The following is a 57,671-nucleotide window of genomic DNA, read 5'->3' as shown; positions in this document are numbered from 1 at the left end:
GGAGATGCAAAAATTGATTTAGAAAAACTAGAAAAAGATAAATTTGGAGTAATTATAGGTTCAGGAATAGGTGGGATTGAGACTCTAGAAGAGCAACATACTAAGCTTTTAGAAAAAGGACCAAGAAGAGTTAGTCCTTTCTTCGTTCCTATGATGATTACAAATATTGCAGCAGGTCAAATTTCTATAATGCTTGGAGCAAAAGGACCAAATACTAGTGTTGTAACTGCTTGTGCTTCTGGTACTCATGCTGTTGGTGATGCTTTTAAGGCAATTCAAAGAGGAGATGCAGACATAATGGTTGCTGGAGGAGCTGAAAGTCCTATAACTCCACTTGCTGTAGCAGGATTTTGTACAATGAAAGCGATGTCAACTAGAAATGATAATCCTAAAACTGCTTCAAGACCATTTGACAAGGATAGAGATGGATTTGTAATGGGAGAAGGAGCAGGAATATTAGTTTTAGAAGAACTAGAACATGCACTTAATAGAAATGCTACTATTTATGCAGAGGTAGTTGGATATGGTTTAACAGCAGATGCATATCACATTACAGCTCCAGCTGAAGGTGGAGAAGGTGCTGCTAGAGCCATGGAAATGGCTTTACTTGATGGAAATATAAAAAAGGAAGAAGTAGACTATATAAATGCTCATGGAACTAGTACTCCTCTTAATGATAAAAATGAGACTATGGCAATTAAATCAGTATTTGGTGAACATGCATATAATTTAGCTGTATCTTCAACTAAATCTATGACAGGACACCTTTTAGGAGCTGCAGGAGGAGTAGAAGCTATAGTTTGTGCTCTTGCAATAAAAGATGGATTTATTCCACCTACAATTAACATTCAAAATCAAGATTCAGAACTTGATTTAGACTATGTTGCAAATGAAGGAAGAAAAAAAGAAATAAGATATGCAATGTCTAACTCTTTAGGATTTGGTGGACATAATGGAACTCTTGCTTTTAAAAAGTATGAATAGAAGTAAAAAAACTGGCTTATAAATTTTTATAAGTCAGTTTTTTTATGCATATTTTTATATTTAGCATAATATTATTTAGAAATAGGAAGGAGGACGAGTTTATGAATAAACTTCCAGAAGAAATTATTAATTCACTTAGCACAAAAATAAAGGAGTGTTTATTAAATGTGAGGGGGGAATTTATAGGAGATATAGAAGAAATACGACTTAGAATAAATCGGCCTCTTATGATTTGTGCAAATAATAAAGATTACTTTTTAAATTTAAGAAAAAATTCTTTTGATATTTGTGATAAATACGCTTACATAGTTAGAAAGGAAGATATAGAACAGACTTTTCAGCTTATATGTAGATATTCTATACATTCTTTTTTAGATGATATAAAAAAAGGATTTATAACTATAAGAGGAGGACATAGGGTAGGAATTGGAGGAAAGGTTATAATTGAAGAAAATAATATAAAGAATATAAAACACATTTCATCTTTGAATATAAGAATATCTAAAGAAGTGTTAGATTGTTCAAAAAAAGTAATTAAATATATAATAAAACCTTCAAAAGGAATACATAATACGTTAATTATTTCACCTCCTCAGTGTGGAAAAACAACACTTCTTAGAGATATAGTTAAAAATATAAGTAATGGGATTGAAGAGTATAATTTTGAAGGTGTAAAGGTTGCTGTGATAGATGAAAGGAATGAAATAGCTGGGTCGTATTTAGGAGTGCCTCAAAGAGATATAGGGACTAGAACAGATATTATAGAGTCTTGTCCAAAGGATATAGGAATAATGATGCTTTTAAGGTCTATGTCACCAAATGTAATAGTTACAGATGAAATAGGAAATAGCAAAGAAATAAAATCATTGTATACTGCTTTGAATGGAGGAGTTGGACTTATAACATCTGTTCATGGATATGGAATAGAAGATATTCAAAATAGAAAAGAGTTAAACACTTTACTAGATAAAGAATTGTTTAAAAGAGTAATTGTTCTATCTTCAAGAAAAGGACCAGGAACAGTAGAGAAAATATATGATTTAGAAGAAAAGAGGTGTATCTTTGTTAATTAAGATAGTGCTAATTACAATAATATTAATATGCTTTTTTTTGTTAGGAGAAGAAATACATAAATCATATAAAAAGAAATATAAGGATATATCAGATTTAATAAAAATCTTAGAAATACTTCATATGCAGCTTGAATTTGGACTTTATACATTAGGAGAAGTTTTTTCAAAATTAGGTGAAAGAAAGGAGTTTGCAGTATCTAAGTTTTTTAAAAATCTAAGTAATAATATAGAAAATAGTGATAGTAAAAATTTAGAAGAAATATTAGATGGAACTATATGTTTAATTAAAGAAAATACTTCTTTAGAAGAAAAAGAAATTCATGAATTAAGGAATTTGATAATCAATTTAGGTAAAAGTGATTTTTACTCTCAAGAAAGAATTATAAATTTGACAATAGAAAATTTTAAAAAAATGCAAAGTCAGGCTTTCGTTGAAATAACTAGCAAGGGTGTTTTATACAAGAAATTAACGGTGAGTATGGGATTTTTACTAGTAATAATATTTTTTTAAGGAGGAGGTTTTATGGGAATAAATGTAGATTTAATTTTTAAGATAGGTGGTATAGGCATATTATTATCTGTATTACATTCAGTTTTGCAAAAGGCAGGAAAAGAGGAATGGGCGTATGCAGCAAATCTTGTAGGAATAGTACTGGTGCTTACTATGGTAATAAAAGAAGTAAGTAATTTATTTGATACTGTAAAGACAATGTTTAATCTTTATTAACAAGAAGGAAGTGATAGGTTGGAATTTGTTAAGCTGATTTCAGTAGCCTTTGTAGGAACTATTTTATCTTTACTATTTAAAAAAGAAAGACCAGAAATAGGAATAGCTATAGCATTAATAACTGGTATAGGTATATTTTTAGCATCAATTTATAAGATAAATTATATAATTAGTTGTATAAACGACTTGTCTAACAAAGTACATATTAATAAAATGTATTTTTCTACAATAATTAAAATTGTAGGAATATCCTATTTAATGGAATTTGCTATTCAGATTTGTAAAGATTGTGGAGAAGGAGCAATAGCTTCTAAACTTGAGTTTGGTGGAAAGGTTATAGTACTTGCTCTTTCTTTCCCCATACTGTTATCTATATTGAACACAATAATAACTATTATTCCTTAGGAGTTTACTTATGAGAAGAAGATTATTTATTAGCTTAATAATTATGATGATTTTAATTACTACTTTTTCTTTTGCACAAAATGATGAAGCTAAAAAAGATATAAATGAATATTTAGAAAGTCAATTAAAATCTATGGAAATATACAAGCTAGAAGAATGTTTTGAAAATGAACAAGCATTAAAAAATATAAATTTTAAAAATTTTATTATGGATGTAATGAAAGGAAAGAAAAATATACTAGACCTTATAGATAAAGACATAATTAAAGATTATTTTTTAAAAGAGTTGAGAATAAATTTTAAAATATTTATTAGTATTTTAGTACTTTCTATATTATCTTCAATACTTAAGAACTTAGACAATTCTTTTTCATCAGGATCAGTAAGTAAAATATCAAATTATGCAATATTCCTTATAATAATATCTATAAGTTTTTTAGGATTTAAACAGGCTTTAGATATATGTAAATCTACTATAGAGCATATGGTTAATTTTATGGAAATAGCAATACCAATTGAGATAGCTCTTTTAGTAACTTTAGGATTTCCAGTTACATCTGCAGCTTTAAATCCAGTATTTTTAGGAGGAATTGTTTTTATAAATATTATTTTTAAAACATTTTTAATAATTACAATGACTTTATCTTTTTCAATATTAATTGTAAATAGTATATCTGAAAATATAAAACTAAAAAGATTTTTTTCTTTTATAAAGCAAATTAATATATTCACTATTGGTATTTTATTAACCATATATCTTGGAATAATTTCTATACAAGGTATATATGTTACATCCTTTGATAATTTTTCAGTTAAGACGATAAAATTTGCAGTAGACTTTATTCCTGTGATAGGAGGGTTTGTTTCTGATTCAATAGAAATTTTACTTTCTTCATCACATTTATTGAAAAGTGTATTAGGGGCTGCATCACTTGTTATACTAATAGGAATATGTTTAATACCTGTTTTAAAAATAGTATCTATTATATTAGTATATAAAATATCATCAATAGTTATTGAGCCTATATCAGAGGATGGAATATCTAGTTATTTAAATGAAATAGGAAATTTAATGACTATAATATTATCTGCTGTAGTTGCTATATGTATAATGTTTTTTATAACTATAGCTATACTTGCATCAATTGGAAATGTAACAAAACTTTAAGGAGGATAAAATGGACTTTGTAAAGGAATGGATAAGCAGTATATTAATAGCAGCATTTATAATAAATTTAATAGATATGCTGCTTCCTTCAGGAAATTTGAAGTCTTATATAAATTTAGCACTAAATTTCATATTTATTTTTATAGTAATTACACCTATTATAAATAATTTTACAAATGAAATGTCTATAGAAGATAAGATTTTAAAAGAATTTAATGAGTTTCAATATGGATATAATGAAAAATTAATGGCTTTTGATAAAAATATAGATAAAGAAAAAATAAGAGAAAATTATAATAATTATTTAAAGGAAAGTATAAATCTAAAATTAGAGGAACAGGGTTATAAATTAGAAAGTATAGAAATAGAAGGTAATGAAGTCAAAAATCTAGTAATAAAAGAACTAAAAACTAATAAAAATAGTAATAATGAAAGTAAAGAAAAAATAGAATTTAAAGAGAGTGAAAACTGTAAAGAAGCTTTTAGTGAGAGTAAAGTACATGAGGAAAATATAAAGAATACATTAAATAAGGTATTTAAAGTATCTATTGAAAAAATAAAAATTAACTAATGTGAGGGATCATTATGGAGAACATGAAATTTGATAAGAAAAAAATGTATAGTATTATAGCTGTAATAATAATTTCATTAATACTTCTTATAAGTATTTCTGATATATTTGATGGAAAAGCAGAAAAAAATTATCCAAATGCAACTTTAGTAGAAAGAAAAGAAAATATAAAATCAAATACTACAAAGGAAGAAGTCTTAGAGGAGAGACTAGAAGAAATATTATCAAACATACAAGGTGTTAAATCTGTAAAGGTAATGATAACTTTAGAAACTAATGGAGAAATTGAACCTGCTTTTAATAAGGTTATATCAACTGAAACTACACAGGAAAATGATTCAGCTGGTGGAAGGAGGGTTGTAACAACAGAAAATAATACACAAACAATAGTTACTACAAATAATAAACAGGGAAATGAACCTATATTATTAAAATCTATTGAACCTCAAATAAGAGGGGTTATTGTTGTAGCAGAGGGAGCAGAAAATATAGTAGTAAAAGAAAGACTTTTTAATGCTGTTAAAACAGTACTTCAAGTATCTGGCCATAAAATAGAGGTGTATCCAAAAAAGAAATAAGGGGGATTTAAAATTATGAAGTTTAATGGAAAATTTTTAAAAAGTAGAAATTTTGTTATATTTACATTGGTATTAATGTTAGTATTAGTGGGAACAATAAATTATAACTTAAGTAAAAAGTCATTACTTGAAACTTCTAGTGAGCTTGAAGAGTATGAACAAAGTTTATTACAAAATATGGATGAAGATGAAAATTTAAATGTAGATGAAGAATTAGCAAAAGAGACTTCTAAAGAAGATAGCCAAAATGAGGAAATAAAAGTTGTAGATAGTAATAAAAGTGAAGTTGAAGAAAAAGTAAAGGAAACTAGTGCAAATATAACGCAAGAAATGGCTTTAAAGGAGAACATGGAAAAGGATACATATTTTATTGATATGAAATTAAATAGAGAACAAAAAAGAGGAGAATTAATAGAAGAATTAGATGCAATTATAAAAAATCCTTCTTCTAGTCAAAAATCAATAGATGAAGCATCAGCTATGAAATTAGAATTAGTTAAATATAGAGAAGCAGAGTCAAATATTGAAAATTTATTAACGGCTAAAGGCTTTAATAATCCTATTGTATATATAAGTAAAAACAGTGCAAATGTTATAGTTGATAAAGAAAAGCTTGATAAGCAAGATGTAGCAAAAATATTTGATGTAGTATATACGGAAACAAAATTACCTTATGAAAATATAAAAATAATGGAGTATAAAAGATAATTTGTAAAATTTACTCTCATTTGATATAATTAGAATATAATTCAATAAACACTTTGGGGGTGTACCAGTGGAAAACAAAAACTATGGCCAGATAAAAATATCTGAAGATGTGATAGCTACTATATCAGGAATCGCTGCTGCTGAAATAGAAGGTGTAGCATCTATGAGTGGAAGTATTACAGGTAATATAACTGAAATTCTTGGTAAAAAGAATCTATCTAAGGGTGTTAAAGTAGTAGTAAATGAAGAAGATGTATTTATAGATTTATTTTTACTTATTGAATATGGAGTTGTTATACCAGATGTAGCATGGAAAATACAAGAAAATGTTAAAAATACTGTTGAGACAATGACTGGTTTAAAAGTTGTTGAGGTAAATGTTCATATTCAAGGAATTACTTTTAAAAAAGAAAAAATTGAAGAAAACAATCAATAATATGAATATTTAACCCTCTGAATAATCAGAGGGTTAGTTTTGTGTAGATAAACATTTAGGAGGTAAGTAATGAGTAGAAAAATTAGTAGAGAACTAGCAATGAAGCTTTTTTATCAAATTGAAATGACTAAGGATTACACTATTGAAAGAGTAGAAGATTTTATTGAAGAAAATTCTCATGAAAACTTTGATAAAGACTACATATTAAATGTAGGAAGCAAATTTATAGAAAATAAGGACGAAGTAGATGAATTTATAACAAAGTATTCTAAAGGATGGAAATTAGATAGAATAGCTAAAGTTGATTTAAGTATTATAAGGCTTGCTATAGTAGAGCTTATTTATAGGGAAGATATACCTTTTAAGGTTTCTATAAATGAAGCTGTAGAACTTGCTAAGAAATATGCAAATGAAGATTCCTCAAGCTTTATAAATGGAGTATTAGGAAGTGTTTTAAATGATACTCAAAAATAAAATAATTTTAGGAATTGATACAAGCTGCTATACTACTTCTATAGCAGCTATAAATTTAGAAAGAAAATTGATTTTAAGCGATAAAAAAATGTTAAGTGTAAAAAAGGGAAACAAAGGACTTAGGCAGTCAGAAGCAGTTTTTCAGCATGTAAATAATTTAGGAGATATGTTTGAAAATATTAAATCTAAAATAAAAGAATTTGAAATAGTTGGTATTTGTGCTTCATCAAAACCAAGATCTATAAAAGGATCCTATATGCCAGTATTTAATTGTGGATATAAATTTGCCAAAGGGATTTCTTCAGTTCTAAATATTCCATTATATGAAACGTCTCATCAAGATGGACACATAGAGGCAGCTTTCTTTGATACAAAAATAGATAAAGATGAATTTATATGTGTTCATATGTCTGGAGGAACAACAGAAATACTTTTGGTTAATAAATTTTTAAATAGATATAATTTAGAAATAATAGGTGGAACAAAAGATATAAGTGTGGGACAACTTATAGATAGAATAGGGGTAAAATTTGAATATCCATTCCCATGTGGATTTTATATAGATGAAAATGCAATGAAATGTAATGAAGAAGTAAAAAATTTAAGAATTTCTTCTAAAGAAGGATTTATGAATTTTTCAGGAATGGAGACAAAGATATATAGTTTGATAAATGATTATTCAAAAGAGTATATATCTAAACTTACATTAAAGGTAGTTTCAGATTCTTTATACAAAGCATTAATATATTTGAGTGAAAAGTATAAGGTGAAAGATATACTATTTGTTGGAGGTGTATCTTCCAGCAAATATATATCTTCTAATTTAAGTGATAATTTAAAATCATACAATATAAATACTTATTTTACAAAATCAGAGTATGCAAAGGATAATGCTATTGGAGTTTCATTAATTGGATTAAATAGTTTTTTAGGTGGGATATAATATGAAATTAAAGGCTCTTTCAGTAAGTGAGATTAACTCGTATATAAAAAGAATACTTGTAAATGACCCTATACTTTATAATTTAAAAGTAAAAGGAGAAATATCTAATTTAAAGATACACAGTAGTGGAAATGTATATTTATCTTTAAAGGATAAAAATTCTAAAATAAATTGTGTTATGTTTAAAAATAATAGACCACTTGATATAGATTTAAAAGAAGGGCTTAATATAGTAGCATCAGGTTATATATCTTTATATGAGAAAGACGGAAGTTATCAATTTTATATTAATTTTATAGAAATTGAAGGAATAGGAAATTTATATATAAAATTTATGAAGTTAAGAGATGAATTAGAAAAAGAAGGTTTATTTGATAAAAAATATAAGAAAAGTATTCCCGCTATGCCTAAAAATATAGGAGTTATCACATCTTCTACAGGAGCAGCTATAAGAGATATAATAAATGTAATAAGTAGAAGATATCCAAAAGTAAATATAAAGATATATTCAGTACTTGTTCAAGGGGAAAAATCAGCAGAAGATATAGTTAAAGCAATTGATTTCTTTAATAAATTTAGTAATGTAGATGTTATAATATTAGGTAGAGGTGGAGGATCTATAGAAGAGTTGTGGTCTTTTAATGAAGAAATAGTAGCAAGAAGTATATTTAAATCTCAAATTCCTATAATTTCTGCTGTCGGACATGAAACAGATTTTACAATTTCAGATTTTGTAGCAGATTTTAGAGCTCCAACACCTTCTGCTGCTGCAGAGATTGCTGTGCCTTCATATTTAGATGTGAAATATAAGCTTGAAAATATAAAACATAGAATAGATAAAACTTTTAAAAATATAATAGATAAAGATAGAGTTAAGCTTGAAAATGTAAAAAAAGGGATACTCTTTACATATTCAAATTTTATTTTAAAGGATAAAAAAATAGAACTAGATAGCATATTTGAAGATATGAATAAAGCAGTAGTTAATAAAATAAAATTTAAAAAAGATCAGTTGAATCACTTAGGAAAAAATCTACATAGTTTAAGCCCTTTATCAGTAATGTCAAGAGGATATGCTTTAGTTGAAAAGGAAAGTAAGTTAGTAAAAAATCCTAAAAATTTGAATTTAGGAGATAATATTAAAATATTGTTTAAAAAAGCTGATATAGATTGTAAGATTGAAAATATAAATTTAAAAGAGGTAGATTAATATGAAATATGAAGAGGCTTATAAAAGATTAGAAGAAATACTTGAAAAATTAGAAGAAGAAGCAGTTTTTTTAGATGAATCTTTAAAGCTTTATGAAGAAGGTATTAAGTTATATAGGTATTGTAACAATTTATTAGAATCTGCTGAACTTAAAATAACAAAGTTTTCTGATGAAAATTTTGAAGAGTTAGAGTTTGAAATTGGGGAGGATTAGTATGAATTTAAAAAAAGAATTAAATGATAAGAAAGAATACTTCGAAAAAGAGCTTGAAAATTATATACCGAAAATACAAGGATATCAAAAAACATTATTTGAGGCTATGAAATATAGCTTAGATGCTGGGGGAAAAAGACTTAGACCTATACTGTTAATGGAAAGTACTTCTTTAGTTGGAGGAAATATTGAAGATGCTATACCATTTGCATGTGCAATTGAAATGATACATACATATTCTCTTATACATGACGATCTACCAGCAATGGATGATGATGATTTAAGAAGAGGAAAGCCGACAAATCACAAAGTTTTTGGAGAAGGCATAGCAATTCTTGCTGGAGATGGACTTTTAAATTATGCTTTTGAGTTGATGATTAAACATTCATTAAAATACGAGAAAGAAAGCTATAAATATTTAAAAGCAATGAATGAAATAGCTAAAGCGGCAGGAGTATATGGGATGATTGCAGGTCAAGTTGTAGATTTAGAGAGTGAAAATAAAAAAATTGATAAAGAAACATTAGATTTCATTCATACCAACAAAACATCAGCAATGATTGTAGGAGCTTTAAGAGCTGGAGCTATAATAGGTGGAGCAGATGAGAAACAATTAGAAAATATAACTACTTATGCAAATAACATTGGTCTTGGATTTCAAATAGTTGATGATATATTAGATATTGTTGGAGATGAATCAAAACTTGGAAAAAATGTTGGAAGTGATTTGGAAAATAATAAATCAACATATCCTTCATTGTTTGGACTTGAAGAATCAAAAAAAATTGCTAAAAAGCTTATAGATGACGCTAAAAATTCTATATCTAGCTTTGAAGATAAAGGAGAGTTTTTGAAATATTTAGCAGATTATATTGTAGACAGAGAATATTAATAAGGAGGATTTTAAGTGTCTTTTTTTGAAGGGTTATTAAATAACGATGTTTTTATGGCTTGCTTTACAGCTTGGTTTATAGCTCAGCTTTTAAAGGTTATACTTACATTTGTATTTGAAAAGAAAATTGATGTTTCAAGATTTGTAGGTTCTGGAGGAATGCCTAGCTCTCATTCTTCTTTTGTAATGAGTTTAGCAACAGGAGTAGGAATAAAAAGAGGATATAATTCTGTTGAATTTGCATTAGGATTGGTTTTTGCTTTAATTGTAATGTACGATGCAGCAGGAGTTAGAAGAGCAGTTGGCAAACAAGCTAAGATTTTAAATAAAATGATAGAGGATATTCATGCTCATAAAAAAGATGTGTTTAATGAAAAAAGATTAAAAGAATTAGTTGGACACACTCCTGTAGAGGTTATTTCAGGAGCTATACTTGGGATTATAATTGCTAATATAATGATTTGAAAACGAACCTTTAATATGCTATAATATCTATGCTTTAAGTATATATAGAGTGTATCAGTATATCCTAGTAATAAATACTAGGGTATATTTGTATTAAAAATAATTATTGAGAAAGTAGGATGAAATAATGTATAAATATTTATACAATGTGAATGATCCTGAGGATTTAAAAAAATTAGATATAAATGAACTAGATATTCTAGCTAATGAGATTAGAAAATTCTTAGTTAAGTCAATATCTAAAACCGGTGGACATTTAGCTTCAAATTTAGGAATAGTTGAGCTTACACTTGCTCTTCATTATATATTTAAAAGCCCAAAGGATAAAATAGTATGGGATGTTGGACATCAAGCTTATGTACATAAGATTATAACAGGAAGAAGAGATAAATTTGATACATTAAGAAAATTTGAAGGACTAAGTGGTTTTCCAAAGAGATGTGAAAGTAGCCATGACATATTTGAAACAGGTCATAGTTCTACTTCTATTTCAGCAGGACTTGGACTTGCCATGGCTAGAGATATAAATAAAGAAAGTCACTCTATTATTTCAATAATAGGAGATGGAGCTTTAACAGGAGGAATGGCATTTGAAGCATTAAATCATTTAGGACATACTAAAACAAATATGATAGTTGTTTTAAACGACAATGAAATGTCTATAGATGAAAATGTAGGAAGTCTTTCTAATTACTTATTAAAACTTAGAACTAATAAAGCTTATAAAAAGATTAAAGATGAATTTGAGAATATCACAAATATAATTCCTAAAATTGGAAATACTGTTTATAAAGCAGCTGATAAATTCAAAGATAGTGTAAAATACTTTATGAGTGAAGGTATTTTATTCGAAGAAATGGGAATAAAGTATTTTGGACCTATAGATGGACATGATATAAATGAGTTAATTGAAACTTTCAATAAAATAAAAAATGTAAAAGGGCCAGTACTTGTACATGTAGTTACTAAAAAAGGAAAAGGATATAGATTTGCAGAAAATGAACCTAATAAATATCATGGAGTAAGTCCTTTTAATGTTGAAAAAGGTATAGAAAAAAGCACTAAAGAAAGTTACTCAGAAGTTGTAGGAAATAAGCTTGTATCTCTTGCAAAAAAAAATAAAAAAATAGTTGCAATAACCGCTGCTATGCCATCTGGAACTGGACTTAATAAGTTTAAAGAAGCTTATCCCGATAGATTTTTTGACGTAGGAATAGCTGAAGGACATGCAGTTACATTTGCTGCAGGGCTTGCAGCAAATGGAATTAGACCTTATTTTGCTGTATATTCTACTTTTCTTCAAAGAGGATATGATCAAATAATACACGATGTTGCTCTTCAAAATTTACCTGTTACATTCCTGCTTGACAGAGCAGGATTAGTTGGAGCTGATGGAGAAACTCATCATGGCGTATTTGATTTAAGTTATTTAAATTCAATACCTAATCTAACTGTTATGGCGCCTAAAGATAAACTAGAGCTTGAAAAGATGATTGAATTTTCTTTTGAAATAGATGGACCTGTTGCTATAAGATATCCTAGAGGAGAAGCTATAAAACTTAAAAATGAAAATTTTGATTTTAAATTAGGTAAATGGGAATTATTAAATCAAGGAGAAAATACAGCAATTATAGCAATAGGAAATGTAGTTAAAAATTCTCTTGAAGCAGCAGATACATTAAAAGAAAAAGGAGTAAGTCCTACAGTTATTAATGGTAGATTTTTAAAACCTATGGATGAAGATATATTGAAAGATTTAAGTCAAAAATATAAATATATATTTACAGTTGAAGATAATGTTTTAACTGGAGGATTTGGAGAAAAAATAACTTCTGTTTTATCAAGTTTTGGATTTAAAGGAAAAATAGTGAATATAGCTCTTCCGGATATTTTTATAGAACATGGAAGTGTAGATATACTTTATAATAAGTATGGATTATCTAGTGAAAAAATAGCTAATAGAGTATTAAATGAATTAAATATAGAAAGGTAACAATTATTATGAAAAAAAGAGCAGATTTATTGTTAGTAGAACAAGGATATTTTGAAAGTAGAGAAAGGGCTAGAAAAGCAATAATGGCAGGACTTGTATTTATAGATGGTCAAAGATGTGATAAACCAGGAACAAATGTTAAAGAAGACTGTAAAATACAGGTAAAAGGAAATCCTATTCCATATGTAAGTAGAGGTGGATTAAAATTAGAAAAATCTATGAAAAAATTTAATATAGATTTAAAAGACAAGGTATGCTTAGATATAGGTGCATCAACTGGTGGTTTTACAGATTGTATGCTTCAAAATAAAGCTAAAAAAGTTTTTTCTATAGATGTAGGATATGGACAACTTGCTTGGAAATTAAGACAAGATGATAGAGTTGTATGTATGGAAAGAACTAATATAAGACATGTAAACTTTGAAGATATAGGAGAATATGCAGATTTTGCCTCAATAGATGTTTCTTTTATATCTTTAAAATTAGTTCTTCCAAAAGCTAAAGAACTTTTAAATAATGATGGAGAAATAGTAGCATTAATAAAGCCTCAATTTGAAGCAGGAAGAGAAAAGGTAGGAAAAAAAGGAGTAGTAAGAGAAAAAGAAACTCATATAGAAGTTATAGAAAAGATAGTAAATTTTGCTGTAGAAATTGGATTTGAAGTTTTAAACTTAGATTATTCACCAATAAAAGGTCCAGAGGGGAATATAGAATATCTATTATACATAAGAAAAAATGAAAATATAAATAATATTAGCAATGAGGATTATAAAACAAATATTTCAGAAGTAGTAAATAATTCCCATAAAAATCTTTAATTAGGAGGAATTGTTTTGAAAATATCAAGGCACAGTAAAATACTAGAAATAATTGAAAATGAAGAGATAGAAACTCAGGATGATCTTGCTCAAAGACTTAGAGATAATGGTATAAATGTAACTCAAGCTACTGTTTCTAGAGATATTAAAGAGTTAAAGCTAGTAAAAGTACTAACTAGAGATGGAAGGTATAAATATGCAGCATTAAAGAAAGAAGAAAAAGGTTCTTCTGATAGATTAATTAGATTAATAAAAGAAGTTCTTGTAGATTTAGATTCTTCAGAAAATATTGTGTGTTTGAAAACTGTTTCTGGATCTGCACAATTAGTGGCTAGAGCTATAGACGAATTAGATCTTAGAGAAATAGTTGGAACAATAGCGGGGATGGATACAGTATTTGTTTTAATAAAAAACATAGAATATGTAGAGAAAATAAAAGATAGATTTAGGAAGTTAATTTAGATAGGAGGATTATTATGATCCTTGAGTTATATATAAATAATTTTGCATTAGTAGAAGAGGTAAGATTGAACTTTGAAAATGGGCTAAATATATTAACTGGAGAAACAGGATCAGGAAAATCTATAATAATAGATGCACTTAATCTATGCTTAGGTGGAAGGTTTGACAAATCTTTTGTGAGAAAAGGAACTAATAAAGGTTTAATAGAAGCTACATTTAATGTTTCAAATGAAAAGTTAGAAAATGAACTTTTAGAATATGGAATAGATACATCTTTAGATAAAAATATAATAATATCAAGAGAAATTTATGCAGATGGAAAAAATATAAGTAGAATTAATGGAAGAAATGTAAGGCTTTCTTTTTTGAAAAATATAAGCTCTTTTTTAATTGATGTTCACTCTCAGCATGAAAATCAAGTATTGTTTAATAAAGAAAAGCATATAGAATTTTTAGATTTATATGGAGAAGAAAAATTAAAAATTTTAAAAGATGAATATTTAATTGGATATAAAAAATACACAGAAATAAAGAATAAGTTAAATTCACTTACAGAAAATAAAGATGATATACAAATTGCAAGAGAAATAGATCTTTTAAAATTTCAAATAGATGAAATAGAGGATGCTAATTTAAGTGCAGAAGAATATGAAGAGCTTTTAAAACAAAGAGAAGTGCATAGAAATAGTGAAAAGATATATACTAATTTAAATAAGGCGTATTTAAACTTATATGAATCTAATATAAATGCTTTTGACTTAATTTCAAAAGCATTAAAGGATTTAGGTGATTTATCAAATTTTGATAAGAAACTAGAAGATTATTATTCAAATTTAGAAGATATAATGTACAGACTTCAAGATTTATCAAAAGATGTAAGGGATTATAAAGATAATATTGATTTTGATATAAAAAATTTAGATGATGTTGAAATTAGAATTGATACAATAAATAATCTTAGAAGAAAATATGGAAATACTATAGAGGAAATTTTAGAATATAAGAAAAAAATAACTTTAAGATTGGATGAAATATTAAGTAGAGATGAAAAAATAATTCAGTTAAAAGAAAGTTTAGAAAAAATAAAAGAAGATTTAAATAAAAAAAGTAAAAAAATAACTTTAAGAAGAAAAGAAATTGCCAAAGAGCTTGAAAATAAAATTTGTAATGAGCTAAATTCTTTAAATATGAAAAATGTAAGTTTTAAAGTTAATTTTGAAGAAAGAGAAGATTTTACTCATAATGGAAAAGATATTATAGAATTTATGATTTCATTTAATCTAGGAGAAGATTTAAAGCCTATTTACAAAATAGCATCTGGTGGAGAAATGTCCAGATTTATGTTAGCATTTAAAACTATTTTATCAGATATAGATAAAGTAGAAACATTAGTTTTTGATGAAATAGATACAGGAATAAGTGGAATAGCAGCACAAATTGTGGGTGATAAATTAAAAATTATATCAAATAAAAAGCAAATTATATGTATAACTCATTTGCCTCAAATTGCTGTTAATTCTGATGTTCATTTTAATATAGAAAAAATTACTCAAGAAGATAGAACTTATACAAGAATAGAAAAATTAACCGAAGAAGATAAAGTACAAGAAATTGCTAGATTAATAGGAGGACTTAATATAACACAAAAAACTATAGAACATGCAAAAGAACTACTTCAAATTGCAAAAAATAAAGACATTTAAATGTCTTTATTTTTTGTTTTTTTTTACAGTATTATAATTATTTGTTCCGGATATAAATTTGAGTTTCAAGGAAAATTAATATTAAAAGAACTCAAGGATGTGATAATAGTGACAAAATTTTCTAAAAAGAAAATGTTGTTTTTTACTATAATTTTATCTATTATTCTAACAAGTTTTGTATCATTCAATTTATTTATTCAAGCTTCTGACAAAGATAAACTATATTTAGTTCCTCTTGGTAATGTGACAGGGATAAAATTAGATACAAAAGGAGTATTAGTAATAGGAATTGATGAAAATTATTTAAAACAAAAAAGCAGAGGAATAAAAATAGGAGATATAATTGTAAAAGTAGAAAATAAAGAGGTGAACAAAGCTAAAGATATAGAAAATATATTAAATGATATATCTAAAAATACTGTTAATATAACATTAAAGAGAGATGGCTCATATCTAAATAAAAATATAAAATTATATAAAGATGATAAAAGTAATAAATATAAAATAGGAGTATGGGTAAGAGATAAAGTAGCAGGAATTGGAACTCTTACTTATTATAATCCCGACACTAAAGAATTTTCTGCTTTAGGTCATGGAATTACAGATATAGATACAGGAAAATTAATTGAAGTAAGGAATGGAAGTCTATATAAACCTAAAAAAATAGGAATTAAAAAAGGAATATCAGGAGTACCTGGTGAAATAATGGGTGAATTTGGAGAAGATGATATAATAGGAATATTTAATAAAAATACTTCTTTTGGAATAAAAGGAAAAATTAATAATATTTCTGATTTAAATGTAATAAAACCTATAGAAGTAGGTAATTATTATGAAATAAAAAAAGGAAATGCATATTTATTGTTTCCCGATAAAAATAATAATATAAAAAAATATAAAATAAAAATTAGAAAAATATTTAATCAAAACACACCTAAATCAAAAAGTATGATAGTAGAAATAGTAGATAAAGAATTATTGGAATATACAGGAGGTATAGTACAAGGAATGAGTGGAGCTCCTATAATACAAAATGGAAAATTAATTGGAGCTATAACACATGTATTTGTAAATGATCCTAAAAAAGGATATGCAATATTTATTGATTGGATGTTAAAATAAATTTATTTTAACAAAGTCTACTTTCATTACATTAAAAAACAAAGACTTTGTTATATTTTTTTTAAAATACAAAAATAATTAAGAAGGAAATATAATAGAAATGTCGAATTAGTTATTTATGTAAATATATAAATATTTTTATTGGGGGGTAATTTTGTGAAACAGAAAATAAATATAGTAATAGCGGATGATAACAAAGATTTTTGCCAAATTTTAAAAGAATATTTACAAAATGAAAATGATGTAGAAATACTAGGTATAGCAAAAGATGGAGTTGAAGCATTAGATTTGGTTTCAGAAAAAGAGCCAGATTTATTAATACTAGATATAATAATGCCTCATCTTGATGGTTTGGGTGTAATAGAAAAATTAAACTCTATGAATATTAAGAAAATGCCTAAAATTATAATATTATCAGCTGTAGGACAAGATAAAATTACACAAAGAGCTATAAATTTAGGAGCTGATTATTATATAGTAAAGCCATTTGATTTTAGTGTATTTATAAGTAGAATAAGAGAGCTTGTAGGACATAAAGATGTGTCTGTAATTGAAAAAAATAAACCTTTAATAGAATTTAAAACTGTTAAAAATGACTTTGTTAGAAATAATGGAAATATAGAAGCTGAAATAACTAATATAATTCATGAAATAGGAGTTCCAGCTCATATTAAAGGATATTTATATTTAAGAGAAGCTATAAAAATGGTAATAGACAATGTTGAACTATTAAGTGCTGTAACTAAAGAATTATATCCAAATATAGCAAAGCAATTTAATACTACTCCATCAAGAGTAGAAAGAGCAATTAGACATGCAATTGAAGTAGCATGGAGTAGAGGAAAAGTAGATACTATAAATCAATTATTTGGATATACAGTTCATAATACAAAAGGAAAGCCAACAAACTCAGAATTTATCGCTATGGTTGCTGATAAATTAAGGCTTGAACATAAAGTAGCAAGATAAATATAAAAAATACCTCTTATTTGTTGATTTAAAACCAACAAATAAGAGGTATTTTTTTTATGAAACAATCACAAAATAAAAAAGAGGTGATATTATGTCTAAACAAGCTATAAATCCTAATGCTGTAAAAGCATTAAATCAAATGAAATATGAAATAGCAAATGAGCTGGGAATAGGAAATAATATTACAAATGATAAAAGTGATTTATCCTCCGGAAAAAATGTATTTTATGGAGGTTATGTTGGAGGAGCTATGACAAAAAAATTAGTTGAAATGGGAGAGCAAATGTTAATAGATAAAAATAAAAAAGATTAATATAAGAGCCATGGCTTAAGTTAATATACTTGCCATGGCTTTATTTATTATTTAAATTATTCTTAGTTATATGATATAATTAGATTTGTTTAAAATAAAATTATACAAAAAAATATCTTATTCTACATTTTTATATAATAGAAAATTTTTAAAAGCTAATTTTCAATTTTTTACTCTATAGAAAAGTATAAATTTTTTAAACTGTAACTTTGGTAACTGAATAAAAATATCAACTATTTTGAGCAACAAAGTCCTTAGGACTCGTTGGCGACATGAGCCATGCGATAGCATGAAGCGAATTTTTTTATGATAGGGAGGAAAATTATGAGAATAAAAGCTCCAATAAAAATAGATAGAAAAACTAAGAATTTAGCTAAAAGATTGAATGGTGGAGAAATTGCTATAATAAATCATAAAGATATAGATGAAGTAGCAGCAAATTCATTAGTAGAAGGAAAAATAAGAGCTGTAATAAATGTAGATATGTCTATAAGTGGGAGGTATCCTAATAAAGGACCAATGATATTATCTAAAAAAAATATACCTATAATAGATAATGTAGGAAAAGAAGTATTTGAAAGGTTAGAAGAGGGAGATATTGTAGAAATAGTAGATAATAAAGTATACTATCAAGATGAATTAATAGGAGAAGGAGAATTTTTAGATCAAGTTAAAATTAAAGAAAAATTAAAAGCTTGTTACGAGAATTTATCTCATGAGCTTGATAATTTTATAGAAAATACTATTGAATATGCTAAAAAGGAAAAAGGATTTATATTAGGAGAATTAGAGATACCTAAAATAAAAACACACTTTAAAAATAAGCATGCATTAGTTGTAGTTAGGGGTCAGGATTATAAAAAAGACTTAAGCACTATAATTTCATATATAGAAGAGGTAAAGCCAGTATTAATAGGAGTAGATGGTGGAGGAGATGCATTGCTTGAATTTGGATACACTCCCGATATGATAGTAGGAGATATGGATAGTATAAGTGATGAATGTTTAAAAAAATGTAAAGAAATAGTAGTACATGCCTATCCTGATGGAAGAGCTCCAGGCCTTAAAAGAGTAGAAGAGTTAGGACTTGAAGCTGTAGTATTTCCAGCACCAGGAACTAGTGAAGATATAGCAATGCTTACTGCTTATGAATATGGGGCAAAGCTTATAGTTGCACTTGGAACTCATTCTAATATGATAGATTTTTTAGAAAAAGGAAGAAAGGGTATGGCAAGTACTTTTTTAGTAAGACTTAAAATAGGATCAAAACTGATAGATGCAAAAGGAGTAAATCTTCTTTATAGAAGTAAGCTTAAAATAAAATATATATGGGGACTAATACTTGCAGCACTTTTTCCAGTATGTATAGTGGCTTATTTGTCACCACCTATTCAACAGTTAATAAAGCTTATGCAGTTAAAATTAAGAGTATTATTAGAATTTTAAGGAGGGTTTTTTGTGAATGTAAATATGAAATACTATATAACCACTTTAGGGGCTATTTTTATAACTTTGGGAATTGGGATATTAATAGGATTTAATCTAAATAGTAATGGTGCCTTTACTGAGCAGCAAACTCAAATAATACAAGATTTAGAAAATAGATTTGAAAATATTAAAACTGAAAATCAAGAATTAGAAAGTAATATACTAAATCTTACCAAGAAAAATGAAAATCTTAATAAATATATAGAAAATACTTTTGATTATATTATAGATGCAAGACTTGAAGGAAAAAACATAGGTATATTAAAAACTACCGAAGATTATTTTTATCCTAATGTAAAAGAGTTTATAAATAAAGCAAAAGGAAATGTTGTATTTGATATAACAATAAAAGATAAAATAGTAGAAGATATAGATTTCAATGTTTTAAATCAAGAATTTAATACAGCTTTAAATAATAAAGAAGAATTAATTAATTATATATGCAAAGTTATATATGAAGATAAAAATATAGAATTATTAAATAAATTCAATGAAAAAGGAATAATAGAGATACAAACTTTAAATTTAGATTACGAGAACTTAGATACTGTTATTTTAGAAGGTGGAAGTATACAAAAAAATGAAAGTAAACTAGAGATTATCGATAATGGTATAATACAATATTTCAAGAATAACAACTTAAAATTACTTGGAACTGAAAGAAGTGATGTAGAAAACTCATATATTCCTTTTTATAAACAATCTAAAATATCTACTATAGATAATTTAGATGAGGTTATGGGCAAAATATCATTAATTATGGTTTTAGAAGGTAAAACAGGACATTTTGGAATTAAAGATACAGCAGATGAATTTACCCCTCTTGAAATAAAATAACAAGGAGTGTATTTATGGAAAATAAACACATAAGCATAATAATTCCAGCGTATAATGAAAAAGATAAAATAAAAGATACAATAGAAGGAATTAAAGATTTAAATTGTATAGATGAAATAATAATAATTGATGATGGGTCAAGTGATAATACATTTAAAATAGCATCTTCTTATGAATGTGTAAAAGCATACAGACTTGATAAAAATATGGGAAAGGGATATGCTCTTAATTATGGACTTAAAATAGCAATGAAAAATTCAGATATAATTGGATTTTTAGATGGAGATTTAGGAAGAACTTCAAGTGAAGTAGAAAAATTAATATATCCAATATTAAATAATGAATGTGATGTAACTATTGCAAAGTTTCCTCCTGCAAAGAAAAAAGGAGGATTTGGATTTGTAAAGAAACTTGCTAAAAATGGAGTTAAATTTTTAACAGGAGAAGAATTGGATAGTACTCTATCCGGACAAAGGATATTTAAAAAAGAAGTTTTAAAAGAGTTTAAAGAAATACCTTTTGGTTATGGTGTTGAGGTTGGTATGACTATTGATATTCTAAAAAAAGGATATAAAGTAAAGGAAGTTTTAGTTAATATGACCCATAATGAAACAGGAAGAGATTTAAAAGGGTTTATTCATAGAGGAAAGCAGTTTTATCATATAAACATTATTTTACTTAAAAAGATGTTAGGGAGGTAGTACCTTGATATATATATTATTTTTGATTGGCTTTTTAGGAACATTACTAATAATACCATATTTTAAATCTCTTTTAGTAGAAAGTAACATTGTAAGAAAAAATTATAAAGGGGACTTAATACCTGTATCTATTGGAATAGTGTTTTTGCCAATGCTTATTGTAAACTCTTCTATTGTAAGATATTTTTATAAAGATAATCAAATATATATTTTTTTATTCGGAATAATAGCCATGGCATTTATAGGAATTATAGATGACCTTATTGGAAATAGAGATGTATCAGGACTTAAAGGTCATTTTAAAAGTTTATTTAAAGGAAGACTTACAACAGGTGGATTTAAAGCTTTGTTTGGAGGGTTTGTAGCACTATTTGTATCAATGAGTATATCTAACAATATAATAGATATAATAATAAATACTTTATTAATATCATTATTTACAAATCTAATAAACTTATTAGATTTAAGACCAGGTAGAGCTATAAAAGGATATGTATTAATTTCTTTAATACTTTTATTTACTGTATCCTTATATTATCAAAAGATACTGATAATACTACTTCTTTCAAATGTTTTAGCTTATTTTAAAGATGACTTAAAGGCAAAAGCTATGATGGGAGATGTAGGTTCTAATGTACTTGGAATTTCCATTGGAATAATTGTTGCTAGCAATTTTTCTTTTATTGCAAGAAGTATAACTTTAATTTTATTAATACTTATTCATATAATTACTGAAAAGTATTCTCTAACTAAAATAATTGAAAAAAACAAAATATTAAACTATATAGATATGATAGGAAGATAAAGAGGGATAAATATGATAAGCAAAAAAGTAGGAATAGTAGATTCTATAATAAGCAAAACTGAAGAAATGGAAGAGTTAAAAGTTAAAATAGGAGATAAAATAGAAAAAGCAATAAATTATCCAAAAATAAATTCAGATGTAAATGTAGGAGATGAAGTACTTCTTAATACAAGTGCAGTGGAGTTAAGCCTTGGAACAGGAGGATTTCATTTTGTAATTGCTAATTTAAATAATTTGGAAAGTAAAATGAGTGAAGGGGGACATATAATGAAATTAAGATATACCCCTCTTCAAGTTAAAATATTTGCAGCAGAAGAACAAGAAAGCATGCATCATGAAAAAATTAAAAATTTTAAATCGCTAGATAATCTTCCTGTAGTTGTAGGAACACTACATAGCATGTTAGTTCCATTTATAGCTTCTTATAAAAGAGGAAATAAGGATAAAAAAATAGCTTACATAATGACTGATGGTGCAGCTCTTCCAATTTATTTAAGTAAAAATGTAAAGAATTTAAAAGATAAAGGTATTTTAGATGCAACTATAACTATGGGAAATGCTTTTGGAGGAGATTATGAGTGTATAAATATATACACAGCGTTAATAACAGCAAAAGAAGTTGTAGGTGCTGATGTAGTATTTGTATGTATGGGACCTGGAATTGTAGGTAGTGGAACTAAATATGGATTTACTGGTATAGAACAAGGAAATATATTAGATGCAGTTTCAAAGCTTAAAGGAAAAGCCATAGCTGTGCCTAGAATAAGCTTTGCCGACAAAAGAGATAGACATTTAGGTCTTAGTCATCACTCTATAACTATTTTAAAGGAAATAGTTAACAGTAAAGTTGTAGTTCCTATTAATATACAAGATGCTGATAAAAGAAATTATGTACTATCTCAAATAAAAGAGCATAATATAGATAAATTACATGATATAGTCTTTATAGAAAAAGATAGAACGAAGGAAGATTTAAGTTATTTTAATCTAAAAGTAAAAAGCATGGGAAGAAGTTATGAAGAAGATGAGGAGTTTTTTAAATCTTGTAGTGGAGCTGCTTATTATATATTGGAGGGATCAAAATGATTCTTGAAGAAAAAACTATGAGTTCAGAAAAAATATATAATGGTAAAGTTATAAATCTAAGAGTAGATACCGTAGAACTTCCCCAGCATAAATATCAAAAAAGAGAAATCGTTGAGCATCCTGGAGCCGTTGCTATTTTAGCATTAACAGAAAAAAAAGAAGTAATACTTGTAAAGCAATTTAGAAAACCTGTTGAAGAAACTCTACTTGAGCTTCCAGCTGGTAAATTAGAACTTGGAGAAGATCCAAAAGAATGCGCCATTAGAGAATTAAAAGAAGAAACTGGATATGAAGCTGAAAAAATAAAATTTTCAAATTTATTTTATACATCTGCTGGATTTTCAAATGAGAAAATGTATTTATATTTAGCTACGGGATTAAAAGAAGGACAGAGCTGTCCTGATGAAGATGAATATATTGAGGTTTTTAAGGTGAAAATAAGTGAAGCTTTGGATATGATAAAAAAAGGCGAAATAAAAGATGCTAAAACTATAATTGGAATTTTATTATCAAAAGATTTAATATAATTTTTGTAATACACCCCTTATTTTTAACATAGAATTATGTAAAGTTAAAAAGAAGGGGGTTTTACTTTGAAGAAGATTTTTAATTTTTCTAAATCTAATTATAAAATAATTTTAATATTTTTCATTTTTTTATTTAGTTTAGGAATAACTAGTGGGGTCTATTTAAACAAGGTATATCCTATTTCAAATAGCTCTATTGTAGATTATATATCTAGGACAACTAGTTACTATGAAGGCAGTTTTGATGTGTTAAAACTTACTTTTTTGAACTTTAAAAATGATATTATTTATTTACTTTCTATGTATTTATGTTCACTTATGGTATTTACCTGTCCTTTAGTTTTAGTTATAGTATTTTTAAAAGGGTTATCTATAGGTTATACTATAAATACAGTGATATTAATTTTAAAGATGAGTTCTTTTAAAATTGTACTTTTAACACTCATAAAAAATATTTTAATTGTGCCATTTTCATTTTTTGTAATTATACTATCGTTTAATTATTTTTTAGAGGCTGTTTCTGCAATTAAAATTTGTAATAGATTTAAAAGCTTAAATCATATGAAGAAGTTAATAACAAAGTATAGTATAAATGTATTGACTTTGTTTTTAGTTGTATCAATTTTGCAAAGTTTGGTTAATGTAGCATCTATATTCATAATACAAAGAATATTTTAATTAGGGGAGTTTAGAATGAATAATGTCATAAATAAGTATTTAGAATATATAAGATTAGATAAAAATCTTTCACAAAATACTATAGAGTCGTATAAGCTAGATTTAAAAAAATATATACACTACTTAAATGAAAACGATATAGATTTTTTACAGGTAACTGAAAATGATATATTTACTTTTTTAATTCATCTAGAAAAGAACAATGCATCAGTATCTAGTATTTCAAGAAAGATATCTTCTATAAAATCTTTCCATGAGTTTTTATTTTTGAATAAATTATCTGATAATAACCCAGCAAAAAAATTAAAAAAACCTAGAATTGAAAGAGCTAAAATGGATATATTAACAGAAGAGGAAGTAGATTTATTTTTAAATTCCCCAGACACTAATACTACTAAAGGTATAAGAGATAAGGCAATTCTTGAAATGCTTTATGGAACAGGAATTAAGGTTTCTGAATTAATACAGCTTAATTTAGATGATATAAATTTAGATATGGAATATATAAGCTGTAAAACAAATAAAGGTATTAGAATTATTCCTCTTGGAAGTATTGCAAAACAATACATTGTTAAATATTTAAATGACTCTAGGTCGAAAATAGTTAAGGATGAAAATCAAAAAGCTTTATTTTTAAATTCAAAAGGAGAAAGATTTACAAGACAAGGTCTTTGGAAAATAATAAAAAGATATACTGAAAAGTTAAATCTAAATAAAAATGTTACTCCAACAATGCTTAGACATTCTTTTGCAATTCATTTATTAAATAAAGGAGCAAATATAAGTGTAGTTGGTAAAATATTGGGTAATACTAATTTAAGCAGTCTTCAAGGATATTTAAATCATTTAAATAAAAATATAAGACAAGAATTTAAAGAAAAACATCCAAGAGGATAAAAATTATTATAATATTCATTAAAGTTATAATTGAAATGAAATTAAATCAATGATAAAATTTAATTATGTTTATGAGAAAATGTTAACACAAAATTTTCTCTTTAATAAAGGAGTTGATAAAAATGGATAAAAGGGTAATTTTAATAGTAATGGACAGTGTAGGAATTGGACAGCTTCCTGATTCTGAAAAATTTGGAGATGTAGGAGTAAACACATTAGGTAATATCATTAAAGCTCATAGAAATATAAATATACCTAATTTAACTAAAATGGGTATAGGTAATATAGACGGGTTCAATGAAATTGATCCGATTGAAACTCCTATAGCTTCTTTTGGAAAATGTTCTGAAGTATCTCAAGGAAAGGATACTACAACAGGACACTGGGAAATGGTTGGGCTTAGAGTAGATCAACCTTTTAAAACATTCCCTGATGGATTTACAAAGGAAATAATTGAAGAATTTGAAAATAAAACAGGGAGAAAAGTTATTGGAAATAAACCTGCTTCAGGGACAGCTATACTTGATGAACTTGGAGAAGAGCATATGAAAACTGGAGATGTTATAGTTTATACATCAGCAGATAGTGTTTTTCAAATTGCAGCACATGAAGAAGTAGTTCCTTTAGAAGAATTATATAAAATGTGCAAAATTGCAAGAGAAATAATGATGGGAGATAATGCGGTTGCTAGAATAATTGCAAGACCATTTATAGGAACACCTGGAAACTTTACTAGAACTGCAAATAGAAGAGACTTTTCACTAGATCCTTATGAAGATACTGTACTTGATAATATAAAAAATAAAGGCTTAGATGTAATTGCTGTAGGAAAAATAGAAGATATATTTAATGGAAAAGGTATAACAGAAGCAGTTCATACAAAAAGTAATATGGATGGTGTAGATAAAACAATAGAATATATTAAAAAAGAAAATAAAGGTCTTATATTTACTAATCTAGTAGATTTTGATTCAAAGTTTGGTCATAGAAGAAATGTAGAAGGGTATAAAAATGCTATAGAAGAATTAGATGCTAGAATTCCAGAAATAATTGAAAGTATGAAAGACGAAGATATACTAATATTAACTGCAGACCATGGCAATGATCCAACTTATAAGGGAACCGATCACACAAGAGAATATGTTCCAATCTTAGTATACGGGAAAAATGTAAAAAGTGGAGTGAATTTAGGAATAAGAAAAACATTTTCTGATATTGGAGCAACTGTTGCAGATATATTAGAAGCTGATTTTCCTAAAAATGGAGAAAGTTTTAAAGACTTAATATTAAAATAATTAAATTTTTAATAGTTTTAAGGTTAAATTAATAATTAAAGTAATAGTATTGTTTAAACAATATTATTACTTTATTAAATAGACAATTATAAACTAATAATTACATAGGAGGAACGAAAATGAAAGATTTAAGAGTAAAAATAAATGAAAGTGCAGAATTTATAAAATCAAAAATAGGTGTTGAGCCTAAAATAGGGTTAATATTAGGATCAGGACTAGGAGTATTAGCAGATGAAATAGAAGATGCTGTAGCAATAAAATATGAAGAAATACCGAACTTCCCAGTTTCAACAGTAGAAGGACATGCAGGACAGCTTGTAATAGGAAAACTTGAAGGGAAAAATGTAGTAGCAATGCAAGGAAGATTCCATTTTTATGAAGGATATACTATGCAGGAAGCAACATTCCCTGTAAGAGTAATGAAAGCTTTAGGCGTTGAAACTATAGTAGTAACTAATGCTGCTGGTGGAGCAAACAAAAGCTATGTTCCTGGAGATTTAATGATAATAAATGATCATATAAATCTTGGAGGAAATAATCCACTTATTGGACCAAATGATAAAGAATTAGGAGTAAGATTTCCAGATATGTCAACAGCTTATACTCCAGAATATATAAAGCTTGCTAAAGAAGCAGCTAATGAATTAGGAATAGATGTAAAAGAAGGAGTTTATACATACTTTACAGGACCAACTTATGAAACTCCAGCAGAAATAAGAATGGTTCAAACAATAGGAGGAGATGCTGTTGGAATGTCAACAGTTCCAGAAGTAATAGTAGCAAGACATTCAAGTTTAAAAGTACTTGGAATATCTTGTATAACTAACATGGCAGCTGGAATATTAGATCAACCACTAGATCATGAAGAAGTTATAGAAACTACTCAAAGAGTTAAAAAACAATTCATATCTTTAGTTAAAACTATATTAAAGAAAATGTAATTAAAATATTTTTATTTTGCATATATAATATATTTACTTGGGTCAAACTGTTATTTAGGTGACCCAAGATTTTTAAATTTCTAGAAAAGGTTTACAAAGTTATTTATTTAAAATTAAGAAAAATAGTAAAAGGAGTGTAATATTATTATGAGAATGTATGATATTATAAAGAAAAAAAGAGATGGACAGGAATTAACTAAAGAGGAAATAAACTTTTTTGTAGAAGGATACTCCAAAGGTGAAATTCCAGATTATCAAGCTTCAGCACTTGTTATGGCCATATTCTTACAAAAAATGACTAAAGAAGAGACTGTATATTTAACAGAAGCTATGATGAATTCAGGAGATGTTATAGATTTATCTAAAATAGAAGGAATAAAAGTTGATAAACATAGTACTGGTGGTGTAGGAGATAAAACTACAATTACTTTAGCTCCACTTGTAGCATCATGCGGTGCCCCTGTTGCAAAAATGTCAGGAAGAGGACTTGGTCATACAGGAGGAACGCTTGATAAGCTTGAAGCTATACCAGGTTTATCTATAGAAATGGACCAAGATAAATTTACAGATAATGTAAATACTCACAAAATAGCTGTTTGTGGGCAAACTGCTTCTATTGTTCCAGCTGATAAAAAATTATATGCTCTAAGAGATGTTACTGCAACAGTTGATAATATATCATTAATTGCAAGTAGTATAATGAGTAAAAAATTAGCTTCTGGAGCAGATGCAATAGTTCTAGATGTTAAAACTGGAAGTGGAGCATTTATGAAAGAGTTAGATGACTCATTTGCTTTAGCTAAGGAAATGGTTGATATAGGTAATGGAATGGATAGAGAAACAATAGGTGTAATTACAGATATGGATCAGCCATTAGGTTATGCTGTAGGTAACGCATTAGAGGTAATAGAAGCAATAGAAACTTTAAAAGGAAATGGACCAAAAGATTTTACTGAGCTTTGCTTAAATTTAGGATCTTATATGCTAATGCTTGCTAAAGTTGCAAGTAACTATGAAGAAGGAAGAAAAATGCTTGAAGAAGCTATATCTTCAGGAAAAGCTTTGGATAAGCTAAGAGAATTTATAGAGATTCAAGGTGGAAATAAAGAAATAGTTGATAATTATGATTTATTACCAAGTGCATCCAATGTAATAGAAGTAAAAGCTCCTAAAAAAGGATATGTAAGCAAAATTGAAGCAGAAACTGTTGGACTAAGTGCAATGATCTTAGGAGCAGGAAGAGAAACTAAAGAAGATGAGTTAGATTTAGGCGCAGGTATAGTACTTGATAAAAAAGTAGGAGACCATGTTGAAGAAGGAGAAACTTTAGCATGTATGTATGTAAATAAAATGGAAAAGCTTGAAAGTGCTAAAGAAAGACTTTTATCAGCATATACTATATCTGATGAAAAACCAAAGGAAAGAAAATTAATATATGGAGTAGTTACAAAAGAAGGAATAGAAAGATTTTAATTAATTTGTTAAAATTTACAATATAATATTGAATTTAGAATTACTATGTGATAAAATTATGGTAAATGAAGGAAAAGGTCATGAAGGCTGAAATAACCTTTGAATGGGGTTTATAGCTTTTATGACTTTTTTTATTTAAAAATATAATATGATTAAAGGGGGATATAACTATGCATATGGCAGATGCTTTGATTTCGCCTGCTGTAGGTACAACTATGTGGGCAGCAACAGCAGGAACTGCTGCTTATTCAATTAAAAAAATTCAAAATGATATTGATGAGAAAAAGATACCTTTGATGGGAGTAATGGGTGCATTTGTATTTGCAGCTCAAATGATAAACTTCACAATTCCTGCAACTGGCTCTAGTGGACATTTAGGAGGAGGGTTACTTCTTGCTATTTTACTTGGACCTTATGCTGGTTTTTTGACCATGGCTTCTATACTGATAATACAGGCACTGTTTTTTGCAGATGGTGGATTATTAGCTTTAGGCTGTAATATTTTTAATATGGGATTTTATACATGCTTTATTGGTTATCCTTTAATATATAAACGTATTATGAGTAAAGGTTACTCATCTACTCGTATATTTATAGGAGCAATGCTATCTGCTATTATAGGGCTTCAACTTGGTGCATTTAGTGTTGTTATAGAAACTTTGCTATCAGGTAAGACTGAGTTACCTTTTGGTACATTTGTTTTATTAATGCAGCCTATTCATTTAGCTATTGGAGTAGTAGAAGGGCTTGTAACGGCTACTGTAGTAAAATTTGTTTATAATACCCGTCCTGAAGTTATAGAAAAGGCATCTTTAGGTCATGCTTTAGGTGATATTTCTATTAAAAAGGTACTTTCTACACTTGCTATTTTTGCAGTTTTAACTGGAGGTATTTTATCTTGGTTTGCTTCTGCATATCCAGATGGACTTGAATGGTCTATGTTAAAAACTTCAGGGAAAGAAGAGTTAGATGCTCCAAATGGAATTCATCAAACACTTGAGAAAATTCAAGAAAAAACTGCATTCTTGCCTGATTATACTTTTAAAGCAAATGAAGAGGAATCATTAGAAGATGAGAGTCAAGAAGCATGGCCTGCTGTTAGTAGTGGAACTACTGTTTCTGGGGTAGTTGGGGGTTCGATGACTTTAGTATTAGCTTGTATAATAGGAATTATTACAAATATTATCAAAAAAAATAAAAAGAAGGAAAAAACTAAGGCTGTATAGAAAATAAGTAGGAGGATTATAATCCTTCTACTTATTGCTCTTAATAGGAAAGGTTGGTTCAAGTTATGACAAATATGATAAAGTCATTGTACAATATTAGACTACTAGATGAAATTGCAGATAAAAATACAATGATACATAACATACATCCAGTTGCAAAGCTACTTACAACAATTGTATTTTTGATAGTTACTGTATCCTTTGGTAAATATGAGATAAGTAGATTGCTACCTCTTGTTCTTTATCCTATTATTGTTATGATTATAGCAGAGATTCCTATAGTTCCTATAATGAAAAGATTACTTATTGCTGCACCGTTTGTTATTGGATTAGGAATATTTAATCCTTTATTTGATGTTAAGCCCATGATAGTACTACCTTGGATTCAAATTTCAGGTGGGTGGATTTCTTTTATTTCAATTATAATTAAATGTGTTTTAACTGTTTTAGCAGTTTTTATTCTTATAGCTACTACAGGGATTAATGGAATTGCATTGGCACTTAGAATGATGAGGATACCTAAGATATTTGTAATGCAGATTATTTTAACATATCGATATATATCATTGCTAATTGAAGAAGTTTCTAGTATAGTTCGAGCGTATTCACTTAGATCTCTTAATGAAAAAGGTATTCGGTTTAGTGTATGGGGTTCACTTACAGGACAGTTACTTATTAGAACAGTAGAAAGAGCACAGCGTATTTACCTAGCTATGTGCTGTCGAGGATTTACGGGAGATTATAATATTGGTAATACAAATAATATAAGGTTTAAAGATATATTTTATTTTGGGGGATGGACAGTATACTTTATATTAGTACGCTGTTTAAGTATTACGACTATAATAGGGTTGTTAATAACAGGAGGAGTAAGATGAGTCATAATATTATTGAAGTAAAAAACTTGAATTATAAATATCCTGATGGAAATAGTGCTTTAAATGGAGTTACTTTTAAAATAAATCATGGAGAGTCTGTAGGGATTATAGGTGCAAATGGTGCTGGAAAATCGACATTATTAATGAATATTATTGGTATTTTATTTCCAAATAAAGGTGAAGTTCGTATAGGAGATATTCTAGTGGAAAAGAAAACATTGTCAGTTATAAGAAAAAAAGTTGGAATTGTTTTTCAAAATTCAGATGATCAGTTGTTTATGACAACTGTTTATGATGATGTTGCTTTTGGACCTCGTAACTATAAATTATCTGAGGAAGAGGTTAAAAATAGGGTTATGACTTCTCTTGAGACTGTTGGTATATCACACCTAAAGGATAGACCTCCATATAAACTTTCAGGTGGTGAAAAACGTGCAGCCGCCATTGCAACAGTTTTGGCAATGAATCCAGACATTTTGGTTATGGATGAACCAACAACTGCGCTTGACCCAAAATCTAGAAGAAGATTAATAAACCTTCTCCGTAGCTTGCCTCATACAAAAATAATTACTACACATGATTTAGACATGGTACTTGAATTGTGTAATAGAGTTATTGTATTAAATGAAGGACAGATTGTTGAAGATAGTTCTACTTTGAGTATTTTTGAAAATGATGAACTTATGAAAAACTGTGGACTTGAAAGACCTTTAAGTATGCAAAATTGCCCTATATGTGGAACGAAAAAACAAATAAAATATAGATATAATATAGGATAGAGTAAGCCATGGCTTACTCTATTTTAAATTATTAAAGTTACATATTGTAAAAAACAGTCTAAAATTATATAATAATATAGATATATGTATAATACTCAATAAAAATAAAAAGAGGTACTATTATGAAAAAATTTTTAAAAATATCTATTTTAATGGTAATTATTATTGCTTGTGGGTTAGTTTACTTTAATATACAAACAGGACCTTATGATGAAAGTAGCAATGAAAAAGTACTTGTTAATATACCTAGTGGATCATCACTTAACAAAATATCAGATATTTTATTTGAAAAAAAACTTATAAAAAACAAATTATTTTTTGTATCAGTGGCTAAAATAAACAATATGGATAAAGATATAAAAGCGGGAATATATAATATTCCCAAATCGTTATCGAATAAAGAAATACTTTTTTTGCTAAATTCAGGTAAAGTTTATAAAGACATAATTAAAGTAACTATTCCAGAAGGGTTTGAAGCTAATCAAATTGCAGACAGACTTTCAACTCTTGGAATTGTTGATAGAGAAAAATTCTTAGAATTAGTAAATAATCCTTCTATATTTAAGGAAAAATATCCTTTTTTAAATAGTGAAAATATAATTTCTTTAGAAGGTTTTTTATTTCCTGATACATACTTTATAGATAAGAATTACTCAGAAAAAGTTATTATAGATATAATGCTAAAAAGATTCAATGAAATATATAATGCTGAGTACAAAAAAAGGCAAAAAGAACTTGGACTTAATTTAAATGAGATTATAACAATAGCTTCTATTATAGAAAGAGAAGCAAAACTTGATAAAGAAAGACCATTGGTTTCAGCTGTTTTTTATAATAGGATAAATATAAATATGCCTCTTCAATCTTGTGCTACAGTACAGTACGTTTTAGGAGAGCGAAAATCAGTTTTATCTTATGATGACATAAAAATAGATTCACCTTATAATACTTATAAAAATAATGGACTTCCACCATCACCTATAGCATCCCCTGGGGAAAAATCTATTAAGGCAGCACTTTATCCAGAAGATGTAGATTATCTTTATTTTGTAGCAAAAAAAGATGGAAGTCATAGTTTTTCAAAAACGTACAATGAACATCTTAAAAGAAAAGCTGAAAATAAATAGGTGGGAATCCACCTATTTATTTGTGTCATAGAAAGGATGATACTTTTGAGTAATATAGTTGATGAATTAGTACAAGATTATATAAGAAGTACTTTAAAAGAGAGTAAAACTTTTTTAAGAGAACTAGAAGAATATGCAGATAAGAATTTAGTTCCAATAGTTCATAAAGAAGTTGCACAGCTTTTAAAGGTACTTTTAAAAATACATAAACCTAAAAAAATTTTAGAAGTTGGATGTGCTATAGGATATTCTTCTATGCTATTTGCTGATACTTTAGATAAAAATTGTGAAATAATAACTGTAGAAAGAAATGAAAAAATGATAGAAAAAGCAAAAGAAAATTTAAAAAAATATGGTTTTGAAGATAACATAAAAATATTAGAAGGTGATGCTGAGGAAAAATTGAAAGAAGTTGAAGGTTCTTTTGATATGATATTTTTAGACGCAGCAAAAGGACAATACAAGCTTTTTTATGATTTAGTCATAGATAAGTTAAAAACAGGAGGATTATTAGTTTCAGATAACATACTTTATAAGGGTATGGTAGCTAGTGATAAATATGTTATAAGAAGAAAAAAAACTATAGTAAAAAGAATGAGAAGTTACTTAGATTATATAAGTAACTGTGACTATTTAGATACTAGCTTAATATCAATTGGTGATGGTGTAGCGCTAAGTTATAAAAAATATTAATTAAGAAAAAATAAAGAGGTGTTTTTTTATGGAAAAAGTAGAATTACTTGCTCCAGCAGGAGATTTAGAAAAATTAAAAATGGCTATTACTTATGGTGCTGATGCGGTATATATAGGAGGAGAATTTTTTGGATTAAGAGCAGGAGCTAAAAACTTTACTAAGGAGCAAATGGAAGAAGGAGTAAAATTTGCTCATGAAAGAGGTAAAAAAGTATATGTAACCGTAAACATAATACCTCATAATGAAGATTTTGAAGGACTTGATGAATATTTAAAAACTTTAGAAGAGATAGGTATAGATGCAGTTATAGTTTCAGATCCAGGAGTTTTATCTATAGTTAAAGAAGTTATACCTAATATGGAAGTTCATCTGAGTACACAGGCAAATAACACAAATTATATGAGCGCTAAATTTTGGTACAAGCAGGGAGTAAATAGGATAGTAACTGCAAGAGAGCTTTCATTCAAAGAGATAAAAGAAATAAGAGAAAATATTCCGCAAGATATGGAAATAGAAGCATTTATCCATGGCGCAATGTGTATATCATACTCAGGAAGATGTCTTATAAGTAATTATATGACAGGAAGAGATGCAAACAGAGGAGCGTGTGCACATCCTTGTAGATGGGAATATTACTTAGTTGAACAAAAAAGACCAGGAGAATATTTCCCTGTATATGAAGATGAAAGAGGTACTTTCTTCTTTAATTCTAAAGATTTATGTATGATAGAGTATATACCTGAAATTATAAACTCAGGAATTAAAAGTTTAAAAATAGAAGGAAGAATGAAAACAGCTTACTATGTTGCAAGTATTGTCAGAGCTTATAGAATGGCCATTGATGAATATTATAAAGATCCTCAAAATTGGAAATTCAATACTATGTGGCTTGATGAAATAAAAAAAGCAAGTCATAGAGATTTTACAACGGGATTTTATTTTGAAAAGCCAGGATCACAGGAACAGCACTATGGGTCTAGTTCATATATAAGAAATTATGATTTTATAGGGCTTGTTAAGGAATATAATGAAAAAGAAGGTCTTGCAGTTGTTGAGCAGAGAAATAGAATGTTTATTGGAGATGAAATAGAAATTATAGGACCTAATATAGAAACTATATATGCTAATATAGAAAAAATGTGGACATTAGAAGGCGAAGAAATAGATGTAGCTCCACATCCAAGACAAATAATAAAAATGAAATTAAATGTTCCTGTAAAGGAAAATTATATATTAAGGAAGGAGATAAAAGATGAAAAATAGACCGTTAATAATAGGAATAACTGGAGGAACAGGCTCAGGAAAAAGTACAGTATGTAAAACTATAATAGAAAGTGTTCCTAAAGAGAATATAGCTATAATAGAGCAAGATGCTTATTATAAGGATCAAAGTCATATTCCTTTTGAAGAAAGATTAAAAACAAATTATGACCATCCACTAGCTTTTGATAATGATTTACTTATAACTCATTTAAATGAGTTAGTAAATGGAAAAAGTATAGAAAAGCCGGTATATGACTTTGAAAAGCATACAAGAAAATTGGGAGAAACTGTAACAATAAATCCAAAAGACATAATAGTTGTTGAAGGGATAATGATTTTAGAAGATAAAAGATTAAGATCGATGCTTGATATAAAAATATTTGTAGATACTGATAATGATATCAGAATACTTAGAAGATTACAAAGAGATATAGAAGAAAGAGGAAGAACAGTAGAATCTGTGATAGACCAATATCTTACAACAGTAAGACCTGCCCATATGCAGTTTATAGAGCCTTACAAAAGATATGCAGATATTATAATCCCTGAAGGTGGATATAATGAAGTGGCTATAGACATAGTCGTAGCTAAACTTATATCTATAATAGAATCAAAAGTAAATAAAGATGTTTAAATAAAGTATTAACCTCCTGATAATTGGAAAAAATAATCCTTATTAGGAGGTGTTTTTTTGAGAAAAAAACATACTGAAAAGAAAATTAAGAGAATTAATATAGTTTTATATTTATATATTTTCATATCTATTATACTTTTAGGAAAACTTTTATATATTCAAGGCTATAAGGGAAAAGAATATTATGATAGAGCAGTAAGACAAAGTGAAATAAAAGTAGATTTAACTAGTAATAGAGGCTCTATATATGATAGAAATAATATTCTTTTGACAGATAAAGAAAAAGAAGATGTTCTTGTTGTATTAAAGAGAAATTTCAAATTAGATAAAAAGAAGATAGAGCTTTTAAAAGATATAACTAATATGTCTGAAAAAAATATATATAAAAAATTTGAAAGTAAAAGTGATTTGATAGAGTTAAAAATAAAACACCTAAATGAAAATCTTAAAAAAGAAATAGAAAGTCAAAGTGGAGTTTTAATAGTAAACAAAACACACAGATATTTAAAAGAAAATTTACTTACTCATGTTATTGGATATATAAATAAATATGAAAATGAGGGTGTAAGCGGGATAGAAAAAGCTAAAGATGATTTATTAAAAAATCAAAAAAAGGAATACGTGGAAGCTTTTCTAGATGCTAGGAAGAATGTAGTTTTGGGGAGTTTTAAAAAATATAGAAATGAAAATCTTAAAGCAAAAAATGTAAAGTTGACCATAGATTATGATATACAAAAGTCAGTTGAAAGAGCTTTAGATAAGGACAAAAAAAAGGGGGCGGTTGTGGTTTCAAATATAAAGACAGGAGAAATTGTAGCCATGGCATCTAGACCTAATTTTAACCCAAATAAGATTGAAGATTATATAAATAGTGAAAATCAAGAGCTTATAAATAAAGCTGTTCAATCTACTTATCCTCCAGGATCTATTTTTAAAATAATTATAGCACTTGCTGCATTTGAAGAAGGAGTAGTAGATGAAGATGAAAAATTCTATGATACAGGTGTAATTGATTTAGAAGGACTTAAAATAAGATGTTGGAAAAGAGAAGGCCATGGAGAGGAAACCTTTGAAGAAGCTTTTTACAATTCATGTAATCCTGTATTTGTTGAAGTAGGAAAAAGAATTGGCAGTAAAAAAATATTAGATATGGCTAAAAGAATGGGATTAAAAAATAAAGTTGATATTGGGCTTAAAGAAGAAAAAGGTGGAAATCTTCCTAAGGGAGATAAAATAAAAGGAAATGCAATAGGAAATATATCTATAGGACAAGGAGATATAGAAGTAACACCACTTCAAGTAAATCAAATGACACAAATATTGGCAAATAATGGAGTTTACAAAAAGTTATATTTATTTGATTCAGTGCTTAATGAAAATATGAAAGAAATAGAAAAATATGAAAATGAAAATGAAAATGAAAAGGTAGTTGTATCTCCCTTCATAATAAATAGAGTTAGAAAACTAATGGAAGGAGTAGTACAAGAAGGAACAGCAAGTAATATTAAGGGACTTAAAGGAGAATGTGCAGGAAAAACAGGTTCAGCAGAAAGTTATGTTGATGGTAAAAAGCTAGTACATGGATGGTTTACAGGATATTATCCTGCAAAAAATCCTAAATATGCTATAACAGTATTCATATATGACGGGAAATCAGGAAGTCGCTCGGCAGCTCCTGTATTTAAAGAGATTGTTAAAAATATAAATAATATTAAATAGGTACAGGCACAATGAAAACTTTATGTTCATATAATATAAAATGACTCAATATATGGGGGTGAATATATTGGCTTGCACAAAATCTTTTCCTAATCCACTAACCCCTAAAGAAGAACTAGAGTATCTAAAGATGTTTAAGGATGGAGACCTTAAAGCAAAATGTATTCTCATTGAGAGAAATTTAAGATTAGTTGCACATATTGTAAAAAAATATACAAATTATCAAGAAGAATTGGAAGACTTAATATCTATAGGAACAATAGGGCTCATAAAAGCAATAGAAACATACAATATAGACAAAGGAACAAGGCTTGCTACTTATGCTGCTAGATGTATAGAAAATGAAATATTAATGAGTATTAGAGCGGGGAAAAAAAATAAAGGAGAAGTTTCACTACAGGATCCAATAGGGGTAGATAAAGAGGGGAATGAAATATCTTGAACACTTTATCTATCATTTTTGCTTTTAAAAATTAGCTTAAATTTATTGGATAAGAAGATTAATTATGCAAATACTAATGATAGACTTATATAAAGGAGGTTTTTTCATGAAAAATGTTGGTGTTGAGAAGGAACTGTCTTCTATGAAAGAGTATTTAAAGAATCAAGGATATGAAATACAACTAATTGATACTAATCAAAAAAATGACCCTAATTATTTAAATACTCTTGATGCATTAGTTATTTCAGGATCATCTTCAAATGTAATGGGAATTGAAGATACATCTACTAAAATACCTATTATTAAAGCTAATGGGATGACTTCAGAAGATGTTAAGAATGCACTTGATAGAGTATTAAAATAAAAAATATTAAAATATAAATTACCTAAAAAATAGCTTGTAATAGGTTATTTTTTAGGTAATTTAGGATAAATAATTAAAGTGAATTCATCATTTTTTTGATGTTTTTCTTTCTTATATTCTACATAATAAATTATAGATTTTAATAATTTATTTTTTTTTGAAGGATCATTTGTTTTCTTATAAACATCAATAACTTTTTCTATTTTAGGAATAACATTTTTTTTACTACTTTGCTTCTTTATTTCTAGTTTTAAGTTAAATTCTAATTTCTCAATAGATTTTTTTATATTTTCAATTCGTTCATTTAAGTTTTTTGATCTTTCTATATAAGTATTTTCATTGTATATTTTGCGTTCTAATAAGTCATGAAGATTATTTTTTTGATTTTCAAGTTCATATAATTCTTTTTTCAAATTATATAAATTTTTTTTATATAAATTTATAGTAGAATCTATATCTTTGTTTGATATTTTTATTATATTCCAATTGGCTCTGTAGTTTTCTAGCCATTTACTTAGTCCTAGAATTAGATTTTCTTCTATATATATTAATTTACTACTTTTAGTACCACAATTTTTATAGCACATAATTTGAGCATCTTTATTTTTATAAGGTCTAAGTACCATAGATGAATTACAATTAAAGCATTTAATTAATCCTGCTAATGGATTTTTTATTGTATTTTTTGAATTATAAGGGGTATGATATTTTTTAGATAAAATCTTTTGAGCTTTTTCATACATTTCTATAGAAATTATTGGTTGATGCTTTCCTTCAACATCTATCCACTCTTTTTTAGGTCTAATTCTAGTTTCTTTTACTTGGTTTATTTTTTTTGATTTTTTATTTTCTGTTTTTTTCCACTGTATCCTTCCTGTGTATACTTTATTTTTTATAATACTAAGAACAGAAGAACTAGACCATTTTTTACCTGTATAGCTTTTATATCCCATAGCATTTAGGGTATTAGCTATTTTTTTTCCTCCCATTTCATGATTTATATATAAATCAAATATCATTTTAACTATTTCAGCTTGCTCTTTATGAGGTTTAAGGGTTCTGTATCTATCTGTATAATAAATTTCATATCCATATGGAGGAAGAGTTCCCAAATAGTTTCCTTCTTCTACACTTCTAATTCTCCCATTTTGAAGCCTTCTATTTATTATTTTCAACTCTTTACGAGCCATAAATGCCTCAAATTCTGAATATTCTTCATCGAATTCATCTTTTAAATTATAAGTTTTCCTAGGGGTGATTATTTTTGTATTTGATTTTTTAAAGGTTTCTAAAATAAGACCTTGTTCCTGCATATTTCCACGACCAAGTCTATCAAGGTCCATGCACAAAACTCCATCATACATTTTTTTTTCTACATCTTTAAGAAGTTTTAACATCTCAGGTCTGTGCATAAGGCTTTCACCTGAAACAATTTCTTCTCGTATACAAACTATATTAAGATTATTTTCCTTTGCAAATTTGTTTAGGGCTTTTTTATGCTTTAATAGAGTTTCTCCCTCACCTCTTTTTTCTGCTTCTTCATCAGCTCTAGATTTTCTAAGATACATGCATACTTTTTCCATTAATATCTTCCTTTCAAGTATCTTTAGTAAAAATTATATTAAATAATGAAAAAAGTTATGTATCTTAAAAAAATATATTAAAATAAAGACAACGTTTGCTAAAGTGTAATAATAGGTATAAAATATATATAACAGCATGTTAAATCTTAGCATGTTAAACAACCATTTAAAAGTGGTTAAAATATTTTAAATGGAGAGTGACGTACCATGGGGAATATTTTAGACATAATAAAGGATACTAGTTTAACTTATGAGCAAAAAGTATTAAGTCTTGCAAGAGAGGCAGAAAACAGTTTGAATGTACTTAATATAAGTAAAGAAGCTCAGGAATATAGAGAAGAAGGTATAATATGTGATCTTTTTGAGGGAAATGCTCCATACAGACCTAGATATATAGTACCTGATTATGAAAAATTTATAAAAAATGGAAGTGAATTTTTAGGACTTAAACCTCCTAAAGATATTTGGGAAGCGATAAATAGTTTATTAATTTTATATAAACATGTTCCTTCTATAACTTCTTTTCCCGTTTATGTAGGAAATATAGATACACTACTTGATTCATTTATAGAAGATGAAAATGAAGCTTATAAGGCTATTAAGCTATTTTTAACTCATATTGATAGAACTCTTACAGATTCATTTTGCCATGCTAATATTGGTCCAAAAGACACTAAAGCTGGAAGACTAATATTAAAAGCAGAAAGAGAACTTCAAAATTCTATACCTAATATTACAATTAAATACAGCAAAGATACATCTGATAATTTTGCGCTTGATGCAATAAATACAGCACTTGTTACAGCAAAACCAAGCTTTGCAAATCATGAAATTTTTTCAAGTGAATTTGGTGAATATGGTATTGTTAGTTGTTATAATGGATTAAATATTGGTGGAGGAAGTTATACATTAGTAAGATTAAATTTAGCAGATTTAGCTAAAAAAGCGGAGAATATAAATGATTTTATTAATTTAGTTCTTCCAGATGCAGTAAAAAGAATGGCTGGTTATATGGATGAGAGAGTTGGATTTTTAGTTAATGAAAGCGGTTTCTTTGAATCAAGCTTCTTAGTTAGAGAAGGATTAATAGTTAAGGATAAATTTACAGCTATGTTTGGGATGTTTGGTCTTGCTGAATGTGTAAATCATTTTATTGATTCTAATAGTCAAGAAGATAGATTTGGACATGGTGAATATGCTAATGAATTAGGATTGAAAATTATTGCTAAATTAGAAGAAGAAGTAAATAAGCATAACAATCCTTACTGTAAAGTTTCTGGTGGAAAATATTTATTACATGCACAGGTAGGAATTGATACAGATAGGGGAATAAGTCCTGGATGTAGAATACCTATTGGAGAAGAGCCACAGATTCATCAGCATTTAATTCAATCAGCTAAGTTTCATAAGTTTTTTTCATCTGGTATAGGTGATATTTTTAACTTTGACAGTATGGCAAAGAAAAATCCAGAGTTTATTTTAGATATTATCAAAGGTGCTTTTAAAGAGAATATGAGATATTTTTCATTATATTCTACAGATTGTGATGTGATTAGAATTACAGGATATCTTGTTAAAAAATCGGAAATAGAGAAGTTAGATAGGGGAGAACAGGTACTTCGAGATACTGTTGCTTTAGGTCTTGGATCAGTTAAGAATAACAAGATATTAGAAAGAAAGGTTAGAAAACATGTCTAGAGGATTAGTAAATAAAATACTTCTCTTTAGCTCTGTAGATGGTCCAGGAAATAGAACAGTAATTTTCCTTCAGGGATGTAATTTTGATTGTCTTTATTGTCATAACCCAGAGACTATAAATATTTGTAATAATTGTGGGGTATGTATAAATTCGTGTCCATATAATGCTATTTCACTAGAAAATGGAAATATAATATGGAATGAAAAAGTTTGCAAACAGTGTGATATGTGTTTAAAATCTTGTAAAAACAATAGTTTGCCAAAAACATCTTATATGAGTGTTGATGAAGTTTTTAAAGAAATAAATAAGGTAAAATCATTTATTTCGGGTATAACAGTTTCTGGTGGGGAGTGTACACTTCAATCAGAATTTTTAATATCTTTATTTAAAAAAGTAAAGAGTATAGGACTAACAGCTTTTGTTGATACTAATGGGTCTGTTCCCTTATATAATAAAAAAGAATTAGTTGATATAATGGATATGGCCATGGTAGATGTGAAATCATATGATCCTAAAGAGCATAATATGCTTACAGGTATGGATAATAATGTTGTACTTGAAAATGTAAAATATCTTGCAAGTATTAATAAATTGTATGAAATAAGGACAGTCATTGTTCCAGAGCTTTTAAATAATTATTATAATGTTGATATGATCAGCAAACTACTCTCATCTTTAAATCCTAATATAAGATATAAAATTATAAAATATAGGCCAATTGGAGTACGTGAAGGTATTATCAACAGTTATGTACCTAGTGATGAAATGATGAATGAACTATTAGATATAGCAGGTAAAAATGGATGTAAAAATATAATTTTAGTTTAATACAAAAATAGTGCTTTAAGATTATTTCTCTTAAGCACTATTTTTTTTTATGAAGAATAGGACAAATTTATAGACTCATATATTCTAATAGGAGGGAAAAGTAATGAATAATGGATTAAAAGAAGATGTAGAATATGATGAATTTTATAAATTTAGAAATACAAAAGTATATATAATAGGACCAAAATCAAATTTAGAAGAAGTAAATAAAGTATTACAGGATTTTCATAGGGTCGGATGGGAAATTATTGAAGAATTATTATCTAGAGGAGAAGAAGTTTAATATATAGATAAAAATATAATTCAAAGAAAATTTAAATATCGTTAATATAGTGTGTATATGATGGATTGGGGGTGAATTGCAGCTTTTAAGCTGTGATTTATATGAAAAATTCATTAAATTTAGGATTGGATATAGGTTCAACTACTGTTAAGATTGTGTTATTAGATAATAAAAATAATATAGTTTTTAGTAAATATAAAAGACATTATTCAGATATAAAAAAAGCAGTTAAAGAATTAATAAATGAAGCTTATGATAAGTTTAAAGATAGATATATAACTATTATGGTAGCAGGATCAGGAGGTCTTTATGTATCAAAATGGTTGAATGTAGAATTTATACAAGAAGTTGTAGCATGTACAAAAACTATTGAAAATCTCATTCCATCTACTGATGTAGCTATTGAGCTTGGAGGAGAAGATGCAAAAATAACATTTTTTGATAGTGGAATAGAGCAAAGAATGAATGGGACTTGTGCAGGTGGTACGGGAGCTTTTATAGATCAAATGGCAGCACTTTTAAAAACTGATGCTACAGGGATTAATGAACTTGCAAAAAATTATAAAAGCATATATCCTATAGCGTCTAGATGTGGAGTATTTGCAAAAACAGATATACAGTCTCTTTTAAATCAAGGAGCACCAAAAGAAGATATTGCAGCTTCTATATTTCAGGCTGTAGCAAATCAAACTATATCAGGGCTTGCATGTGGTAAGGCTATAAAGGGGAATGTAGCATTTTTAGGAGGCCCTTTTTGTTTTTTATCTGAGCTTAGAAAAAGATTTAAAGAAACTTTAAAATTAAAAGATGATGAAGTGATATTTCCTGAAAATTCTCAGTTTTATGTCGCTATAGGAGCAGCCATGGAGTCAAGAAATAAAAAAGAAATTTCTTTTGATGAATTAATAAATAAACTATTTAATTTGAGAGGCTTTGAAAATAATGAAGTAGCAAAACTAAAACCTTTATTTAAAAATAAATTTGAACTTAATGAGTTTAGATTAAGGCACAGTAAAAATAAAGTAAAGAGGAAAGGGTTAAACAATTTTAAAGGTAATTGCTATCTAGGTATAGATGCAGGATCTACTACAACAAAAATTGCACTTATAGATGAAGAAGGTTCACTTTTATATTCTTTTTATGGTGGTAATGAAGGAAGACCCCTTGAGTCTGTAATAAAAGTATTAAAAGATTTATATAATAAACTACCTATTAATGCAAAAATAGTAAATTCAGCAGTAACAGGATATGGAGAAGAACTTTTAAAATCAGCATTATCAATTGATATAGGAGAGGTTGAAACTGTAGCACATTATACAGCAGCCCAGTTTTTTTTGCCAGGAGTAGATTTTATATTAGATATCGGTGGACAAGATATGAAATGTTTGAAAATAAAGAATAAAACTATTGACAGTATAATGCTAAATGAAGCTTGTTCGTCAGGATGCGGTTCTTTTATTGAAACGTTTGCAAACTCTCTTAATATGAGTGTAAAGGAATTCGCAAATAATGCTTTACTTGCAAAAGAACCAGTTGATTTAGGGTCGAGATGTACAGTATTTATGAATTCTAAAGTAAAGCAAGCTCAAAAAGAAGGATTTACTATTGGGGATATTTCTGCAGGACTTTCTTATTCTATTATAAAAAATGCTTTATTTAAGGTTATAAAAATGAGAAAGTTAGAGGATTTAGGTGAAAAAATTATAGTTCAAGGTGGGACTTTTTATAATGATGCTATACTTAGAAGTTTTGAAATCATTACTCAAAGAAAAGTTATAAGACCAGATATATCGGGAATAATGGGAGCATTTGGAGCTGCGCTTATTGCAAAAAACAGATATTATAAAGGATATGAAAGTACTCTTTTGAAAGAAAATCAACTTGATAAATTTTCTATACAAACTTCTATGACAAGATGTAAAAAATGTACAAATAATTGTTTGCTTACAGTTAATAAATTCAATGATGGAAGAAAGTTTATTTCTGGAAATAGATGTGAAAAAGGAGTAAAGCAAGAAAAAAGTAGTGAAGAGATAATAAATCTTTATGATTATAAATATAAAAAAATATTTAGTTATAGTCCTCTTGAAAAAGAAGAAGCTACAAGAGGAAGTATAGGAATTCCAAGAGTTCTTAATATATATGAGAATTATCCTTTTTGGTTTACTTTTTTTACAAGTCTTGGATTTAGAGTTGAGCTTTCTCCAAGTTCTTCAAAAAATATTTATAAATTGGGAATAGAAACTATTCCTTCGGAATCTGTTTGTTATCCAGCAAAATTAGTACATGGACATATAACAGCCCTTATAAATAAAGGAGTAAAAACCATTTTTTATCCATGTATTTCTTATGAAAAAAAAGAAGAAAAAGAAGCAAATAATCATTTTAATTGTCCAATAGTTACATCTTATTCAGAAGTTATAAAAAACAATATGGATATTATTATGAAAAATGATGTGAAATTTTTAAATCCATTTATCCCTTATAATGACAAAAAAAGGCTTGTAAAAAGACTTTGTGAAGTGTTTGAAGATTTTAACATAAATAGAAGTGAAATAGAAAAAGCAGTAAATATAGCATGGAAAGAGGATATTAAGATAAAGGAAGACATAAGAAAAAAAGGAGAAGAAACTTTAAAATACTTAAAAGAAAATGGGAAAATAGGAATTGTTCTATCGGGAAGACCATATCATTTAGATCCAGAAATTAATCATGGAATACAAAACATTATAACTTCTTATGGCATAGCGGTGCTTACAGAAGACTCTGTAGCACATTTAGGAAAAATTGAAAGACCTTTAAGAGTTGTAGATCAATGGATGTATCATACTAGGCTGTACTTAGCTGCAAGCTTTGTAGCAACTCAGAAAAATTTAGAGCTTATTCAATTAAACTCATTTGGATGTGGTTTAGATGCAGTAACAACTGATCAGGTAGAAGAAATTTTAAATAATTATGGCAAAATATATACGGTTTTAAAGATAGATGAAGGAAGTAATTTAGGATCAGTTAAAATAAGAATACGTTCATTAATAGCAGCATTAAAAGAAAGGGATAGAAATAAATTTATTCCTAAAAAAATAGTAAAAAACAATGAAAAAATTATATTTACAAAAGAAATGAAAAAAAACCATACTATATTATGTCCCCAAATGTCTCCTATTCACTTTCAATTTATACAGGAAGCATTTAAAAGCGAGGGATATAATTTAGAAGTACTTTTATCACCTGATAAAAAATGCATAGATGAAGGTCTTAAATATGTAAATAATGATGCTTGTTATCCATCTATTATAGTAATTGGGCAAATAATTAATGCCTTAAAATCTGGAAAATATGACATCAATAATACTTCAGTTATTATATCTCAAACAGGAGGAGGATGTAGGGCTAGTAATTATATAGGATTTTTAAGAAAAGCTTTAAAAGATTCAGGATTTGAAAAAATACCTGTCATTTCTGCTAATTTATCAGGAATGGAAAAAAATCCTGGATTCAGATTGACAATTAATATTATGAAAAAAATGATTATGTCCTGTATTTATGGAGATGTTCTTATGAGGGTTTTATACAGGGTAAGACCTTATGAAAAATTTTCTGGTTCATCTAATTCACTTTATAATAAATGGGTTTTAGCATGTAAAGAAAATGTAAAGAATGGTAACATAAAAATATTTAAAACAAATATAAAAGATATAGTATGTGATTTTGATAGTCTAGAGATTATAGATACAAAAAAACCTAAAATAGGTTTAGTAGGAGAAATATTAGTTAAGTTTAATCCTATAGCAAATAATGATATTGTAAGCATTATAGAAAATGAAGGAGCAGAGGCTGTAGTCCCAGATCTTATTGACTTTTTCTTATATAGTATTTATGGGAATATATATAGGTATGATTACTTATCAGGTAAAAAAAGATATAAAATATTAAGTCAATTTATAATAAAACTTATTGAATACTTCAGAAAAGATGTTAGAAATGCTTTAAAGGAAAGTAAAAGATTTGGCCCTCCAATATCTATTTATGAATTAGCACAAAAAGCAAGTTCTTTTGTATCTTTAGGAAATCAGACTGGTGAAGGATGGCTTCTAACAGCAGAGATGATTGAATTAATAGAAGATGGAGCAGAAAATATAGTATGTATGCAGCCTTTTGCTTGTCTTCCTAATCATATAACTGGAAAGGGAGTAATTAAGGAATTAAAAAGAAAATATCCTAATTCTAATATTGTAGCTGTAGACTATGACCCTGGAGCTAGTGAAGTAAATCAATTAAATAGAATTAAGCTTATGCTTGAGGTTGCATTTAACAATATAAAGGATAAAGAAGAATTAGAGAAAGTTAAAAAATATGATAAAGTTGTTAATATGGAGTCTATATGTTAAAGTCGTTAGTTTTAAACTGACGACTTTAATTATTATAAATATATGGAATTGATAGGAGGTTTAAGATAACGAGATATCTTTGATAGATATATTAGGAACTAATGTAGATGATGTTATAGATGAAGTTGAACTAAAAATACAAATAAAAAAATTGTATGATAAGATTAATAACTTACTTACTTCAAGAGAAAAAGAAATTATAGAGTTAAGATATGGACTTACACCAAGTGGATATAAAACTCAAAGAGAAATTGCAAAAAAATTAGATATTTCTCGCTCTTATGTTTCTAGAATAGAAAAAAGGGCTCTAAAAAAACTTAAGAAAGAGTTTTGTTTCGAAAAGGATCATTCATAAGATCCTTTTTGTTTTTGAAGTAGTTATAGTATAATTAATTAATAGTATAATTATTTAAATATTAATATAAAAAATTAAGAGGTAGATAAGAGATGAATAAATATAGAAATTATATTATAGGATATATAAGTAGAACAAGAAAGAAAGCTCAAAGGTTTTTAGAAAGAGAGTTAAAGAATCATGGACTTGAGGAATTAATTCCATCTCATGGTTCTATATTATCTGTATTATATGAAAATGGTGGGAAATTAACTATGAAGGAAATAGCAGATTTAATTCGTAGAGATAAATCAACAGTTACAGCTCTAGCTAACAAACTTGTAAAACTTGGATATATAGAAAAACAAAAGTGTGAAGAAGATAAAAGAATTACTTATATAGTTCTTACAGAAAAGGGGAAAAGTATAAAAAACAAATTTGACTTGATTTCTAAAAATTTAATTGATACTGCATACAAAGGCTTTACAGAAGAAGAAGAGGATATGTTAGCAAAGTTATTGAACAAGCTTAATCAAAACTTTAGCCAAAAATAATTGACAATAGTTTGATATCAAACTATAATAATATTGTATACAATATTATTAGTGATATAGTTTGACATAAAACTATTTTATTATTTAACTTAAGGAGGATGAATATGAAAAATTTAGATTTTATTTACAAAAGACAAAGTGTTAGAAAGTTTAAAGACCAAAATGTACCTATGGAAGATATAAAAGAAATGATAAAAGCTGCTACGTATGCTCCATCAGGTAAAAATGTTCAAAATTGGCACTTTGTAGTTGTTAAAGATAAAGAAAAAATACAAGAAATGGCTAAAATAATAGAAAGAAAACATGAAGAAGTTGCAAATTATACAAAAGATGAAAAAAAACGTGAAAAATTTATGAAGTTTTTAAAGTACTTTACAATGTTCAAAAACGCACCTGTACTTATAATGGTATATGCAGGAGATTATCCTGTTACGGCATTAGATTTATTAAAAGAAGGTGGAGCATCTAGTGAAGAAATACATAGTCTTTTAAAACCAGCTCCAGGAATACAAAATATAGGAGCAGCTATTGAAAATTTACTTTTAGCTGCTGCTAATATGGGATATGGAGGTTGCTGGATGACGGGACCGAATTATGCTAAAAATGAATTAGCTGAATTTATAGGATTTGAAAAAGAAGGATATACCCTTGTTGCAATAACTCCTATTGGTGTTCCTGATGGAGAGATTATAAGTCCTCCTAGAAAACCAGTAGAAGAAGTTATGACGGTAATTGAATAGTTTCAAAAAAGTCCTTATATCATAAAACATGATATAGGGACTTTTTACATGTAAATAAGAATATATAAATGAAATCATGGAAATAATTATATAACATAAAGTACATATAAAAAAACAGAGGGTGTTTTATAATGAAAATATTTAAACAAAAAAGTAAAATAAAAAATACTAATTCAAATGAATATAGTAATTTAAAACTTTCAAAATCAATTGAAGATAATATAAATATGTTTAAAGAAAATTTGGCGGGTATAGAAACTATAAAATATAGAAAACTAAAAAATAAAAAAGTAAATAAATTCAATTATTGTATAATTTATGTTGATGAAATGGTAAAAAAAGAGATACTTAATGAGTATATAATGCAACCATTAATGACTCAAGAAATAAAAAAAAATAATGCAGATGAGATACTGGAAGAAATTATATTTGCAGCTGAAGCTTCTAAAGAAAAAAATGTTAACTATTTAATAGATAAAATTTTATATGGACATGTAGTTATTTTAGTTGATGGAATTGATGAAGCTATATCTGTTAGTGCTCAGGGGTGGGAAAGAAGAGCTATAACTGAACCAGAGTCAGAAGTTGTAGTAAGAGGACCTAGAGAAGGATTTACAGAATCTATTAGTACAAATTTAGGGTTGATAAGAAGAAAGGTTATAAATTCTGATTTGAAATTAAAATTTAAAACTATAGGGAATTGTACAAAAACTAAGGTTTGTATATGTTATATAGAAAGTATAGCATCTCCCAAAATCCTAAAAGAATTAGAATATAGATTAGATAAAATAGATATAGATGGAGTACTTGAATCAGGATATATAGAAGAACTAATAAAGGATGAACCTCTATCGCCATTTAAAACAATAGGGCATACGGAAAGACCGGATGTTGTTGTGGCTAATTTATTAGAGGGCAAAATTGCTTTAGTGGTTGATGGAACACCTGTTGTTTTAACATTACCTTTTTTATTTATGGAGTATTTTCAATCAAATGAAGATTACTATAACAATTTTATATATGCTTCTATTAACAGAATTATAAGATATATAGGCTTTTTCTTAACAACTAGTATACCAGCTATTTATTTAGCATTAGTTACTTATCACCAAGAAATGATTCCAACTCCTCTTTTGATTGGTATTTCAGCAGCTCGTGAAGGGATACCTTTTCCAACTATATTTGAAGCAATGGCTATGATATTTGTTTTTGAAGTATTAAGAGAAGCAGGAATTATGCTTCCAAAACCTATAGGTGCTACTATAAGTATAGTAGGAGCACTAGTATTAGGTGAAGCTGCTGTTAATGCAAGATTTATAAGTGCTCCTATGGTAATAATAATAGCAATGACTGGTATTTCAAGTTTCTTGACTCCTAAAATGCTAGGTCCTACACTTATAATTAGAACTATATTTTTATTATTAGCATCTTTTCTTGGGCTTTATGGATATATATTTGGGGTTATAGGTTTATTTATTCATTTAATGTCTATTAGATCTTTTGGAGTACCGTATATGTTAAATTTAGGTTCTATAGATACTCAGGATTTGAAAGACACAACTATAAGGGCTCCGTGGTGGTATATGCATTATAGGCCAAAATTAATTGCAAATAAAAACTTAGAAAGAAAGAAGAATGAAAGAAGGTAAAATACAATGAAAAATATAAAAATAATCATTTTAGTTTTTACCATTCTAATATGTCTATTTATACTTACAGGATGTTGGAACTATAGAGAAATCAGTGATGTTAATATAATTAATGGAGTTGCTGTGGACAAGTATAAAGAAAAAGAAAAGTATATTCTTAGTGTAGAAATTATAAAACCAAAGGCTGGTCAAGAGTTTAAAATGGATGCTGATGTAATTTCTGAAAAAGGAGATACTTTATTTGATGCTGCAAGAACTATGATTACTCATTCGGCTAAAAGGGGATATTGGTCTCATGCTAAGGTGTTTATTATAAGTGAAGAAATAGCAAAGGAAGGAATTGTAAATGTAATTGATTATATAAATAGAGATGCAGAAGTTAGAGCTGATATATGGCTTTTAGTTTCAAAAGAAAAAACTGCTAAAGAAATACTAGAAGGAAAAACAAAGCTTCATGCTACAATTTCAGCACATTTAGAAGATAAGCTAAAAAATGAAAAATCAACATCTAAATTTAAAGCAGTTGAGCTACATCAGTTTTTGAACGATTTATCATCAGAAGGAATTTCAGCAGTTCTTCCAGTTACTTATATGGTTACAAAAAAAGAAGATATAGTTCCTGAAATATATGGAAGTGCAGTATTTAAAAAAGATAAAATGGTAGGATATATTGATGGAATTGAAACAAGAAGTATGCTTCTTATAAAGGACGAATTAAAGGGAGGAGTATTTGTAGTAGAAGATGTAGGTGAAAAAAGTACTGATGTTAGTTTAGAAATATTTAAAGCAAAAACAAAAGTAAAGCCTATATTAAAAGATGGAAATATTGTAATGAGAATTGATTCTGAAATTGATGTAGGGATAGGAGAGATAATGGGAGATGAAGATCTTATAAGTGAAAAAGGACGTGAAAAGTTAAAAAAACAAGCAGAATTGGTAATAGAAAAACAAATGAAGGATGTAATAAGAAAAGCACAAAAAGAATATGAAAGTGATATCTTTGGTTTTGGAAACGTTGTTTATAGAGAAATGCCTAATGAATGGAAAAAGGTAAAATGTAGCTGGAGTCAAATTTTTAAAAACTTAGATACGCAAATAAATGTAAAATTAAATATTAAAGGAAGTGCTTTAACATCAAAGCCTATTAAAATAGGTGATTAATAAGAGGTAAAATAAATGAAACATATAAATGTGTTTTTTTTAATTATAGTAATTATTATGAATGGATTTATACTTACAGGATGCTGGAACTATAGGGAAATTAGTGATGTGAGTATAGTTCATGGTGCTGCTATAGACAAATATAGAGAAAAAGAAAAATATATTCTTACTACAGAGATTATAAAACCATTAGCAGGACAAAAATTTGAAATGAACACAGACATAGTATCTGAAACTGGTGATACCATATTTGATGCAATAAGAAATATGATTATACATTCAGCTAAAAAGCCATATTGGTCTCACGCTAAGATATTTATTATAAGTGAGGATATAGCAAAAGAAGGAGTCGTACCTATACTTGATTTTATAGTTAGAGATGCAGAGGTTAGAGCAGATATATGGATTTTAATTTCAAAGGAAAAAACAGCTAAAGAGATATTAGAAGGAAAAACAAAGCTTCATGCTACAATTTCAGCACATTTAGAAGATAAGTTAAAAAATGAAAAGTCAATATCAAAATTTCAGGCAGTTGAGCTTCATGAGTTTTTAAAGGATTTATCTTCTGAAGGTATTTCTCCTATTCTTCCAGTTGCTTATGTGGTTAAAAAAGAGGAGGATATAGTTCCAGAAATATACGGAAGTGCAGTATTTAAAAAAGATAAAATGGTAGGATATATTGATGGGATAGAAACAAGAAGTATGCTTCTTATAAAGGATGAGTTAAAAGGAGGTGTATTTGTAATAGAAGATGTAGGTGAAAAAAATATAGATGTTGGGTTAGAAATATTTAAAGCAAAAACAAAGGTAAAACCTATATTAAAAGATGGAAATATTTTAATGAAAATTGATTCTGAAATTGATGTGGGTATAGGGGAAATAATGGGAGATGAAGACCTTATAAGTGAAAAAGGACGTGAAAAGTTAAAAAAACAAGCAGAATTTGTAATAGAAAAACAAATGAAGGATGTAATAAGAAAAGCTCAAAAAGAATATGAAAGTGATATTTTTGGATTTGGAAGTATTGTTCATAGAAAAATGCCTCATGTATGGAAAAAAGTAAAAGGAAAATGGAGTGAAAATTTCAAAAATTTAGAAACTCAAATAAATGTACAAATAAACATAAAAGGAAGTGCTTTAACATCAAAACCTATTAAGGTAGGTGATTAATTATGGTTTTTTTAATAATTTTAGCTTATTTAATTATAGGATTTATTGAGATAGTTCCTTTAGTTAAAAGAAATCAAAGAAAAGAATTAGTGTTATATTCTGTAATGTTTGGACTAGCATTTGTAATAAGTATATTACTTAGCTTAGGAGTTAAAATTCCTAGTCCTGCAAAGGCTATTGAAAAAGTTGTTTTAACTGTTTTAGGGAAATAAAAAAGGTCTTTTTATAAGATCTTTTTTTGTTTTTCCGAACTATTTATTATTTTTCTTGAAGTATATTAGAAAAAAAATTACAATAGATATATAGTTGATGTTTTGTATTTTCAAAATAAGGGGGATTAGATTTGAGAAAAATTCATGTGAATGATATAACTGAAATTATAAAAAAAATGTGTATAAGTTCGAATATTAACTTAGGAGAAGATGTTCTTTGCGCTTTTAAAAAAAATAAAGAAAAAGAAGAGTCTGAATTAGGTAAAAATATATTAGATATTTTAATTAATAATGCTCAAGTAGCAAGAGATAATAAAATGCCAATATGTCAGGATACAGGAATGGCAGTTGTTTTCCTAGAAGTTGGACAAGAAGTTCAATTTCTAGGGGGAAATATAAATGATGCGATAAATGAAGGTGTTAGAAGAGGATATAAAGAAGGATATTTAAGAAAGTCAGTAGTAAGTGATCCTCTAATTAGAAAAAATACAAATGACAATACACCAGCTATAATATATTATGATATAGTACCGGGTGATAAAGTAAAAATTACTTTTGCTCCTAAGGGCTTTGGAAGTGAGAATATGAGTAGAATAAATATGCTAAAGCCATCAGATGGAGTTAAAGGAGTAGAAGACTTTATAGTTGAAACAGTATCAAAGGCTGGTCCTAATCCATGTCCCCCTATAGTTGTAGGAGTTGGAATTGGAGGAACTATGGATAAAGCTGCATATTTAGCAAAGAAAGCACTTTTAAGACCTATAGGTAAGAATAGTAAATTAGATCATATAAGAGATTTAGAAATTAGGGTCTTAGAGAAAATAAATAATCTTGGAATTGGGCCTCAAGGATTTGGAGGAAGAACCACTGCACTTTCTGTAAATATAGAAGTATTTGCAACTCATATAGCAGGATTACCTGTAGCTGTTAATATAAATTGCCATGCTTCAAGGCATGAAGAAATTATTTTATAAAGGAGATGTGAAAATGATAAAGAAAATAACAACTCCTTTAACTAAGGATAAAGTAAAAAGCTTAATTGCAGGAGATATAGTTTATATAAGTGGAACTATATATACTGCTAGAGATGTTGCTCATCAAAGGCTTTTAAAATCTATAGAAAAAGGAGAAAAACTTCCATTTAATATAAAGGACAGTATAATCTATTATGTAGGACCAGCTCCGGCAAAGCCAGATGATGTTATAGGTTCAGCAGGACCTACTACAAGTTATAGAATGGATAATTTAACCCTTCCTTTGTTAAAACTTGGATTAAAAGGGATGGTTGGAAAAGGAGATAGAAGCTTAAATGTTTTAGAAGGTATTAAACGCTATGAGTGTGTATACTTTGCAGCTGTAGGTGGCGCTGGTGCACTTATAGCAAATTCTATTAAAGAATCTGAAATTATAGCATATGAAGATTTAGGAGCTGAGGCTATAAGAAAGTTAAAAGTGGAAAATTTTCCGGTAACAGTTGTAATAGATAGTAAAGGTAATAATTTGTATACTATAGAAAGAAAAAAATATGAAAGAAAGTAGGTATATTATGATGGATTATAACAAGCTAGCTTTAGAATTACATGAAGAAAATAAAGGAAAAATAAGAGTAGAAAGTAAGGTTAAAGTAGAAAATAAACATGATTTATCTATAGCCTATACTCCAGGAGTTGCTCAGCCTTGTAGAGAAATACATAAAGATAAAAATAAAGTTTATGATTATACTTCGAAATCTAATTTAGTAGCAGTAGTTAGTGATGGAAGTGCAGTGCTTGGACTTGGAGATATAGGAGCTACAGCTTCAATTCCTGTTATGGAAGGAAAAGCAATTTTATTCAAAAGTTTTGCAGGGGTTGATGCTTTTCCTATTTGTGTTGATACTAAAGATGTAGATGAAATTGTAAGAACTGTAAAACTACTTGAACCAGTATTTGGAGGAGTAAATTTAGAAGATATTTCAGCTCCAAGATGTTTTGAAATAGAAAAAAAACTTAAAGAAGTTTTAGATATACCAGTATTTCATGATGATCAGCATGGAACAGCTATAGTAGTTGCTGCTGGTATTATCAATAGTTTAAAGCTTGCTAATAAAAAAATAGAAGATATCGAAGTTGTATTAAATGGACCAGGATCTGCTGGTATTGCAATATCTAAGCTTCTTATAGATTTAGGAGTTAAAAATATAGTTTTATGCGATAGAAAAGGTTCTATTTATGAAGGTCGTGAAGGTTTAAATTGGGCTCAAGAGGAAATGGCTAAAATTACAAATAAGCATAATGAAAAGGGAACCTTAAAAGACATTATAAAAGGAAAAGATGTTTTTATAGGTGTATCAGGGCCTAATGTTGTAAATTGTGAAATGATTGAATCAATGAATGAAAAGCCTATTGTATTTGCCATGGCAAATCCTATTCCAGAAATAATGCCAGATGAAGCAAAAAAAGGAGGAGCTTTTATAATAGGAACAGGAAGATCAGATTTTCCAAATCAAGTGAATAATGTATTAGCTTTTCCAGGAATATTTAGAGGAGCTCTTGATGTAAGAGCTAAAGATATAAATGAAGATATGAAAATTGCAGCAGCTCTTGCAATAGCTAATTCTATTCCTGAAAATGAATTAAGTCTTGACAATATACTTCCTAAGGCTTTTGACAAAAAAGTTTCAGAAAATGTAGCTGATGCAGTAAAAAAAGCTGCAATAAAAAGTGATGTTGCTCGTATATAATTTAAATTTTATGAAAAATGTTTTAAAAATAGTTGCAATATTTAGTTTTATTTAATATAATTATATAAAAAATAGATATATTAAATTCTAAGATCAGGAGTAGTAATTAGAATGTTTGATACTCAGCGAATGGGAGATTGGTGAAAGTCCCATTATTAAAATTCTAATGAATGGACCTGTGAGAAATCTGGTGAAATTCAATGTGTATACTTGAAAATTAGCCATGGTCGGGGGTTTCCCGTTATAGAAACAGGATATCGAGAGAAATCTCCGTATCTGTGAAGTGAGATAGTATTTTAATATCTAATTTGGGTGGTACCGCGGAAGTAAAGCCTTTCGTCCCTTGATTATAGGGATGAAAGGCTTTTTTTAATGTTTAAAAAGGGGTGATCAGTATGTTATGAACTGAAATAAAGGATAAATACAAATTCAAATATAAGAAAATTATTAATTGCAATAAAATAAAAAATAAAAGGAGAGATTTATATGAATTTAAGAAAAAATATATTAACAGCTTTACTACTTGCTATAGGATTTATATTACATCAGGTTGTTCCAGGTATATTAGCCGGCATGAAATTTGATTTAATGCTGTCTATAATGTTTGTGTCTATTCTTATAAATAGTGATTTTAAAAACTCTATGCTAACAGCAGTTATTGGAGGGTTTATAACTGCTATGACAACTACATTTCCAGGAGGACAGATTCCTAATATTATAGATAAATTTGTTACTTGTGTTTTAGTATTTTTAATAATAAAAATAATAGGAAAGTACAAAGAAAATCAAATATCTGTAGCATTAATATCTTTCGTAGGAACTATTATAAGTGGAACTATATTTTTAACATCTGCATTTTTTATAGTAGGACTTCCAGCTCCATTTAAAGGATTGTTTTTAGGTATAGTACTTCCAACTGCAGTAACTAATATTTTTGTAACAATAATTATTTATAATGCTGTTAGAGTAGCAATTAAGGTTTCAGGAGCTAAATTTGTCAGTAATTAAATATTAGATTAAAAGTCTCAATTTTAAAATAACATTGGGGCTTTTAATTTTGGTATAATTAATATGTATTAAGGAGGGGTATTATGATAGATGGTAAAACTAAATTAATTTGTCTTTTAGGGCATCCTGTAGGACATAGTTTTTCACCTAATATACATAATTTTTTATTTAAAAAATATAATTTAAATTATAAATACATGTGCTTTGATGTTAATCCAGAAAAATTAGAAGATTCGGTTAGTGGCATAAAAGCTCTTAAAATATTTGGTGCTAATATAACTGTTCCTCATAAAGTGAATATACTAAAATATTTAGATGAAATATCTTTTAACGCAAAATTAATAGGAGCTGTTAATACTATAAAAAATGAAAATGGAAAACTAGTAGGATATAATACTGACGGAATAGGATTTGTAAATTCTATTTTAGAAAAAGGATATAAAATAAAAGGTAAAAATATTATGATATTAGGAGCTGGGGGAGGAGCTAGAAGTATAGCTGTAGAAATTGCAAACTCTAGGGCAAAATCTATTGAAATTAGAAATAGGAGTTTAGAAAAAGCAAATAATATATGTGGATTAATAAAAGATAATTTTGACATAGAAACTAATACTGGTGATTTGAATATAGGTCAAAAAGATTTAGAAAGTATAGATATACTTATAAATACTACATCCTTGGGAATGAATCCAAATATTAATAGTAGTGTAATTGATGAAAATATAAAAATAAATAATGATATGTTAGTTTGTGACATTGTATATAATCCAAGAGAAACAAAGTTTTTAAAATGGGCAAAATATAATAACTTAGAAACATTAGGTGGAATAGACATGCTTATAAATCAAGCAATTGAGGCTTTTTATATATGGACAGGTATTAAAGCAGATAAAAAAGAATTAGAAAGTATATTGTAAAATGTAAATTTAAAGTCATATGTTTTTTATTGATTTAAAAGGAATAAAAAACATATGACTTTTTTCTTTTATACAAGGTATTATTTTACAAATTTTAGACAATACTATAAAAGTGCAATTTTACTTGAAAAATTTTACAGTTAAATAGCCAAAGTCATTTCTATGCAATTTTCAGATACTCAAAAATTTTATTAATAGGTTCACCTTGTATTGCAGCATTATAAATATTAATAACTTGTGTTTTTCTTAAATTGTTTTGTATTTTTTTAAATCCAGTGTTGAAACTTAAGGCTACGCCTGAACATAATTTGGAGTAAGTGTAAGCTACTAACATTATT

At 27.4% G+C, this 57,671-nt stretch carries 61 protein-coding genes and 1 other annotated feature (1 of these 62 running past the window's edge); of the genes, 60 read left to right on the top strand and 1 reads right to left on the bottom strand.

Annotated features, from left to right (window positions below):
• The 44 genes from fabF to BUA77_RS02440 form a co-directional block, all read left to right on the top strand.
• Positions 1-984: the 3' portion of a beta-ketoacyl-ACP synthase II gene (gene fabF, locus BUA77_RS02655; protein WP_072887060.1), read on the top strand. 255 nt of this gene lie to the left of the window's left edge; the window shows 984 of its 1,239 coding nt (coding positions 256-1,239); the start codon falls outside the window, past its left edge; its stop codon occupies positions 982-984.
• A 101-nt stretch (positions 985-1,085) separates the two neighbouring features.
• Positions 1,086-2,057 (top strand): stage III sporulation protein AA, encoded by a 972-nt coding sequence (spoIIIAA, locus tag BUA77_RS02650; protein ID WP_072887058.1) that lies wholly within the window; start codon positions 1,086-1,088, stop codon positions 2,055-2,057.
• The gene (locus BUA77_RS02645; protein WP_072887056.1) at positions 2,047-2,568 is read left to right on the top strand and encodes a stage III sporulation protein AB; all 522 of its coding nucleotides are present in this window, start codon (positions 2,047-2,049) and stop codon (positions 2,566-2,568) included. Before spoIIIAA ends, BUA77_RS02645 begins: the two co-directional genes overlap by 11 nt.
• 12 nt (positions 2,569-2,580) lie before the next feature.
• Positions 2,581-2,784, top strand: coding sequence for a stage III sporulation protein AC (gene spoIIIAC, locus BUA77_RS02640; protein WP_330389973.1), 204 nt, complete (start codon positions 2,581-2,583; stop codon positions 2,782-2,784).
• Positions 2,785-2,802: 18 nt separating this feature from the next.
• Positions 2,803-3,189 (top strand): stage III sporulation protein AD, encoded by a 387-nt coding sequence (gene spoIIIAD, locus BUA77_RS02635; protein WP_072887054.1) that lies wholly within the window; start codon positions 2,803-2,805, stop codon positions 3,187-3,189.
• A 10-nt stretch (positions 3,190-3,199) separates the two neighbouring features.
• A complete protein-coding gene (gene spoIIIAE / locus BUA77_RS02630) occupies positions 3,200-4,357 on the top strand; it encodes a stage III sporulation protein AE (protein ID WP_072887052.1) in 1,158 nt (385 codons plus the stop codon).
• 10 nt (positions 4,358-4,367) lie between these two features.
• Entirely contained in the window at positions 4,368-4,928 is a 561-nt protein-coding gene (locus BUA77_RS02625; RefSeq protein ID WP_072887050.1) for a stage III sporulation protein AF, read from the top strand.
• A gap of 14 nt (positions 4,929-4,942) precedes the next feature.
• The gene (spoIIIAG, locus tag BUA77_RS02620) at positions 4,943-5,506 is read left to right on the top strand and encodes a stage III sporulation protein AG (protein ID WP_084605431.1); all 564 of its coding nucleotides are present in this window, start codon (positions 4,943-4,945) and stop codon (positions 5,504-5,506) included.
• Between the two features lie 15 nt (positions 5,507-5,521).
• Positions 5,522-6,214, top strand: a complete 693-nt coding sequence (locus BUA77_RS02615) for a SpoIIIAH-like family protein (protein ID WP_072887046.1) — start codon at positions 5,522-5,524, stop codon at positions 6,212-6,214.
• 67 nt (positions 6,215-6,281) lie between these two features.
• Complete coding sequence (locus BUA77_RS02610) at positions 6,282-6,650, top strand: Asp23/Gls24 family envelope stress response protein (RefSeq protein ID WP_072887044.1); 369 nt, start codon at positions 6,282-6,284, stop codon at positions 6,648-6,650.
• 69 nt (positions 6,651-6,719) lie between these two features.
• On the top strand, positions 6,720-7,124 hold the full coding sequence (gene nusB, locus BUA77_RS02605) for a transcription antitermination factor NusB (RefSeq protein WP_072887042.1): 405 nt from the start codon (positions 6,720-6,722) through the stop codon (positions 7,122-7,124).
• Positions 7,108-8,067 (top strand): O-sialoglycoprotein endopeptidase, encoded by a 960-nt coding sequence (locus tag BUA77_RS02600; protein ID WP_072887040.1) that lies wholly within the window; start codon positions 7,108-7,110, stop codon positions 8,065-8,067. The genes nusB and BUA77_RS02600 overlap by 17 nt, the downstream gene beginning before the upstream one ends.
• A gap of 1 nt (position 8,068) precedes the next feature.
• Positions 8,069-9,277, top strand: a complete 1,209-nt coding sequence (xseA, locus tag BUA77_RS02595) for an exodeoxyribonuclease VII large subunit (protein WP_072887038.1) — start codon at positions 8,069-8,071, stop codon at positions 9,275-9,277.
• A gap of 1 nt (position 9,278) precedes the next feature.
• Positions 9,279-9,491 carry an exodeoxyribonuclease VII small subunit gene (xseB, locus tag BUA77_RS02590; RefSeq protein WP_084605429.1) on the top strand — a complete coding sequence of 71 codons (213 nt, stop codon included), beginning with the start codon at positions 9,279-9,281 and terminating at the stop codon, positions 9,489-9,491.
• A gap of 1 nt (position 9,492) precedes the next feature.
• Positions 9,493-10,383 (top strand): polyprenyl synthetase family protein, encoded by an 891-nt coding sequence (locus BUA77_RS02585; RefSeq protein ID WP_072887034.1) that lies wholly within the window; start codon positions 9,493-9,495, stop codon positions 10,381-10,383.
• Positions 10,384-10,398: 15 nt separating this feature from the next.
• Positions 10,399-10,848, top strand: a complete 450-nt coding sequence (locus BUA77_RS02580) for a divergent PAP2 family protein (RefSeq protein WP_278280547.1) — start codon at positions 10,399-10,401, stop codon at positions 10,846-10,848.
• A 127-nt stretch (positions 10,849-10,975) separates the two neighbouring features.
• Entirely contained in the window at positions 10,976-12,841 is a 1,866-nt protein-coding gene (gene dxs, locus BUA77_RS02575) for a 1-deoxy-D-xylulose-5-phosphate synthase (protein ID WP_072887031.1), read from the top strand.
• An 8-nt stretch (positions 12,842-12,849) separates the two neighbouring features.
• Complete coding sequence (locus BUA77_RS02570; RefSeq protein ID WP_072887028.1) at positions 12,850-13,659, top strand: TlyA family RNA methyltransferase; 810 nt, start codon at positions 12,850-12,852, stop codon at positions 13,657-13,659.
• 15 nt (positions 13,660-13,674) lie between these two features.
• Complete coding sequence (locus BUA77_RS02565) at positions 13,675-14,121, top strand: arginine repressor (protein WP_084605427.1); 447 nt, start codon at positions 13,675-13,677, stop codon at positions 14,119-14,121.
• 14 nt (positions 14,122-14,135) lie between these two features.
• Positions 14,136-15,824: a DNA repair protein RecN gene (recN, locus tag BUA77_RS02560; RefSeq protein WP_072887024.1), complete on the top strand. Its 1,689-nt coding sequence runs from the start codon at positions 14,136-14,138 to the stop codon at positions 15,822-15,824.
• A gap of 108 nt (positions 15,825-15,932) precedes the next feature.
• On the top strand, positions 15,933-16,946 hold the full coding sequence (spoIVB, locus tag BUA77_RS02555; RefSeq protein ID WP_159428930.1) for a SpoIVB peptidase: 1,014 nt from the start codon (positions 15,933-15,935) through the stop codon (positions 16,944-16,946).
• 156 nt (positions 16,947-17,102) lie between these two features.
• Positions 17,103-17,915, top strand: coding sequence for a sporulation transcription factor Spo0A (gene spo0A, locus BUA77_RS02550; protein ID WP_072887022.1), 813 nt, complete (start codon positions 17,103-17,105; stop codon positions 17,913-17,915).
• 94 nt (positions 17,916-18,009) lie between these two features.
• Positions 18,010-18,231 (top strand): alpha/beta-type small acid-soluble spore protein, encoded by a 222-nt coding sequence (locus BUA77_RS02545; RefSeq protein ID WP_072887020.1) that lies wholly within the window; start codon positions 18,010-18,012, stop codon positions 18,229-18,231.
• Between the two features lie 324 nt (positions 18,232-18,555).
• Positions 18,556-19,677, top strand: coding sequence for a putative cytokinetic ring protein SteA (steA, locus tag BUA77_RS02540; protein WP_072887018.1), 1,122 nt, complete (start codon positions 18,556-18,558; stop codon positions 19,675-19,677).
• A gap of 12 nt (positions 19,678-19,689) precedes the next feature.
• A complete protein-coding gene (locus BUA77_RS02535; RefSeq protein WP_072887015.1) occupies positions 19,690-20,556 on the top strand; it encodes a copper transporter in 867 nt (288 codons plus the stop codon).
• Positions 20,557-20,570: 14 nt separating this feature from the next.
• Positions 20,571-21,257, top strand: a complete 687-nt coding sequence (locus tag BUA77_RS02530) for a glycosyltransferase family 2 protein (protein ID WP_072887013.1) — start codon at positions 20,571-20,573, stop codon at positions 21,255-21,257.
• Between the two features lie 4 nt (positions 21,258-21,261).
• A complete protein-coding gene (locus BUA77_RS02525) occupies positions 21,262-22,062 on the top strand; it encodes a glycosyl transferase (RefSeq protein WP_072887011.1) in 801 nt (266 codons plus the stop codon).
• 12 nt (positions 22,063-22,074) lie between these two features.
• Positions 22,075-23,148 carry a DUF3866 family protein gene (locus tag BUA77_RS02520; RefSeq protein WP_072887009.1) on the top strand — a complete coding sequence of 358 codons (1,074 nt, stop codon included), beginning with the start codon at positions 22,075-22,077 and terminating at the stop codon, positions 23,146-23,148.
• Positions 23,145-23,675, top strand: a complete 531-nt coding sequence (locus BUA77_RS02515; RefSeq protein ID WP_072887007.1) for an NUDIX hydrolase — start codon at positions 23,145-23,147, stop codon at positions 23,673-23,675. The genes BUA77_RS02520 and BUA77_RS02515 overlap by 4 nt, the downstream gene beginning before the upstream one ends.
• A gap of 66 nt (positions 23,676-23,741) precedes the next feature.
• A complete protein-coding gene (locus tag BUA77_RS02510) occupies positions 23,742-24,353 on the top strand; it encodes a hypothetical protein (protein WP_072887005.1) in 612 nt (203 codons plus the stop codon).
• A gap of 15 nt (positions 24,354-24,368) precedes the next feature.
• Positions 24,369-25,250, top strand: coding sequence for a tyrosine-type recombinase/integrase (locus tag BUA77_RS02505; RefSeq protein ID WP_072887003.1), 882 nt, complete (start codon positions 24,369-24,371; stop codon positions 25,248-25,250).
• A 122-nt stretch (positions 25,251-25,372) separates the two neighbouring features.
• Positions 25,373-26,545 (top strand): phosphopentomutase, encoded by a 1,173-nt coding sequence (locus tag BUA77_RS02500; RefSeq protein ID WP_072887001.1) that lies wholly within the window; start codon positions 25,373-25,375, stop codon positions 26,543-26,545.
• Positions 26,546-26,664: 119 nt separating this feature from the next.
• Positions 26,665-27,486: a purine-nucleoside phosphorylase gene (locus BUA77_RS02495; protein ID WP_072886999.1), complete on the top strand. Its 822-nt coding sequence runs from the start codon at positions 26,665-26,667 to the stop codon at positions 27,484-27,486.
• A 147-nt stretch (positions 27,487-27,633) separates the two neighbouring features.
• Positions 27,634-28,959, top strand: a complete 1,326-nt coding sequence (locus BUA77_RS02490) for a pyrimidine-nucleoside phosphorylase (protein WP_072886997.1) — start codon at positions 27,634-27,636, stop codon at positions 28,957-28,959.
• Positions 28,960-29,129: 170 nt separating this feature from the next.
• The gene (locus tag BUA77_RS02485; RefSeq protein WP_072886995.1) at positions 29,130-30,185 is read left to right on the top strand and encodes an energy-coupling factor ABC transporter permease; all 1,056 of its coding nucleotides are present in this window, start codon (positions 29,130-29,132) and stop codon (positions 30,183-30,185) included.
• A 65-nt stretch (positions 30,186-30,250) separates the two neighbouring features.
• The gene (gene cbiQ / locus BUA77_RS02480; RefSeq protein WP_072886993.1) at positions 30,251-31,063 is read left to right on the top strand and encodes a cobalt ECF transporter T component CbiQ; all 813 of its coding nucleotides are present in this window, start codon (positions 30,251-30,253) and stop codon (positions 31,061-31,063) included.
• Entirely contained in the window at positions 31,060-31,842 is a 783-nt protein-coding gene (locus BUA77_RS02475; RefSeq protein WP_072886991.1) for an energy-coupling factor ABC transporter ATP-binding protein, read from the top strand. Before cbiQ ends, BUA77_RS02475 begins: the two co-directional genes overlap by 4 nt.
• 122 nt (positions 31,843-31,964) lie before the next feature.
• Positions 31,965-32,969: an endolytic transglycosylase MltG gene (gene mltG, locus BUA77_RS02470; protein WP_072886989.1), complete on the top strand. Its 1,005-nt coding sequence runs from the start codon at positions 31,965-31,967 to the stop codon at positions 32,967-32,969.
• Between the two features lie 45 nt (positions 32,970-33,014).
• Positions 33,015-33,662, top strand: coding sequence for an O-methyltransferase (locus tag BUA77_RS02465; RefSeq protein ID WP_084605423.1), 648 nt, complete (start codon positions 33,015-33,017; stop codon positions 33,660-33,662).
• 28 nt (positions 33,663-33,690) lie between these two features.
• Positions 33,691-34,926: a peptidase U32 family protein gene (locus BUA77_RS02460; protein WP_072886985.1), complete on the top strand. Its 1,236-nt coding sequence runs from the start codon at positions 33,691-33,693 to the stop codon at positions 34,924-34,926.
• Positions 34,916-35,560, top strand: a complete 645-nt coding sequence (udk, locus tag BUA77_RS02455; protein WP_072886983.1) for a uridine kinase — start codon at positions 34,916-34,918, stop codon at positions 35,558-35,560. Before BUA77_RS02460 ends, udk begins: the two co-directional genes overlap by 11 nt.
• A 57-nt stretch (positions 35,561-35,617) precedes the next feature.
• Positions 35,618-37,279, top strand: coding sequence for a peptidoglycan D,D-transpeptidase FtsI family protein (locus BUA77_RS02450; protein ID WP_072886982.1), 1,662 nt, complete (start codon positions 35,618-35,620; stop codon positions 37,277-37,279).
• Between the two features lie 58 nt (positions 37,280-37,337).
• The gene (locus tag BUA77_RS02445; RefSeq protein ID WP_408645626.1) at positions 37,338-37,721 is read left to right on the top strand and encodes a sigma-70 family RNA polymerase sigma factor; all 384 of its coding nucleotides are present in this window, start codon (positions 37,338-37,340) and stop codon (positions 37,719-37,721) included.
• Positions 37,722-37,827: 106 nt separating this feature from the next.
• Complete coding sequence (locus tag BUA77_RS02440) at positions 37,828-38,085, top strand: YkuS family protein (RefSeq protein ID WP_072886978.1); 258 nt, start codon at positions 37,828-37,830, stop codon at positions 38,083-38,085.
• A gap of 44 nt (positions 38,086-38,129) precedes the next feature.
• Here BUA77_RS02440 and BUA77_RS02435 read toward each other — a convergent pair whose 3' ends face one another.
• Complete coding sequence (locus BUA77_RS02435) at positions 38,130-39,668, bottom strand: recombinase family protein (protein ID WP_072886976.1); 1,539 nt, start codon at positions 39,666-39,668, stop codon at positions 38,130-38,132.
• Positions 39,669-39,875: 207 nt separating this feature from the next.
• Between BUA77_RS02435 and BUA77_RS02430 the strand changes: the two genes are divergently transcribed.
• The 16 genes from BUA77_RS02430 to aroE all read left to right on the top strand — a co-directional run bounded on the left by BUA77_RS02430 (position 39,876) and on the right by aroE (position 57,333).
• Entirely contained in the window at positions 39,876-41,366 is a 1,491-nt protein-coding gene (locus BUA77_RS02430) for a YjjI family glycine radical enzyme (RefSeq protein WP_072886974.1), read from the top strand.
• A complete protein-coding gene (locus BUA77_RS02425) occupies positions 41,359-42,195 on the top strand; it encodes a YjjW family glycine radical enzyme activase (protein WP_072886972.1) in 837 nt (278 codons plus the stop codon). Before BUA77_RS02430 ends, BUA77_RS02425 begins: the two co-directional genes overlap by 8 nt.
• A gap of 103 nt (positions 42,196-42,298) precedes the next feature.
• Positions 42,299-42,478 carry a hypothetical protein gene (locus BUA77_RS02420; RefSeq protein ID WP_072886969.1) on the top strand — a complete coding sequence of 60 codons (180 nt, stop codon included), beginning with the start codon at positions 42,299-42,301 and terminating at the stop codon, positions 42,476-42,478.
• A 101-nt stretch (positions 42,479-42,579) separates the two neighbouring features.
• Complete coding sequence (locus BUA77_RS02415) at positions 42,580-46,866, top strand: 2-hydroxyacyl-CoA dehydratase (protein WP_072886967.1); 4,287 nt, start codon at positions 42,580-42,582, stop codon at positions 46,864-46,866.
• Between the two features lie 79 nt (positions 46,867-46,945).
• Positions 46,946-47,221 carry a sigma-70 family RNA polymerase sigma factor gene (locus BUA77_RS02410; RefSeq protein ID WP_330389971.1) on the top strand — a complete coding sequence of 92 codons (276 nt, stop codon included), beginning with the start codon at positions 46,946-46,948 and terminating at the stop codon, positions 47,219-47,221.
• Positions 47,222-47,313: 92 nt separating this feature from the next.
• A complete protein-coding gene (locus BUA77_RS02405; protein ID WP_072886963.1) occupies positions 47,314-47,754 on the top strand; it encodes a MarR family winged helix-turn-helix transcriptional regulator in 441 nt (146 codons plus the stop codon).
• A 104-nt stretch (positions 47,755-47,858) separates the two neighbouring features.
• The gene (locus BUA77_RS02400) at positions 47,859-48,494 is read left to right on the top strand and encodes a nitroreductase family protein (RefSeq protein WP_072886961.1); all 636 of its coding nucleotides are present in this window, start codon (positions 47,859-47,861) and stop codon (positions 48,492-48,494) included.
• A gap of 131 nt (positions 48,495-48,625) precedes the next feature.
• Complete coding sequence (locus BUA77_RS02395) at positions 48,626-50,143, top strand: spore germination protein (RefSeq protein ID WP_072886959.1); 1,518 nt, start codon at positions 48,626-48,628, stop codon at positions 50,141-50,143.
• A gap of 6 nt (positions 50,144-50,149) precedes the next feature.
• A complete protein-coding gene (locus BUA77_RS02390) occupies positions 50,150-51,304 on the top strand; it encodes a Ger(x)C family spore germination protein (RefSeq protein ID WP_072886956.1) in 1,155 nt (384 codons plus the stop codon).
• A 15-nt stretch (positions 51,305-51,319) separates the two neighbouring features.
• Positions 51,320-52,474 (top strand): Ger(x)C family spore germination protein, encoded by a 1,155-nt coding sequence (locus BUA77_RS02385; protein WP_072886954.1) that lies wholly within the window; start codon positions 51,320-51,322, stop codon positions 52,472-52,474.
• 2 nt (positions 52,475-52,476) lie between these two features.
• Positions 52,477-52,686 (top strand): hypothetical protein, encoded by a 210-nt coding sequence (locus BUA77_RS02380; RefSeq protein ID WP_072886951.1) that lies wholly within the window; start codon positions 52,477-52,479, stop codon positions 52,684-52,686.
• Between the two features lie 131 nt (positions 52,687-52,817).
• Positions 52,818-53,660, top strand: a complete 843-nt coding sequence (locus BUA77_RS02375) for a fumarate hydratase (protein ID WP_072886948.1) — start codon at positions 52,818-52,820, stop codon at positions 53,658-53,660.
• 16 nt (positions 53,661-53,676) lie between these two features.
• Positions 53,677-54,225, top strand: a complete 549-nt coding sequence (locus BUA77_RS02370) for a Fe-S-containing hydro-lyase (protein ID WP_334292343.1) — start codon at positions 53,677-53,679, stop codon at positions 54,223-54,225.
• Positions 54,226-54,235: 10 nt separating this feature from the next.
• Positions 54,236-55,408, top strand: coding sequence for an NAD(P)-dependent malic enzyme (locus BUA77_RS02365; protein ID WP_072887102.1), 1,173 nt, complete (start codon positions 54,236-54,238; stop codon positions 55,406-55,408).
• A gap of 80 nt (positions 55,409-55,488) precedes the next feature.
• Positions 55,489-55,755 (top strand) — a binding site (T-box leader).
• Between the two features lie 139 nt (positions 55,756-55,894).
• A complete protein-coding gene (locus BUA77_RS02360; RefSeq protein ID WP_072886946.1) occupies positions 55,895-56,416 on the top strand; it encodes a tryptophan transporter in 522 nt (173 codons plus the stop codon).
• 83 nt (positions 56,417-56,499) lie between these two features.
• Positions 56,500-57,333 carry a shikimate dehydrogenase gene (aroE, locus tag BUA77_RS02355; protein WP_242939067.1) on the top strand — a complete coding sequence of 278 codons (834 nt, stop codon included), beginning with the start codon at positions 56,500-56,502 and terminating at the stop codon, positions 57,331-57,333.
• Positions 57,334-57,671: the final 338 nt, after the last annotated feature.

This window comes from Tepidibacter formicigenes DSM 15518 (assembly GCF_900142235.1).
Classification (GTDB): domain Bacteria; phylum Bacillota; class Clostridia; order Peptostreptococcales; family Peptostreptococcaceae; genus Tepidibacter; species Tepidibacter formicigenes.
The sequence above is the reverse complement of the archived record's forward strand: the minus strand, read 5'-3'. Positions and strand labels throughout refer to the sequence as shown.

What these genes read in the sequence shown, in the direction of transcription:
- spoIIIAA (WP_072887058.1), top strand. Translation starts at nt 1,086, where the DNA reads ATGAATAAACTTCCAGAAGAAATTATTAATTCACTTAGCACAAAAATA.
- spoIIIAC (WP_330389973.1), top strand. Translation starts at nt 2,581, where the DNA reads ATGGGAATAAATGTAGATTTAATTTTTAAGATAGGTGGTATAGGCATA.
- spoIIIAE (WP_072887052.1), top strand. Translation starts at nt 3,200, where the DNA reads ATGAGAAGAAGATTATTTATTAGCTTAATAATTATGATGATTTTAATT.
- BUA77_RS02625 (WP_072887050.1), top strand. Translation starts at nt 4,368, where the DNA reads ATGGACTTTGTAAAGGAATGGATAAGCAGTATATTAATAGCAGCATTT.
- spoIIIAG (WP_084605431.1), top strand. Translation starts at nt 4,943, where the DNA reads ATGGAGAACATGAAATTTGATAAGAAAAAAATGTATAGTATTATAGCT.
- BUA77_RS02615 (WP_072887046.1), top strand. Translation starts at nt 5,522, where the DNA reads ATGAAGTTTAATGGAAAATTTTTAAAAAGTAGAAATTTTGTTATATTT.
- nusB (WP_072887042.1), top strand. Translation starts at nt 6,720, where the DNA reads ATGAGTAGAAAAATTAGTAGAGAACTAGCAATGAAGCTTTTTTATCAA.
- BUA77_RS02600 (WP_072887040.1), top strand. Translation starts at nt 7,108, where the DNA reads ATGATACTCAAAAATAAAATAATTTTAGGAATTGATACAAGCTGCTAT.
- xseA (WP_072887038.1), top strand. Translation starts at nt 8,069, where the DNA reads ATGAAATTAAAGGCTCTTTCAGTAAGTGAGATTAACTCGTATATAAAA.
- xseB (WP_084605429.1), top strand. Translation starts at nt 9,279, where the DNA reads ATGAAATATGAAGAGGCTTATAAAAGATTAGAAGAAATACTTGAAAAA.
- BUA77_RS02585 (WP_072887034.1), top strand. Translation starts at nt 9,493, where the DNA reads ATGAATTTAAAAAAAGAATTAAATGATAAGAAAGAATACTTCGAAAAA.
- dxs (WP_072887031.1), top strand. Translation starts at nt 10,976, where the DNA reads ATGTATAAATATTTATACAATGTGAATGATCCTGAGGATTTAAAAAAA.
- BUA77_RS02570 (WP_072887028.1), top strand. Translation starts at nt 12,850, where the DNA reads ATGAAAAAAAGAGCAGATTTATTGTTAGTAGAACAAGGATATTTTGAA.
- recN (WP_072887024.1), top strand. Translation starts at nt 14,136, where the DNA reads ATGATCCTTGAGTTATATATAAATAATTTTGCATTAGTAGAAGAGGTA.
- BUA77_RS02545 (WP_072887020.1), top strand. Translation starts at nt 18,010, where the DNA reads ATGTCTAAACAAGCTATAAATCCTAATGCTGTAAAAGCATTAAATCAA.
- steA (WP_072887018.1), top strand. Translation starts at nt 18,556, where the DNA reads ATGAGAATAAAAGCTCCAATAAAAATAGATAGAAAAACTAAGAATTTA.
- BUA77_RS02530 (WP_072887013.1), top strand. Translation starts at nt 20,571, where the DNA reads ATGGAAAATAAACACATAAGCATAATAATTCCAGCGTATAATGAAAAA.
- BUA77_RS02520 (WP_072887009.1), top strand. Translation starts at nt 22,075, where the DNA reads ATGATAAGCAAAAAAGTAGGAATAGTAGATTCTATAATAAGCAAAACT.
- BUA77_RS02515 (WP_072887007.1), top strand. Translation starts at nt 23,145, where the DNA reads ATGATTCTTGAAGAAAAAACTATGAGTTCAGAAAAAATATATAATGGT.
- BUA77_RS02505 (WP_072887003.1), top strand. Translation starts at nt 24,369, where the DNA reads ATGAATAATGTCATAAATAAGTATTTAGAATATATAAGATTAGATAAA.
- BUA77_RS02500 (WP_072887001.1), top strand. Translation starts at nt 25,373, where the DNA reads ATGGATAAAAGGGTAATTTTAATAGTAATGGACAGTGTAGGAATTGGA.
- BUA77_RS02495 (WP_072886999.1), top strand. Translation starts at nt 26,665, where the DNA reads ATGAAAGATTTAAGAGTAAAAATAAATGAAAGTGCAGAATTTATAAAA.
- BUA77_RS02490 (WP_072886997.1), top strand. Translation starts at nt 27,634, where the DNA reads ATGAGAATGTATGATATTATAAAGAAAAAAAGAGATGGACAGGAATTA.
- BUA77_RS02485 (WP_072886995.1), top strand. Translation starts at nt 29,130, where the DNA reads ATGCATATGGCAGATGCTTTGATTTCGCCTGCTGTAGGTACAACTATG.
- cbiQ (WP_072886993.1), top strand. Translation starts at nt 30,251, where the DNA reads ATGACAAATATGATAAAGTCATTGTACAATATTAGACTACTAGATGAA.
- BUA77_RS02475 (WP_072886991.1), top strand. Translation starts at nt 31,060, where the DNA reads ATGAGTCATAATATTATTGAAGTAAAAAACTTGAATTATAAATATCCT.
- mltG (WP_072886989.1), top strand. Translation starts at nt 31,965, where the DNA reads ATGAAAAAATTTTTAAAAATATCTATTTTAATGGTAATTATTATTGCT.
- BUA77_RS02460 (WP_072886985.1), top strand. Translation starts at nt 33,691, where the DNA reads ATGGAAAAAGTAGAATTACTTGCTCCAGCAGGAGATTTAGAAAAATTA.
- udk (WP_072886983.1), top strand. Translation starts at nt 34,916, where the DNA reads ATGAAAAATAGACCGTTAATAATAGGAATAACTGGAGGAACAGGCTCA.
- BUA77_RS02440 (WP_072886978.1), top strand. Translation starts at nt 37,828, where the DNA reads ATGAAAAATGTTGGTGTTGAGAAGGAACTGTCTTCTATGAAAGAGTAT.
- BUA77_RS02435 (WP_072886976.1), bottom strand. Translation starts at nt 39,668, where the DNA reads ATGGAAAAAGTATGCATGTATCTTAGAAAATCTAGAGCTGATGAAGAA.
- BUA77_RS02430 (WP_072886974.1), top strand. Translation starts at nt 39,876, where the DNA reads ATGGGGAATATTTTAGACATAATAAAGGATACTAGTTTAACTTATGAG.
- BUA77_RS02425 (WP_072886972.1), top strand. Translation starts at nt 41,359, where the DNA reads ATGTCTAGAGGATTAGTAAATAAAATACTTCTCTTTAGCTCTGTAGAT.
- BUA77_RS02420 (WP_072886969.1), top strand. Translation starts at nt 42,299, where the DNA reads ATGAATAATGGATTAAAAGAAGATGTAGAATATGATGAATTTTATAAA.
- BUA77_RS02415 (WP_072886967.1), top strand. Translation starts at nt 42,580, where the DNA reads ATGAAAAATTCATTAAATTTAGGATTGGATATAGGTTCAACTACTGTT.
- BUA77_RS02405 (WP_072886963.1), top strand. Translation starts at nt 47,314, where the DNA reads ATGAATAAATATAGAAATTATATTATAGGATATATAAGTAGAACAAGA.
- BUA77_RS02400 (WP_072886961.1), top strand. Translation starts at nt 47,859, where the DNA reads ATGAAAAATTTAGATTTTATTTACAAAAGACAAAGTGTTAGAAAGTTT.
- BUA77_RS02395 (WP_072886959.1), top strand. Translation starts at nt 48,626, where the DNA reads ATGAAAATATTTAAACAAAAAAGTAAAATAAAAAATACTAATTCAAAT.
- BUA77_RS02390 (WP_072886956.1), top strand. Translation starts at nt 50,150, where the DNA reads ATGAAAAATATAAAAATAATCATTTTAGTTTTTACCATTCTAATATGT.
- BUA77_RS02385 (WP_072886954.1), top strand. Translation starts at nt 51,320, where the DNA reads ATGAAACATATAAATGTGTTTTTTTTAATTATAGTAATTATTATGAAT.
- BUA77_RS02380 (WP_072886951.1), top strand. Translation starts at nt 52,477, where the DNA reads ATGGTTTTTTTAATAATTTTAGCTTATTTAATTATAGGATTTATTGAG.
- BUA77_RS02365 (WP_072887102.1), top strand. Translation starts at nt 54,236, where the DNA reads ATGGATTATAACAAGCTAGCTTTAGAATTACATGAAGAAAATAAAGGA.
- BUA77_RS02360 (WP_072886946.1), top strand. Translation starts at nt 55,895, where the DNA reads ATGAATTTAAGAAAAAATATATTAACAGCTTTACTACTTGCTATAGGA.
- aroE (WP_242939067.1), top strand. Translation starts at nt 56,500, where the DNA reads ATGATAGATGGTAAAACTAAATTAATTTGTCTTTTAGGGCATCCTGTA.